The following is a 57,671-nucleotide window of genomic DNA, read 5'->3' on the forward strand; positions in this document are numbered from 1 at the left end:
GTTCTATACCTGTAAAATAAATTATAAAATATGTACCTCCACAGATAAAAAAGTTTACCAAAAAAAATATTGTAAGTATTCTTATAAATTCATTTTTATCTGTGGAAACAAATGATATTAGTCCTATAATTACAATAAATATTATTTTTGAGGGTAATGTATATAATAAATAAAACTTTGGAAATAAATAAACAACAGAATAAATAGTTCCAACTACTGCTCCTATTATTTTTTTTTTATAAGAATTTACATTTTTTGTAAGTATAGAAGTACAACTTATAATAATATAATTTATTAATAGGTTTTCAATAATGTAAAGATCCAAATACATTAATTACTCCCCCTTTTTATGTTTATATTATAAGCTAGTGTAAAAAAATAATGTGTCACTTTTAACAGTCGAAACCCAATTACTTTAATATAAAAAAACACAAAAAAAGGAAAAATTCTTCTTTTTCCTTTTTTTAATAATATTTTACTTCTTTTTTATTGGTATAAAAAGATATATATTGTTCATAATTTGTTATAATTAATAATTTTCTTTATAGTTTATAATATGCACTCTAAATAGAGATTATAACAAAAAAATAAGAAGCTTGAGCTTCTTATTTGACTATGTATATTTACTATTTTCTATTTCTTCTTAAGAAGACTGGAATTGGTGGTAAATCATCATCTATATCATGAGACTGCTTTTTAGCTTCCACTTTTTCCTCAACTTTTTCTTCTTTTGTTACTGCAACCTCTTCTACTACAGCTTTTTTGGTAACTATCTCTGAAGGTTTATTAGTTCCTCTATTTTTAAATGAACTTTCAAAACCTTGAGATGGATTAGTTTCAAATCCTGTAGCTATCACAGTTATAACTATATCTTCTCCTAAGTCTTCTCTTATAGAAGTCCCGAATATTATATTTGCTTCTGGATCACATGATTCTGTAACTAAACTTGATGCAGCATTAGCTTCAAATAATGTTAAGTTTGCTCCACCAGCAACATTAAGTAATACCCCTTTAGCTCCTTTTATAGAAGTTTCAAGTAATGGCGATTGTATAGCCTCTTTAGCTGCTTCTATAGCTCTATTTTCTCCACTAGCATTACCTATACCCATATGAGCTAATCCTTTATCCTTCATTATAGAAGTAACATCAGCAAAGTCTAAGTTTATAAGACCTGGCATTTTTATTAAGTCAGATATGGATTGTATACCTTGTTTTAATACATTATCTGCTATAGAGAATGCATCTACCATAGATGTATTCTTTTGTACTATTTGTAAAAGCCTATCATTAGGTATAGTTATTAATGTATCCACATTAGCTTTTAAATCTTTTATACCATCTTCAGCATTTTTCATTCTTATTTTACCTTCGAACCCAAAAGGTTTAGTTACAACACCTACAGTAAGTATCCCCATTTCCTTTGCTAACTTTGCAACTATCGGTGCAGCACCTGTTCCAGTTCCTCCACCCATACCTGCAGTAACAAATACCATATCTGTTCCGTCAAGTAAACTTACGATTTGTTCTCTACTCTCTTCAGCAGCTTTTTTTCCTACTTCAGGCTTAGCTCCCGCACCTAATCCTCTAGTTAACTTTTCTCCGATTTGAATTTGATTTTCTGCCATAGACGATAATAATGCTTGTTTGTCTGTGTTTATAGAAATAAATTCTACTCCTTTTACTTCTTCTCGTATCATTCTGTTAACAGCGTTGTTTCCACCGCCACCAACACCAATAACTTTTATAACAGCATCATTGTTGTCAGTTTCTATATCAATTCTATTATTATTCATTATTTTTTAACCTCCCTATCTTCTGAATTAAACAGTTATGTATTATGATTATATCATTTTACTTATGTTTTTTGTTAAACAACTATTTTATTCCATAAAAATACCAATTCTTACTCTTATTATTATATATACATAATAGATAATTAACAATTAGTCTCGTATCTTGTCAAATAATATGGATAAGTATTCATTTAAATAAAATAATATAAAAGCTTCCTATTCTCTATATTATTATACTCTTAATAGTAATGATTTGAAAATAGATATTTCCTAATTTTATGAAAAAGTTCAAATATTTATCTTTTAAGTTTAAGGAAATATTTTGTGATAGTAATTTACACTATTTGCCTACTTTAAATTTTACTGTGAAAAGATAGTAATATTCAAGTAATTTTTTATATTATTTATGCTTTTTTCTATTTTTTAAATATTTTTTAATTTGAATAAGGACTATATAATACATAGTTGTTATAAGTAAAGTCTATTTTTCCATAAAATTCTTTTCTATTTTGTAAATCTATTAGAACTTTACTAAGCTTTTCTATATTTTTTTCTATGTTCTTATCTTTATTAAGGCATATAGTAAGTCCAGTTTTTCCCCTCATACTAATTCCAGTTTTTTTTCTAAAATCAATTGTTTTAGTTTGTCTTAATATATTTTCTTCATCTAATTTATTATATAGTGTCAATAGCTCATTTTTATCTTCTTCATCCTTAAATTTTAAAGTTTTCTTCTTTAATGTATAATTGATAAATATAACTAAATCATCATTTTTTATCTCTTTCAATTCATCCACAAATTTTCCTTTATTGTCTATATAACAATAAGACTTACCATTATACAAGGGGCCAATAATATTCTTTTCCTTTACATTTACCATCAGTTTATTTGGTATCTTCCTTTTTATTTCGCAATCTTCAACATAGTTGCTTTCTTTAACTTTATCTTCTAAATCTTGTAAATTATAGAAAAAAATATTCTTATTTTTATCTAAACTTAAAAGATTGTTAACATCTTCGTTTGATAAGTATTTATTATTGCTTATTACAACCTGCTTTAAAAAAAAGAAATCACTTTTTAAGAAGAAACATGTTCCAAAGGTTAGCAATAAAGAAAAAAATAAGATTCCCATAAGTTTATTAGTATTTATTTTTTTTATTTTTTTCAAACACACCCCTCCTTAACTTTATTATATATAAAATACTTCTTTCATACTTAAAAATCCTACCAAAGTTTTTCTTTTTAGTAAGCAAATTATGACAAAAAATATAAAAGGCCTAAAAGACCCTTTATACTTTCTTTATATCTGCTCCTAAATTATTTAATACCCCTTCTATATTTTCATATCCTCTTTCCACATGATATATATTACTAATTTCACTTTCTCCCTCAGCTGCAAGGGATGCTATAATCAAAGCTGCCCCGCCTCTTAAATCTGGTGATTTAGTTTTAGCTCCACATAACTTATTTACTCCGTTTACTCTACATAAATGGCTACTTATAATCTCTGTGTTTGCTCCCATTTTATTAAGTTCACTACAATGCATAAAACGATTTTCAAAAATTGTCTCATAAAAAATATTATTTCCTTCACTCAAAGTCATAAGAGCCATCATCTGAGCTTGCATATCTGTTGGATAATTAGGATGAGTATCAGTTTTCAAAAAGTTTATTGCTTTAATTCTCTGTGGAGAAGTTAATATAAGACCTTCTTTAGTATATTCAATATCACATCCTGCTTTTATTAAAGTATTATTTATAGGTTCCATATGGGACCTTACTATTTTATCTACTTCCAAATACCCTCCCGTAATTGCACTTGCAACCATATAAGTTCCTATTGCAATCCTATCAGGAATAACAGTATGTTCTACTTTATCTAATTTATCTACACCTTGTATTTCTATAAAATCGCTTCCTGCACCATTAACTTTTGCTCCCATTTTATTCACATAATCCTGTAAATCCTCTATTTCTGGTTCCTTAGCCGCATTATATATTCTTGTTATCCCTTTTGCTTTTACTGCTGCTAAAATAATATTCTCCGTAGCACCTACACTTGGACTATCAAGAATTATATCATTTCCTATAATTTCTTTTCTTTCACAGTCTATAATACATCCTTCTTCTATTTTTACCCCCAGCTGTCTCAAGGAGTTTAGATGTAAGTCTATAGGTCTTTTACCTATTGCACAACCCCCTGGCTCATATATTTTAACATGTTCTAATCTACTAATCATAGCTCCTAGTACAATAATAGAAGATCTCATTTTCTTAACGTATCCTTCATCTATTTCATTTGATGTTAAATTAGAGCTATCGATTACTAAGACATGATCATTAAAATCAATTTTACATCCTATACTCTCTAAGATATCTATCATCGTATAAACGTCAGCTATCAATGGAACGTTATGAATAATATTAATATTTTCATTCAATAAGGATGCAGCCATTAATGGTAAAATGGAGTTTTTCGCCCCTTTTAGACTTAAGGTTCCGTGTATTTTGTTTCCACCAGTTATTAGATATTTAGACAAAATGAACCCCCCTAATCATAATATTAAATCCCTTATTATTAAATATTATGAGTTAGGGGGGGTATGTGTTACTTTTTCTTTATTCCTATTGTTTTTATTTCCTTAGTTTCCTCATTAGAGTTTATTTCTTCAGGTATATCTTTTAATTCTTGCTTTTCTTTTTTTGTTACATTACTGCCTTGTTTTTCATTGTAAGCTTTCATAATTTCATCGTATATTAAGTCTATTGCTTGAGGCTTACCAATATTTTTACTAGCATTAGCCATATCTATTAGTAGTTCTCTATCTCCTAGCAATTTAAATACTACTTCATTTAATCTTTCAGGAGTTAAATCCTTTTCTAATATAGCTATGCCAGCACCTTGAGATTCTATACTCTTAGCATTGTATTCTTGATGATTTTCAGCAGTGTAAGCTTTTGGTATTATTATTGATGGCTTTCCAAGTGCTGTTATTTCTGCTAAAGATATAGCTCCTGCACTTCCTATTACTATATCACTCGCTGCTAGCCCATCGGCCATATTATCTAAATAAGGCATTACTCTTTGATAAGGTTTTAAAGATACTTCACCTAAAGCTTCCATAAATTCATCATAGTATAACTTACCAGTGGCAAATATAAATGCAATATCTTCTTTAACCATATTTTTTATTACAAGTAACATTGCTTCATTAATTTCTTCTGATCCTCCACTACCACCGTAGCAAAGTACCATTTTCTTATCTTCACTTATTCCTAGTTTTTTTCTTGAAGTAGATTTTCTTGCTTGTAAAATTTCTTTTCTTACTGGATTTCCTGTAAGTACTAATTTGTCTCTACTTTCCTCAGGAAACCTTACATGAGAATCTTCAAAACTTGTAAGAACTCTTGTAACCATTTTTGATAGTATTTTATTAGTAACTCCAGGGAATGAGTTCTGCTCATGAACTATTGTTACAGTCTTGTTTAAAGATGAATTAAATAAAACTGGTCCACTTACATAACCACCTGTTCCTATAACTATGTCTGGTTTAAACTTTTTAACAATTTTTCTAGATTGCTCTAAACCTTTACACAGTTTAAAAACTCTTTTAACATTTTCAAAATCTATTTTTCTTCTAAATCCTTGCACTGTAACAGTTTTCAATTCATATCCGTATTTTGGAACTATTTCTGACTCTATACCTTTTTCTGTTCCTACAAATAATATCTCACAATCAGGATTTTCTTCTTTTATTTTGTTAGCGATTGCTATAGCTGGATAAACGTGTCCTCCCGTTCCTCCGCCTGATAGTAATACCTTCATTGCATCATCTCCTGTTAATTAATCTTGACATGTTTTGAGACGTTTAACACTATTCCTATTTCGCCCATAAGCATGGTCAGTGATGTTCCTCCATAGCTTATAAACGGCAGGGCTACCCCAGTATTTGGCATAGTTGATGTGGCAACAGCAATATTTAATGCTGCTTGAATACCAATTAAAGCTCCTATACCTATTACTAACATGCAAGCAAATATGTCTTCACATTTTAGTGCTATTCGGACACATCTATAAACTAATAATATAAATAACATAATTACTAGTATACATCCTATTAAGCCTAATTCTTCACCTATTATAGCAAAGATAAAATCATTTTGTGGTTCTGGTATGTAAAAATACTTTTGTTTACTCTTTCCTAAACCTAAGCCAAATAATCCTCCTGATCCTAACGCATACAAACTTTGTATAACCTGGTATCCTGCTCCCAGTGGATCTTGGAAGGGATCTAAAAATGAGGTAATACGCTTTAGTCTATAAGGCTCTATCATTACTAAAATACCAAATAACGCCACTCCTGATAATCCCATTGCTCCAACAAATTTCATATTCATTCCTGCTACAAATAACATAACAAATGTTACAAGTATTACAGTTCCAGCCGTAGACATATTAGGTTCAAACATTATTAATACAAATATTAGCATAGGCATAAGTAAAAGTGGTAAAACACCTTTTGTCAAAGATTTTATTTTATCGTATCGTTTTTCTATTAGTTTTGCTGTAAATATAACACATGCGAATTTTGCTATATCTGATGGTTGAAAAGTTGCAAATCCAACACCTAGCCATCTTTTTGCACCATTAGCTTCAATTCCAAGAGGTGTTAAAACTAAAAGTAAAAATATTATTGCTATTATAGATACTAGAGTCGCATACTTTCTCCAAACCTTGTAATCTATATTGGACAAAACCATCATTCCTATAAATCCCAGTGTCGCAAATATTAAATCTCTTTTTAAAAAATAATAGGGATCATTGTGTTTAAATGAAGATTGAATATAACTTGCACTAAACACCATGATGATCCCAAAAAATACTAAAATCATTGTAGTATAAAATACTACTGGATCAAAATCAGTCTTCATTCCCCTGTCAACTTGCTTTTTTAAAATTTTACTAGGCATCTGATAGACTACCCTCCATTTCGCAATAAATTGCTTTGAAGGAGTTATTTTAAGTTGTTTACATTATCTTTGAAGTCGCATCCTCTCACTTCAAAACTTTTATACATATCCCAACTTGCACAAGCAGGAGATAAAAGAACTACATCTCCACTTTCGGCTAAGTTGTAAGAAGCCTCTACTGCTTCTTTCATATTATTAACTCTAATTATAGTTTGATAATCTTTTTCTTTTGCACATTGTTCTATTATGCCAGCTGTTTCTCCCATTAAAATTAAAGCTTTAATATTTTCTTTTCCTATTTCTAAAAGCTCATTAAAATCACTTTCTTTATTATATCCACCAGCTATTAATATAACTGGATTTTCATAAGAAGTTATTGCCTTAATTGTTGAATCTGGATTAGTTCCCTTTGAATCATTTACAAACATAATATCATTTAAAGTCTTTACATATTCTAACCTATGCTCTACTGCCTTGAATGTCTTTAATACATGTTTTAATGTTTCTAAATTAATATTAGATACATATGCCATGGCAATAGCTGCCATACAGTTTTCTAAGTTATGATTCCCTGGTAAACTAAGCTCTTTTTTGTTTAATAAAACAATTTTTTCATCTATATCAATAACTATATTGTTATTTTCATCTAAATATACACCTTTATCAAGTTTTTCTTTTCTTGAGAAGAATATTATTTGACCATTACACCTAGAAGATAATTTTCTAACTTCTTCATCATCATAATTTAATATGGCAAAATCATTTTTATCTTGATTTTTAAATATATTAGCTTTTGCAGATATATAATTTTCCATAGTATGATGTCTATTTAAGTGATCTGGTGAAAAGTTCAATATTGATGCAACTTTAGGTTTGAAATCAACAATACTTTCCAATTGGAAAGAGCTTAACTCTGTTATTAAATAAGAATCTTCATTTGTACTTTCTACTGTATCTATAACAGGATTTCCAATATTTCCAACTATATATGTGTCTTTATTATCTGATTTGAATATTTCGCCTACTAAAGATGTTGTCGTAGTTTTTCCATTTGTTCCAGTTATTCCTACAAATATAGGATTTTTAGAAAGTCTATAAGCAAGTTCTACTTCTCCTATTATTTCTATATTACTTTCTTTTAATTTTAGTATAAATGGTAGGTCTAAAGGTACTCCTGGAGATACTACAGCCAAGTCTATGTGATCCACATTCTCTGGATGATATCCAAGGATATACTCTGCATTTTTTATATCTTTTAATTCCAATAATATATCTTTTAATTTTTCTTCATCTTTTATATCATTAACTATTATATTTGCTTCTAATTTATTTAATAATTTAATTGTTGAAACACCTGTTTTTGCCAGCCCAACAAGTAAAATATTTTTATTTTTTAGGTTCATTTTTTTCCCCCCTAATGATTAGAATACTGCTATTATTCCTATCCATGCTAATACTACTGTAGTTATCCAAAATATGAATACAACTCTTGTTTCTGGCCATCCACATTGTTCAAAATGATGGTGGATTGGTGCCATTTTAAATACTCTTTTTCCAGTTAATTTAAATGATAACACTTGTATTATTACTGATATAGCTTCTGCAAAATAAATCCCACCTACTATTGGTATTAAAAGTACTGAGTTTGTTAAAACTGCAAAAGATACTACTGCCCCACCTAAAGCCATAGAACCTGTATCTCCCATAAATACCTTAGCTGGATATGAGTTAAATCCTAAGAAACCTAAACAAGCTCCACCAGTAGCTGCTGCAAGTATAGCAACATCACTATTACCTACAGTAGTTGCTAATATCATAAAGAATGCCGATACTACTAATGTTACTCCTGATGCTAAACCATCTAATCCATCAGTTAAGTTTACAGCATTTACTGTTCCTATTATTATAAACATCATTATTGGTACATATAAAGGTCCTAAATTAATTACATAATCAGTAAATGGAACCATTATTTGTGTTGCACTTGGTGACGCACTGTATTGATAGTAAGCTACAAATAGTGCAAGTGCAAATTGAAGTATAATTTTTTGGTATGCTTTAAGTCCTAAAGATCTCTTCATTTTTATTTTGATGAAATCATCTAAAAATCCTACAAATCCAAATCCTGTTATACATATTAATCCTACTAATAAGTCTTTGTCTATTTTTGCTCTCGTAAGTCCAGTAATAAGAATAGCTATTATCATTATTACTCCACCCATAGTCGGTGTTCCATTTTTTTGTAAATGAGTTTGGGGCCCATCATCCCTAACCGTTTGACCAAATTTGAATTTTGCTAACATTGGTATAAATATTGGTCCTAGTATAACTACTATTAAAAATGCGATTATCGCTGTATACGTAAGCTGTGTTATTCCTAACATAATATAAAACTCCTCTCCCTAGTTCGCTAATTATTTTGTCTATTTATTAAGATGTTCAACAATTTTTTCTAGATGCATTCCTCTCGATGCCTTGACTAAAATAGTGTCATTTGCTTTTATAATCTCATCTAGTTTTTCAATTGCTTCTTCTTTTGTCTCAAAATGATAAAGATTGTCAGGGTTCATATTACTTTCTTTTAATTCTTTTACTATAAACTCTGCATCCTTTCCTATTGCTATTAGTATATCTACATTTTCTAACGCTGCTTTTCCTACTTGTCTATGGCCAAATTCTGCAAATTCACCCATTTCAAACATATCTCCAAGTATTGCTACTCTTCTACTTTCATATCTGCCAAGAATGTTTAGTGCCGCAGTCATAGAATCTATACTAGCATTATAAACTGAGTCAATTATAGTTAAATTATTATTTTTTATAATGTCTAATCTATTTTTTGTACATTGGAAATTTTTTAAACCGTCTTTTATTTCCTCTATTGTCATATTAAGATTAATTCCTACTAATATGGCTGCCATAGCATTGTATATATTGTGTTTTCCAACTGTTGGTATGAAAAATTCTTCTTTTTTTCCATCAATAACTGCTCTGAAATTTATACTATCTTCATCCATTTCAAAAGATTCACAATATATATCATTGTTTTTTTCAAATCCGAAAGTTTTTAATTTGTAAACTAAGTCTTTATTTTTTAAAGTTTTTAAACAATCATCATCTCCGTTTACTATTAATAACGAACTTTCATCAAAGTTTGTTGTTATTTCCATTTTAGCTTTAAATATTCCATCTCTACTTCCAAGATGCTCTACATGAGAATATCCAACATTAGAAATTATACCTATTTGTGGATGTACTATGTTTACTAAATATTCAATTTCATTAAACCCACTCATTCCCATTTCTATTACTGCACATTCGTGTCCTTTATTTAAGTTAAATAAAGTTAAAGGTACTCCAAATTGGTTGTTTAAGTTTCCTACATTTTTTAGTGAATTATATTTTGCACTAATTGTAGAGTGTACCATATCTCTAGTAGTTGTTTTTCCTACACTACCCGTAACAGCTATAAACGGTATTTCAAATTTGTTTTTGTAAAATCTAGCAATATCACCAAGAGCTATTTCCGTGTTGTTTACTTCTATTACATTAATTTCTTTATTCTCTATGTCAACGTTGTTATTTTTATTTTTTATAATAGTTTTACAGCCTTGATTTATAGCTAAATTAATGAAATCATGCCCATCTAAGTTCTCTCCAACTATAGCAACAAAAACATTGTCTTTACTTGCTTTTCTACTGTCTATTACTATATCGTTTACTAAAATTTCTTCGTTACACTTTGAAACCAGTTGTCCTTCACTAGCAAGTATTAACTCTTTTATAGTTAAATATTCCATTTTAACCTCCTTATTCATTTTTAATTTCATACTTATCTTTATAAAAGGCAATGCATTATATACATCGCCTTTTATACATTTATCTTAATAATTATATACCATATTAACTTTTTTTTGAAGGTATTTATAAGTTTCTATAATATTAATTATCAAAATAAATGGATATTAGAGAACCTTCGTTTACGCTAACTCCAGGTTTTGGAAACATATCTTTTATTATTGTTTCCTCTTTTATATCCACATCATTATCAATATTAGCCTCCAATTTAGCCTCCTCTAAAACTTTTGTTGCATCTTCTATAGTTAAACCTCTGACATCAGGCACACTTACTTTATTTTTAATGTTTTCAGATTTTTCTTCTTCTGTATACTCAGGTTCTACACCCAAGTATTTTAATGTATTGCTCATTACTTCTTTAATAATAGGTCCTGCAGTAGTTGAACCAAATTGCATAACTCCTGTAGGCTCATCTACTATTGCAAGTACTACAATCTCTGGATCATCAGCTGGTGCCATCCCAATAAAGGAACAAACATAATGGCCTTGAGCATAAGACCCATTTATAACTTTTTGTGCAGTTCCTGTTTTTCCACCTAATCTATATCCTGGTAAATATGCTATCTTACCTCCACCATCTGTAACAACAGATTCCATTATTTCTCTCATTTGAGCGGATGTTTCTTTTGATATAACTTGCTTAACCTGTACAGGATCTATTTCTTTAGTTATATTTCCTTTGTTATCTGTATATGACTTTACTAACCTTGGCTCCATTCTATTTCCATCATTCACTATGGAACATACTGCTGTAATAAGTTGAATAGGAGTTACTGATATGGATTGGCCAAAGGAAATTGTTGCTAATTCAACAGGTCCTACATCCTTCTCTTTATACATTATACTGCCTGCTTCACCAGGTAAATCTATACCTGTTTTTTTATTTAATCCAAAAGCTTCTATGTAATCATACATTTTTGCAACTCCAAGTCTTCTTCCAACTTCAACAAATACTGGGTTACAGGAGTTTTGAACACCTTGTTTAAATGTTTCAGCTCCATGAGGTCTATAAGATCTCCAACATTTTATTTTTTGTCCTTCAACCATTACACTGCCACTACAAGTAAATTTATCATCTTGCTTAACAACACCTTCTTCCAGCCCTGATGCTGAAGTTATAAGCTTAAATGTTGAACCTGGTTCATATGTATCACTTACTGCAGTATTTCTCCACATTGTTGAATATGCTTTTATTTTTTCATTATCACTTTTACACTCTTCTAATAGTTCTTCATATGCAGGATAAATCGCTTTTGTTGGAGTATTCGGATCATAATCAGGTTTTTTTACCATTGCTTTTATATCACCTGTTTTAGGATCCATTGCAATTATAGTAACTTTACTTGCATTATTTTCTTCATAAGCTTTTTGTGCAGCCTTTTCACAATAATGTTGAATTACTTCATCAACAGTTAATACCAACCCATTTCCTGTTGTTGGCTCATAATATTGTTCAGAACCTTGTGGTATTTCTTTTCCTGCTGCATCAGTACTTACAATCAATTTCCCCGAAGTGCCTTTCAATACACTGTCATATTTTAATTCTATACCTGCTACACCTGCTGAATCTGCAGATGTATGTCCAAGTACATAAGATGCAAAGTTACCATATGGATAATATCTTTGGTTGTCTTCTGCCACCCATATTCCTGATAATCCCGCCTTTGTAATTTTATCTGCAGTATCATCATCAATCCATCTTTTTACTTTAACTAAAGCCATATTTTTCTTATTTACCTTCTTGTATATATCATCATATTTTTCATCTAATATTTTTGCCAGCTCTTCCGATGTTTTTTTCGCATCTTTTACTTCAACCGGTTTACACCATACTGTGTATTTTGTAACACTTACTGCTAACTCCTTCATATTTGTATCGTATATAGTTCCTCTTTTAGCTTCTATTGGAATTTCTCTTGTCTGTTGTTCTGATGCTTTCGTACTAAGCCATTCTCCTTTAACAAGTTGTAAATATCCTATCCTAAATATCAATCCTAAAAACAAGGAGCATGCCAAGACCATTACTATAACTAATCTCTTCCTACTATTTATTTTTATCTTCATTAATAACCTCCCTTTCTAACTGTTTAAGTCAACATATCTCATTTGACTTTCATTAGGGTAATCCATATTTAACTTTTCTTTTGCATTTTCTTCTATATTAGTAATGCTTGAGTTTTTTAGTTGTTCCATTTTTAAACCATCTAAAGCTATTTCTTCTTTTCTCAACTGTTTTTTTAATGTATTAATTTCATATTTATAGTTTGATACAATAACATTACCACATAAATTTATGATGATTATTGATACCATAGGAAATACGAACAAAATAGGCTTAACTACTCTTTTTATTTTTCTCTTTCTATATCTATTCTTTTTTCTCTTTTTATATTCATTTATGTTTTTTACTCTTTTCTTTTTATCCAAAAAATCACCTCCGTCTTCTGTGATATATACATATTTAGTTATTTTATATCTTTCCTCCTTTAATGATCTATACAAAAATTCATACATAAAAGAGTATAAATTTATATATATAGAATATTTTTTTAAAAATCTTCTGTTTCATTTTATTTTTAATAAAGTAATTTATACTTAAATTAATATTTCTTTAAAAGGGGTAATTATTATGGATGAAATAATTAAAGCCTGTGAAAAATTAGAACCGTGGCTAATTAAAGTTAGAAGAGAATTACATAAAAGTGCTGAACTTAGCTTTAAAGAATACCAAACAAAAAATATATTAATAAAATATTTAGACGAAATAAATATGAGTTATAATATCATAAAAGATTCTACTGGAATTGTAGCTTTATTAATGCTAACTCTCCAATTACCATTGGAATAAGAGCCGATATGGATGGTTTACCCATAGAAGAAAAGTGTAATATAGATTATAAATCTGAAAATAAAGGTATAATGCATGCTTGTGGTCATGATGCTCATTTAACAATAGCCCTAGGACTTTGTAAAATATTAAATAAATTTAGATATAGGTTAAAAGTAAATGTTAAGTTTATTTTTCAACCTGGAGAAGAGATTGGTGGTGGTAAAATAATAATAAATAATGGCGTTTTAGAAAACCCAAAAGTAGACTATATCTTTGCATTACATGTTGCTCCTCACCTCTTATGTGGGTCTATGGAAGTAAAAGCAGGTATAATGGCAGCTTCCACTGATAGATTGCATATCACTATAAAAGGTAAAAAAAGTCACGGAGCTTATCCTAATGAGGGTATTGAGGCAATAGTTACTTCATCTTATTTAATTTCATCCTTACAAACTATTGTAAGCCGAAATATAGATCCCAATCACTCCGTCGTCATCACCTTTGGTAAAATTTTGGGTAGAGAAAAAGGAAATATAATTTGCGACGAAGTTAATTTAGTGGGAACCTTAAGAACACTAAATAATGAGGATAGAAATTTATCAAAGAAAAGAATAAAAGAAATTTGCACTCATGTTGGCGAGACTTTCAATAGTTCCATTACTATTGATATAAAAGAAGGCATACCTCCCTTAATAAATGATGCAGAGTTAGTAAGTAAAATCATAAGAAATGGAGTTGAACTTTTAGGTAATGATAACGTAATTATAAAGGATAAATCTTCCTTGGGAGCTGAAGATTTTGCGTATTTTTTACAAAAAACAAAGGGTGCTTTTTTCAATATAGGATGTGCTAATGATACTATTAATTCTCCCATACATACTTCCACATTTAATATCGATGAAAACTGCTTGCTTATAGGTGTACTTTTACAATAAAAAAATATTTTTATGTTTCAATAAAAGGAGGTATATATGAGAAAGTCATTGTTATTGATTATATTAATATCTACTACTATTATTTTTTATGGTTGCAATAAAAATTCAAATGAAGACAACCCTGTTTCCCTGTATTCTGTAGATATAAGTTCACTAAATAATAAAAAAATATTGGATGTAATACATGATGAAAGTTTAGAAGAAGGTGTTTATCAAATAATAACAGATAGTAATAAATATATTTTTTTCAAAGGTCTCAAAAATGAATATGTAGATATAGATTCAACACTTGATAATAAAACTCTAATAATAAGTTGTAATACTTCAACATCTTCAGAAGATAGCAATAAGCTTTATGTTATAAGAGAAAAAAATACTACTTCTTCAAGCGATAAAAATATATTTTTTGATACCATTCTTTTAAAAATAAATGATAACGAAGTTCCTTTTAAATCTATTCAAACAATATAAAAAGCTCATTTTTAATGAGCTTTTTATATTTCATGCAATTTCCACTTACTTCCCTTATATCTAGTAATAAAAAATATTGCTCTAAATATCCAGTCAATACTCATAGCTACCCATACACCAAAAACTCCCATATTCATATATCTTCCCAATATATAACTGAAACCAATTCTAAAAATCCACATAGATAAAGTAGCAACTATCATACAAAATTTAACATCATTTGCTGCACGAAGAGTGTTTGGAAGTACAAAAGAAACAGTCCAAATAATAATTGATAAGCTTCCATGATAAAAAATAATATTCCTTGAAACCCTTGCTGTATAATCAGATAAATTATATGCTTTTAAAATTAATGGCATACTTATAAAGGTAATTATAACCGCTAATAATATGCTTAAGGTACATATTTTAACTAATTTTCTTGTATAATATTTTGTTTGATTATAATCTCCTGCTCCTATGCATTGGGATGTTACAGAAAGGGTTGCTTGACTAATCGCCATACCCGGTATTATTTGAAAAAGTCCAACTGAATTTGCCACAGCATTGGCTGCAATAGCTGCTGTTCCAAAAGTTGAAATCAAATTTAGCACAATAATTTTTCCAAGTTGAAACATACCATTTTCCAAACTGTTAGGAACACCTATATAAAGTATTTTTCTAATTAATGTTCTATCAAACTTCTTACATATTTTTTTAGATAAATGAATTTGTAAATTTTCATTTCTTATTAAGACAAAAATCACTACAGCAGCCACAACTCTAGAAAAAACTGTTGGTATAGCTGCACCTGCAATTCCTATCTTAAAAATATATATTAGAAAATAATTCCCTATAAAGTTTATTAAGTTCATCATAATTGATATTTTCATGGTGATTTTTGAATTTCCCATAGCTCTAAATAGTGCTGCCCCACCATTATATATTGCTATAAAAGGAATTGACATAAATACTATAGTTAAATAAGTATTAGAATAGCTCATAACATCTTTTTCTATGTGTCCAAAAACTATATTAAGAATAAAATATTTGCTTAAATATCCAATTATCATGACAGTAATCGAGCTTAAAAATAGAAAAAGGATAAGTTGATCTGCACTTTTACATGCTTTATCTTCTTTCTTTTGGCCCAAATATTGGCCTGCTACAACAGCTCCCCCTGTTGCAAGAGCTGTAAAAATATTCATTATAAGAATATTTATACTATCTACTAATGATACTGCTGATACAGCTGATTCCCCTATACTTGCAATCATAATAGAATCAACTAAACCTACTGTCACTAGTAAAAATTGCTCTATTATTAAAGGAAAAATAAGTTTATATAAACTTTTATCAGAGAATAAATATCCATTTGCTTTTGAAGTAACTTCCATAGTATACCCTCCTTGAAATTTTTACCAATAACAATTATAGCAGATATTCACTTTGTATACATAAGTTTCAATCCCTTTAATATAAAAAAGAAGATGAATGTTATCACCTTCCTTTTTCTTAGTTCTATAATGATGCTTTTTCTAAAGCTTGATTTAAATCCCAAATTAAGTCATCTATATCTTCTATTCCCACAGAAACTCTTATCATATCTGGAGTAACTTCTGCCAATTCTTGTTCTTTTTCATTTAATTGAGCATGAGTTGTACTAGCTGGATGAATTACCAGTGATTTAGCATCTGCAACATTAGCAAGGTGAGAGAATATTTGAAGGGATTCTATAAATTTAATTCCTGCTTCCAATCCTCCTTTTATTCCAAAAGTAAATATAGACCCTGGTCCCTTAGGTAAATATTTTTGACCTAAGTCATAATATTTATTTCCTTTTAAACCTGGATAGTTTACCCAAGCAACTTTAGGGTGATTATTTAAAAATTCTGTAATTTTCTTAGTATTTTCCACATGTCTTTCCACCCTCAAAGATAAAGTCTCAAGTCCTATTAATAATTGGAATGCACTTTGTGCACTTAGAGATGCTCCTGTATCTCTTAAGTATTGAGCCAATAACTTTGTAGCATAAGCTGACTTTCCGCAATCCTTAGCATAATTTAATCCATTATAAGATAAGTCTGGTTCTGTTAAGCATGGGAATTTTCCACTTTCTATCCAATCAAAGTTACCACTATCAACTACTACTCCACCTAAAGTTGTTCCATGTCCACCTATAAATTTTGTAGCTGAATGAACAACTATGTCTACCCCATAATCAAATACTTTTACTAAATAAGGTGTTCCAAAAGTATTATCTAACATAAATGGAATTTTAGCTTCATGAGCTATCTCTGCAATTTTTTCTATATCAATAATATTTATTCCTGGATTTCCTATAGTTTCTGCATAAACAAGTCTTGTTTTATCATTTATAGCATCTCTAAAACTTTCTGGATCATCAGGATTTACAAAATGAGTTGTTATCCCTAGTTTAGGTAACATATTTGATAATAAATTAAATGTTCCACCATAAATTGTTGGTGCAGCAACTATTTCATCACCAGCTTGAAGTATATTTAATATAGCTGCATTTATTGCCCCCATTCCTGAAGAAAAAGCCACAGCTCCTACTCCACCTTCAAGTAGTGCCATTCTTTCCTCAAATACAGCCACAGTTGGATTTGATATTCTTGAGTAAATATGTCCATCTGTTTTTAAAGCAAATAAATCTGCACCATGAGCCACACTTTCAAAGCAATATGATGTTGTTTGATAAATTGGAACTGCTCTAGCTCCCGTAGATGAATCTGGTTGTTGTCCCCCATGAATTTGTAATGTTGCAAAGCCTAACTTTCTTTCACTCATTATTTGTATCCCCCTTGTTATTTAATATAAATAATATTAAACAATATATAAAAAACCTTACAAGTTATATCTCATAATATAAAAAAGACTCTTTTATCTTAAAGATAAAAGAGTCTTAATAATCTAAGATTTATCTCTTATCTTTCTTATGTTTCCATAAGTAGGATTTAGCACCTATCTAATATAGGTTGCTGGACTTCTTTGGGCCTATTCCCTCCATCACTCTTGATAAGATTTTTTACTATTAATTTAATAAGTTAATTGTATACATGTTTTTATTATCTTGCAATAAAAAAATTATTTTTTTTGAGCTACTCTAAGTTTTGCACTTCTAGCTCTTGGATTTCTTTCAATTTCTTCATCACTAGGAAATATTGGTTTTCTTGTTATAATCTTAACTTCTGACTTTTTATCACATTGACAAATTGGAAGCTCTGGTGGACATACACAACTTAAAGCTAAGTCTTTGAATTCATTTTTAACTATTCTATCTTCTAAAGAATGGAAAGTTATTATACAAACTCTTCCTCCCTTATTCATCATAGATACAGCATCCTCTATCATTTTATTTATTACACCAAGTTCATTGTTTACTTCTATTCTTATAGCTTGAAATGTTCTCTTCGCAGGGTGTGGTCCATCTATTCTAGCTTTTTTAGGTATTGCTTTTTTGATAACATCAACAAGCTCACCAGTTTTTTCAATTGGACCATTCGCTTCTCTTTCTTCTACTATGAATTTTGCAATTCTTTTTGCCCAATTATCTTCACCATAATCTTTGATTATCTTAGCTAATTGTTCTTCACTATAAGTGTTTACCACGTCATAAGCAGAAAAATCTTTTCTAACGTCCATTCTCATATCTAATGGTGCATCATGCATATAAGAAAATCCTCTATCAGCTTCATCAAGTTGATGAGAAGATACACCTAAATCAGCAAGTACTCCATCTATTTTGTAAACACCTATTTTTTCCAGTTCTGATTTGAGATTTTCAAAATTACTGTGTACAAATCTTACTCTATCTGAGTACTCAGCTAATCTTTCTTTTGCCGTAGCTATGGCATTTTTATCTTGATCAAATCCTATAAATAATCCTTTATCAGATAATCTCTTTACTATTTCTTTTGAATGACCTGCACCACCCATGGTACAGTCAACATATACTCCATCTTCTTTTATGTCTAAATTTTCAATACATTCATCTAGTAGTACTGACACATGATTAAATTCCATTTTTTCTTCTCCTTAAGAGTTACTAGTTAGCCTCTATTTTTCTTCTTTGATAATATTTTATGTAAAATCAAACAAACTATAATTGTTACTAAACTTATTACTTGAGCCATTCTAAGTTGACCAATCATAAGAGAATCTGTTCTAAGTCCTTCTATGAAAAATCTTCCTATAGAATATAATATTAAATAAGTTATAGCCAATTGACCTTCATATTTTTTCTTTTTTCTAAAACACCATAAGAATATGAATATACCTAAATCCCAGATAGATTCATATAAAAATGTTGGATGAACTTTTATTCCATCCACAATTATTCCCCATGGTAAACTTGTTGGACCTCCATGAGCTTCTCCATTTATATAATTTCCCCATCTTCCTATAGCTTGACCTAATGGAATACCAATCATTACAGTATCAGCCATTTTGAAGAAATTAATCTTTTTAATCTTAGTATATATAAAACCTGCTAATATACCACCTATTAAAGCCCCATGTATTGCCATTCCTCCACCCCTGAAATTTAATATTTCAGATAAGTGGTTTGAATACCAAGACCAATTAAAAATAACATAATAAAGCCTTGCACCTAAAAGTCCACATGGTATAGCAATTATGGCTAAATTTAATAAATCATCTTCACTTATTTTTACTCTTTTTCCTTCTTTTAATGCTATAAACACACATAGTATCATAGCCAATGCCATTAATACGCCGTACCACATTATATCTAATCCGAATATCGTAAATGCCACTCTATCCATTATTTCACCTCTTATAGTTTAAATAATCTTTTAAAAAATCCTTTTTTCCTTACTTCTTCTTTATAAGGTTTTGATATATTTAAATCCTCATTATTTATTATCGCATTATTATTTTTAACAAATAAGTTATCCGCAATTTCTTTTGAATATTTCTCACATACATATTTATAAGCATCTAAAAATATAGGTGTTCTTCTTTTGCTACGATGAGCATCTGTTCCAACTACATGAACCATATTTCTATTTATTAATGTATCACAAGTTCTTTGCAATTCTTTTCCACTTTTACCTAAAATACTATGAGAATTTATTTGTATTATAGCTCCAGCATTAATAACATCATATATTAAATCCGGATTTTCTTGAACTTCTATATATCTTTCCACATGTGCAAAAACTGGTATATAGTTTTTTTCTTTTAATTCATACACTATATTACATAAATCACTTGGAAAATTTGTAGGAGGAAGCTCTATTAGTATGTATCTACTATTATTTAAAGTGTAAAAATCTAATTCGTCAATTTGCTTTATTAAATCTTTAGTATAGTAAATTTCATTCCCAATTAATACTTCAATATCTATCATATTTTCTTTTAAAACATTATTAAAGTCTTTTAGCTCTTTTAATAATTCTTCGCCTTTTTTATACCTGAAATCTGGATGATAATGCGATGTATTAACAATCTTTTTTATACCTTGTTCCCTAGCTATTAGTGCCATTTCTATCGACTCATTCAAGCTTCGTGAACCATCATCTACCTCAGGCAAAATATGGCAATGTATATCAATCATAAAACATAGCCTCCTTATACCCTAAATAATTATATTTTTCATTCTTTATTATATCAGTTTCTTCTTAATAAAAAAATAGAATGCCTTAATTATAATGAATTAATAAATATTTTACAACTAAAAAAAGGATAATTAAAGTGTATTTTTAACTAAAATTACCTTTTTAATTAAAACCCTACAATTATCCTTTATTTTATTACATTTTCATTTTTATATAATTATTATCTAGGCTCTGCAATAGATATTACACAATTTTCTTCTTTAAAGTGATTATTTAATCTTTCAGTAACCTCTTCAAATGTAATTTCTTTCATGACTTCTACGTAATCAAGCAAATTTATGCCTTTAAATTTATAAGTTATAAAATTATTAGCTATAAAAGTAACTGAGTCGAAATATTTTATAAAGTTACCTATGTGTTTTTTCTTTGTTCTTTCAAACCCTTCTTTATCTAGACCTTCACATTTGAATTTTTCAATATAAGACATAATAATTTCTTTTACCTTGTGAGGATCTTTTGATTCACCACCTATAGATGTATATGAATAGTCTATTTGTGAAGAGAATCCTGCACCAAAACTTGGAGTTATAAGTCCTTGCATATATAAGTCTTCGTATATGGCACTACCTTTTTTAAATAACATATCAGTAAGAATATCTGTCATTACTTCATATCTTAACAATTCCTTACCTTTTATTCCTACTTTATCATCTTTGAAGCAAATAGAGAACATTGGCATCGATATAGGAAATTTTTCTACTATTTCTTTTTGTTTTACTTCATTAGGTTCTTCTGGATAAAATCTTACAATTTCTTCTTGAAGTTTTTGTATATCTTTATGATTAGCTTTTCTTACATGATTAAATACTTCTTCTTCATTTAAATCACCTACAACAAATAAAATCATATTTCCTGGGTTATAAAATGTATTGTAGCATTTATATAACTCTTCTTTAGTTATTTTATAAATACTATCTACAGTACCTGCAATATCTATTTTTGTTGGATGATTTATATACATTGCTTTTAATGCATTAAAGAATACATTCCACTCTGGGTCATCATTATACATCTTTATTTCTTGTTCTATTATTCCCTTTTCTTTTTCTACGTTTTCATCTGTAAAATATGGTGTTTGAACATAATCTATCAGATGTTCTAAACATTCATAAAAATATTCTGTGGCAGAAAATAAATAAGCTGTCATAGTAAAGTTTGTAAAAGCATTGGCATTAGCTCCATACTTCGAAAACTTATCAAATGCATTTCCACCATCTGGTTGTTCAAACATTTTATGTTCTAAGAAGTGTGCAATACCTGCATTCACTATCATCTTTTCTTTTTCATTTATAGGTATAAATTCTAAATCATTTGATCCGTAATTAGTTGCAAGGACAGCATATTTTTTAGTAAATCCTTTTTTAGGCATAAAATAAACATCTAAACCATTTTCTAATTTTTCATAATATAATTCTTCTTTTAATAATTCATTAACTATTTTTTCCATTATTATGCCTCCTTGTTATTACTTAAAAAGTATATAGTATCTAATTGAATATTTTTAAATGCATCAACTATATCTTCTACTGTAATTTTATCTATTCTCTCTATAATCTTTTCCACAGTTGCATTTGTTTGACCCATACTTTGCGAGAAGTAAAAATCAGATGCTCCTCCTATTGAATCCTTTATTGTTTTTAATGAACTTATTAAGGCGCTCTTGCTATTTAATAATTCTTCTTGTGAAATTTGTCCTTCTTTTAAGTATTCTAATTGTTCTTTAATTAGCTTAACTGTTTTATCATAGTTCGCATTTTCTATTCCAGAAGCTATAAACATTGATGTCTTATATTTTTCCAGTGAAGAATAAATATAATAACATAAACTTTCTTTCTCTCTAACATTTACAAATAACTTTGAATGAGGACCTCCGCCAAGCACATTAGACCCTACAAATAAAGAATAATATTTATGTTCATCTTTATAGTCAATGTTACATCTAAATCCCATAACAAGTTTCCCTTGAGTTATATCCATATCTTCTTTTATTACTTTGACTTCTTCCACCCTTTTATTGAAATCTGCTCTAGGTATTTCTATTATATTTTCTCTATGAAAGTTAAATCCGTCAGATATTATCTTTACTATTTCTTCTTCATCAAAATTACCTTCTACAACTATGTCTATAGGAGAAGTTTTCATAATTTCCATATAATGTTCATAAAGACCTTTTGCTGTTATTTTATCGATATCTTCTAAATAGCCTAAATCACTAATTCCATATCTTTCGTCTTTAAACATTTCTTCACGAGCACGCTCAATAGCATATCTTCCTTTATCATTTATAATAGACTCTATTCTATTTTTTAAATTTTCTTTTTCAATTTTCACATATTCTTCTTTAAATCCGCCATCTATAACTAAAGGATGATTAACTACTTCATCTAAAAATTCAACCACTGGTTTAAATATCTTTTCATCTAAATATTTCTCATCAGTACTAATAATTTTAAAAGTAATGACTTGTGTTTCACCTCTTTTACTACTATCAGCACCTATAGAAACTCCATATAAATCATCTTGATGCTTAGACATTTCTCTAGCACTTGGGTATTTTTCACTCCCACTTTTTATTATAGAAGGAAGTATAGCATTCATTGTTACTTCTTCTTTATCTAATAATCTTTGGATATAAATACTTACTAAGTTTGTTTTGAATTTTTCTTCTGGTATTAAAGTCAGATTAATGCCTTTACCTAAGTTTATTGTTTTATTTTTTTTCATTTTTACCTCCTATTATGAGTACTAACTTGTATATACAATAAATGATTTATATATTCAAAATTTTTCCTTTTACTTAATTATATATCTTTTATTATTTTCTAAAATACTTATTTTTATTTTATTTGAACATTTTTTATTAGGATATGCTAAAATCTAAGTTAAAATCCCATTAATAATATAAATTCTTACAAAAATAATGTATTTTACAAATAATAACTTAATTCAAACGTGTTTACACATATTAAGATTATGATGTATAATCAATATGTATGTCTAGAAAATATTAAGATGTGTTTACAATTTATGTATAAATAAAATTGACAAATATGTAAATTCATATAAGAAAGGAAGATTATTAATATGAAATTAGGTATAGTTGGATTACCAAACGTTGGTAAAAGTACACTATTTAATGCTATAACTCAAGCAGGAGCTGAATCTGCTAACTACCCTTTCTGTACAATAGAACCAAACGTAGGTGTTGTTTCTGTTCCAGATGAAAGATTAGAAGTACTTAGAGAAATGTACGATTGTAAAAAAGTTGTCCCAACAGCAATAGAATTCTGTGATATAGCAGGTCTTGTTAGAGGAGCTTCAAAGGGTGAAGGTTTAGGAAACAAATTCTTATCTCACATAAGAGAAGTTGATGCTATAGTTCATGTTGTTAGATGTTTCGATGATCCAAACGTTGTTCACGTGGATGGAAGTGTTGACCCACTTAGAGATATAGAAACTATAAACTTAGAATTAATATTCTCTGATATAGAAATATTAGAAAGAAGAATCTTAAAAAGTAGTAAAGCTGCTAAAGCTGATAAGTCTATCGCTGCTGAAGTAGAATTCTTAAAAGAAATATTATCAGTTCTTGAAGAAAATAAATCAGTTAGAACTATGGACTTAACTGATGATCAAAGAGAATTTGTTGAAACTTTAAATTTATTAACTTCTAAGCCAGTAATATATGCTACAAATGTTTGTGAAGATGATTTAGCTGATGAAGGCGAAAACAACGAATATGTTAACAAAGTTAGAGAATTTGCTGCTGAAGAAAATGCTGAAGTTGTTGTTGTTTGTGCTCAAATAGAATCAGAAATAGCAGAATTAGAATCAGAAGAAGAAAAGAAAGAATTCTTAGAATCATTAGGACTTGAGCAATCTGGTCTTGATAAATTAATAAAATCTTCTTACTCTCTGCTTGGACTTATGTCTTACTTAACTGCTGGTGTTCAAGAAGTTAGAGCTTGGACTATAACAATAGGAACTAAAGCTCCACAAGCAGCCGGTAAAATCCACTCTGATATGGAAAAAGGATTCATAAGAGGTGAAATAGTAAACTATAAAGATTTAGTTGAATGTGGTTCTATAGCTAATGCTAGAGAAAAAGGTAAAGTTAGACTTGAAGGTAAAGAATACGTAATGCAAGATGGTGACGTAGTTAACTGGAGATTTAACGTTTAAAAATTAATATAAAATAATTAAGTCAATGATGGATGTATTCCTTTATTGACTTTTTATTTTTACTATATAAATAACAAAATTTTTTAATATTCTGTATATTTTTCAAATACATTTTTTTACATTTAATAGTGCTATAATTATTACATTAGTAAATTATATTTTAAGGGGATGGGATTTTGAGAAGAAATGATAAGGCGGTCAAAGATATCGATGTAATCAAAAATATTATCTCTAAATGTCAAGTTGTCAGAGTTGCCATGTGTAAAGATGATGTACCTTATTTAGTTCCTTTAAATTATGGCTATGAGTTTAAGGATGGGGAACTTATTCTTTATTGCCATTGTACTAATAAAGGTAAAAAACTTGATATTTTAGATGAAAATCCAAATGTATTTATTGAAATTGATAATGAAAAAGATGTTATTGCAGGTAATACTCCTTGTGAATTTGGACTTGAATACTTTAGCATAATGTCTCCAGGTAAAGTTGAGTTTATACATAATATTTATGACAAAATCCATGGTCTAAATAAAATAATGGAACATTATACTTCTAAGGATAAGAATGACTTTAAAAATGAAGCTTTAAATAAGATTTTCTTACTAAAAATCACATGCACTAATCTTTCTGCAAAAATCTGTAGTAAATAATTTAGACTTTTAAAAAGGTGTAGTATGAAATAAAATATTTTATTTCATACTACACCTTTTATATTTATACTAATATTAATTAAGCTTATACTAAAAAAGCACATTGATGATTACATCAATATGCTTTTAAATTATCTTTTAAAGTCAATTATTTGTCTACTTCCAAAATCAACAGTAGTTTCACTTAACGTTGTATTAGCTATAACTCTTCCCTCTCTAATTGAATAATAAACTTTTACTTGCCTTCTTATAGCATCATACTCACTTTCTGCTGGAAGTATAATCATATTACCTGGCTTTCCAACCTCTATACCGTATTTATCACTTATATTTAAAGTTCTTGCAGAGTTGTTAGTTATTAAATCTATTGATTCATTTATCTCACTATACCCCATCATTTGACATACATGAAGTCCCATATGAAGGACTTGTAACATATTTCCTGTTCCTAGTGGGTTCCATGGATCCATTATATCATCGTGACCAAAACATACATTAATCCCTGCTTCGACCATTTCCTTAACCCTTGTGATACCTCTTCTCTTTGGATAAGTATCAAACCTTCCTTGAAGATGTATATTTACAAGAGGATTAGCAACGAAGTTTATTCCGCTCATTTTTAGTAGTCTAAATAATTTATATGTGTATGCCCCATTGTATGAATGCATTGCAGTTGTATGACTTGCAGTTACCTTATGCCCCATGTTGTATTCATAAGCTCTAGTTGCTAGAACTTCTATAAATCTTGATTGCTCATCATCTATTTCATCACAGTGAACATCTACTAATACATCATATTTTTTAGCAAGTTCCATCATTTTATTTATACTTTCTACTCCGTATTCTCTTGTAAATTCAAAGTGAGGTATAGCACCTATTACATCGGCTCCAAGCTTTAATGATTCTTCTAATAATTCTAATCCATTAGGGTATGAAAGTATTCCTTCTTGAGGGAAGGCAACTATTTGTAAAGTTACATAATCTTTTAATTCTTCTCTAAGTTCTATCATAGCTTTCATTGCAGTAAGCTGTGGATCTGTGGTATCTACGTGAGTTCTTATAAATTGAATTCCGTTTGCCACTTGCCAAGATATAGCTTTTCTTGCTCTAGTTTTTACATCTTTTATACTTAAGAATTCTTTTCTTTCTGACCAACGCTCAATTCCTTCAAATAAAGTTCCACTCTCGTTCCACTTAGGCTCTCCTGCTGTTAAAGTTGTATCTAGGTGAATATGTGGTTCTATAAATGGTGGTACTACTAAAAATCCATTAGCATCTATGATTTCTTCACCTGCTACTTCTATATTTTCTTCTATTTTAGTTATTACACCGTTTTCTATTAGTATATCTACTAAGTTGTCATTATTTCTTAGTTTTGCTCTTTTTATTAACATCTGTTTATCCTCCTAAGATACTTGCTATGATATTACTACCTCGCTAAGTTTATATTATGCTGCTATTTTTTCCTCAACTTCTAATTTTACTTCTTTTTTCACTGTTATTTTTGTTAATACTACATAAGTTATTATTGCCGTTAATACTGAGTTTACTGGAGTTATTCCAGGAATTGTATAAGCTCCTATTACACCTGCTACCCAAGCTATTATTGCATTTATATTTACTGATTTAAATTTAGTTGTTTTAAAGTCAGTATATTTTCCTTTGTTTATTATTAAGTAATCCGCTATTAAAACTGCTCCTGTCGCTGGTATAAATGAGTTTAACATGTTTAACCAAGCCATAAAGTTATTATAAAGAATCATTGCTAAAAGCGTTCCAACTATACCGTTTATTATAACCATTCTACTCTTAGGTTGCTTAGTTATATTTGCAAACCCAAGTCCTGAACCGTATAATGCATTATCATTTGTTGTCCATATATTAAGTCCTAATATTATTATTGCTGGTATTATTAAACCTTGTGCAAACATAACTTCTGATATATCAGCTTGTCCAGTTGCCATAGCTCCTATAGCTCCAAAAGCTAACATTAATGAATTTCCTATTAAAAAAGCTATTACAGTAGTTGATACCGCTGTCTTTCTATCCTTTGAGAATCTTGTAAAATCTGGTGTTAAAGTACCACCACTTATAAATGTACCTACAACTGCTGCCAAAGCAGCACTCATTGTCATACTTCCTGTTGGCTCTATAGATAATAATCCTGCTATTCCACCTACATCTGTTATTGCTTTTCCTGCTGATACACTTCCAAGTATAGCTATTGCAGGTACTGCTATCATACTTAATATTGTAAGTGACTTCATTCCAAAGTATGCTGTTGCTGTCATAAATAATCCTGAAACTATTATTAATGTCCATAAGTTTATTCCTGTTACTTTAGAAACTGGTATTGCAAACATTGCAACACCTACTCCAAACCAACCTACTTGTGTTACTGAAACTAAGAATGATAAAAGGTATGAACCCTTTTCTCCAAATGAGTATCTTGCAAGTAAGTGAGTTGAAAGTCCTGTATCACCTGCTATATAAGCTAAAAGCCCTGTGTAAATACATAATAAAATATTTCCGAATATTACCGCCTTTATAAAGTCTCCCATATTAAGACTTGTTCCTATATTTCCTCCTGCCAACATACTCGCAGAAAAGAATGCAAATCCTAGCATTACCACTAACATCGATAAGAATCCTTTCTTTGCTACTTGTGGTATCGCCTCTAATGAATAGTCGTGATCTTGATGTTGTTGTTTGTTGTTCATATTTATCTACCTTTCTTTTTAGTACCTAAAAAGAAAAACTCCCTGCAATTGCAAGGAGCTTCGAATCGTAATAATTTATCTGTTTATATCTAACTACCGATAGTTAAATGCAGATATAGTTATACTAAATTACTATCTTTTATAATTTTCTTCCGAAAACCTTGCCAGTTTCTCTGAACTGAATTAAAGGTACTATATGATTTTTTATTATATATAATTTATCATAGTTGTCGAAATTTGTAAAACATTTTTCTCTCATTATTTATAGTAAAATTTTCAAATATAAATCTATATGTAAAAGCGTATGTGATATAAAATCTACATACGCTTTTGTAAAGTATATTTATTTAACTATTTTAAACTTAGACTCTAATTTTATCCCAGCTTTTTCTCTAATCTTTTCTGCTTGTAATTTAACTTTTTCTAATAGTTCTGCTTCATTTAAAACAACTATTTCTCTTTCTTTCATTAACCATTTCCCATCACATATAGTTGATTCAACATTTTGACTACTCATCGAATACACTATATTTCCTATTGGATTGTGCATTGGTAATGAGTGAATATCATTTCCATTTAAGATTATCATATCAGCTTTCTTCCCTACTTCTAAGCTTCCTATTACATTTTCCATAAGTGCACACTTTGCTCCATTTAAAGTAGCCATTTCTAATATTTGTTCTGCATATACTACTTCTGGATTTAAAGTTCTTCCCTTATGAATTAAAGAAGTTAAGTACATATCTCTCATCATATCCATTCTATTATTTGAAGGAGCACCATCTGTACCTATTGATACTGGTATACCCTTATATAACATCTCTGGTATAGATGCAAATCCAAGAACAACTTTCATAGCTGCTGCTGGATTATGAGAAACTTTAACATTATTTAATCTGAATAAATCTAATTCTCTATTATTTAACCACACTGTGTGTACTGCTAATAAATTTGGTCCTAAAACACCTAATTCATTTAAATGTTCAACTGTTCCAAACCCTTTTCTAGTTTTAGCAAAATCTATTTCATCTGCAATTTCTGCTATATGCATGTGAATCCCAGTGTTATATTTATCTGCTAATTTTTTTGTTTTTACTATTAATTCATCAGAGTTATTAAATATTGTTCTTAAACCAAACCATATTTTAACTCTTTCATCACAAGAATTATTATATTTTTCAAATAGCTCTATTTGAGTATTTAGCTCTTCTTCACAAGTTTTATTCCAAGCTTCTGGTAATCCTTCACCATTGTCCATTACTGATTTTGCAAGGCAAGCTCTAATACCTGTTTTATCTACTGCTTCTACCATAGCATCAACATATTGACCGCCTGATTCTAAGAATGTAGTAACACCAGATTTTATTAACTCTATACAACATGCTATAGATGAAATTAGTGAATCCTCATAATTAAAACTGCTTTCATAAGGCCAAACTCTATCTCTTAGCCATGTAAGAAGATTTACATCATCTGCTATACCTCTACCTAATTGTTGAGATAAATGCACATGAGTATTTACGAAACCTGGCATTAATATTTTGCCCTTTGCATCGTAAATTTCAGCACCTTCATTTATTAAACTTTCATCCACATGACCTACAGCTTTTATTATGTTCTCTTCTATAAGTATACTACCATTTTCATATACTTCTCTTTCTTCATTCATTGTTATTAAAAAGCAATTTTTTATAAATAATTGTTTCATTTTATATCTCCCTTAAACATTCTAATTAAGTGCCAAATTTATTACTGATAAAATTCCTATTATCCAAAGTGTTAAACTTACTTTATGAGCCTCTTTTGAAACAACATGCATTAATATATAAGAAATAAATCCAAAACATAAACCTATAGATATGCTGTAAGTCAAAGGCATTAATAATATTGTTATAAATGCTGATACAGCTATTTTACTATCATCAAAGTTTACTTGTTTTATACTTGTAAACATAAATACCCCTACCATTACTAATGCTGGTGCTGCTGCGTATGAAGGAACAGCTCCTAAAAGTGGAGTAAATAATAATGTTACTAAAAATAATATGGCAGTAACTACTGATGCAAGTCCTGTCCTTGCTCCTGCTGCTATACCTGCTGCCGATTCTCCAAATGTAGTAACTGTACTTGTTCCAAGCAATGAACCTATTAATGTCGAAGTAACATCCGCATATAACATTCTAGGCAGACCGTTTATATTTCCGTCTTTATCTTCAAGTCCCATTTGTTTACAACAACTTATTAAAAATGCTAATGAGTCAAACATATCTATGAACATAAATGAGAATATTGGCCCTATTAAGGCGAACTTAAGCGCTCCTAATATATCTAATTTAAATGCTACTGGCTCTATACTTGGTGGAGCTGATATAATTGCAGTTGGTAATTCAACATATCCTGTAACTATTGATATAATTGTTGTTATTACTATACTTATTAAAATACCACCCCTTACTTTTTTTACTTCAAATACGAACATTAAAGCAAGCCCAAGTAAAGATATTAAAACTGTTGGTGTAAATTCTCCTAAAGCTACAAGTGTTGATTGGTCAGCAACTATTACACCCATACTTTTTAATCCTACAAATGATAGAAATAAACCTATCCCTGCTGCTGAAGCTATACTAAGTTCCTTAGGTATTGCCTCTGCTATATATTTACGAACTCCTGTTACTGCTAAAATAAAGAAAATCATTCCCGAGATGAATACCACACCTAAAGCTTGTTGCCAAGATACACCTTGACCTAAAACTAAAGAATAAGTAAAGAATGCATTTAACCCCATACCTGGTGCAAGTGCGAAAGGTGCATTTCCTAAAAATGCGAATATTAACGTACCAATGGCAGTAGCTAAAATAGTAACTGTTATAAGTGCTGCTTTGTCCATCCCCGCATCTGCTAATATGGCTGGGTTAACAAATACAATATATGCCATTGTTAAAAATGTTGTAATACCACCGATTACTTCTGTTTTTATGTTTGAACCACGTTCGCTATATTTAAATATTTTATCTAAAATTGATGTCGAACTGTTTTCTCCTCTTTCCATTTCATGCTGTCTTTGTGCTTCCATATTTCCTCCTAAAGATATATTAACATTACTAAAAAATTTCGTTTTCTCTGATCTACATGTCGCCAGCGACCTAAAAAAAAGATATACATTCTAATGAATAGAACATATATCTTTATAGAATTTAATCCTTAAGATTCTGTAACTATTCATAGTGATCTCATTTACGGTGAGTTCGTAGAAACTTATGGACCATATTACCATTATATACGAATATTTTTCTTTATTTTTTATTAATTATACAGATTTCGACAATATTTTTCAATACCTTTTCTTAAATTACATTTATTCTTTATATTGTTAATCCTTAACTATTAACTTCTTTAGAAAATAAGCTAACTTATTTATCTACTCTATATACAAAATTCAAACTATAGGTAACTAAATCAAAAACAATTGCTCAAATATTACTACTTGAATCCTGTCTATGAGTATAGATTTTGCAACAATTAAAGCCCCATAGAAAAACAAGTAAAAAGCATTTAATAACAACCTTTTATTTAATTTAATAATACACACTCCTCCTATTATTAGAAATATTAACATAGACATTAACTTAAGCATATTCAATTTTATAATTGAATAGTACTTTTCTACTCGTATAAAAATTATTTTTACTACAAATATTGACAATATTTTCTTTATAAATTATTATATTGAATCAATAGGATACCTTTAAGATAGTCCCGTGAGACTAATAAGGAAATGTACTTATATATTATTACAGTATTTTGCCTTAATGTTTTTTGATATTAAGTTTTTTGGTGTCCTAAACTAAAAACTTGGAGGATACTATGAACATAAAAACAACAAAAAATAATGCTAATAATTTAGCTATTAAAATGGTTATCTCTTTAATATTAGGATTAACTTTAGGAACATTATTTATCTTTTTAAGAGAAAATTTAATTTCAAATGGAAATGCAAATACTTGGACTATAATTAATAATTTATTATTCCAAGATATAAGTTCGCCAGATGGAGCCAATTCTGTAGGACTGTTTTATATAATAGGACAACTATTTATAAATTCATTACAGTTAGTTATTATACCTATGGTGTTTACATCTATAACTCTTGCTATATGTCATATTAGCGATACTAGAAAGTTAGGTCGTATTTCATATAAAACAATATTAGGTTTTTTAATAACTTCATTATTTGCATTAATTCTTGCCGGCATATTTGGACTTGTAGCTCATAAATTAGGATTATTTAATGTAAATATAACTAACATAGCTTCTAGTGAAGGTACTACTGGAAGTAACCCATTACTTGTATTTGTTCAAGCAATACCTAATAACATTACAAATGTATTTACTGATAATGGAAGAGTTTTATCTGTTGTGTTTTTAGCAGCAGTTTGTGGTCTATGCATCAATACTTTAGGCAATGAAATCCAAGTATTAAAAAAATTATTACAAGATATTAATAAGATAATAACTACTTTCTTAACTTTTGTAATAACTAAATTTGGACCGGTTGCAATTTTTGTACTTATTACAAGAACTTTTGCAATATACGGTATTGATCACTTAAAACCAGCTCTTGTATATGTTTTAACTACTACTATTGCATTATTAATATTCTTAACTGTTGGTTATGGATTATTTATAATGTTATCAACAAGATTAAATCCTATAATATTTGTAAAGAAAATATCTAAAGTAGCTTTATTTGGATTTTCAACATCATCATCTGCAGCTACTTTACCTTTAAATACAAAAACTGTAACTGAGGAATTAGGTGTATCTAAAGACATTGCCTCTTTCACTTTACCTTTAGGAATGACAATAAATATGAATGGTACTGCTATAATGCAAGTAATCGCTGCAATATTTATAGCTTCTAGTGCTGGATATGATGTAACTATAGTTAACATAGCTTTAATATCACTATTAGCCTTAATAGCTTCAGTTGGAACTCCTGCTGCTCCTGGTGCTGGTGCTATTATATTATTTACTGTATTAACTAGTATGGGATATCAAAATGATGCGGCAATACTTGCCTATTCATTAATTCTTGCAATCAACCGTCCAGTTGAAATGCTAGTTACTTCACTTAATGTGGTTGGTGATGCTGCAACATCAGTATATGTTGCAAAATCAGAAGGTGCTTTAGATGAAAGTATCTATAATAATTAATAACTAAAGAAGCTGTATTCAAACTTATTTTGAATACAGTTTCTTTTTATTCTTTAAAACACTGTGGGCTTTAATATAATTTAAAAAGTAAGCATATGAATTTTCAACACTTTCTATTTTTCAAATCCGTCATAACAAAGCGCGTATGCTTTTGGTTTAATATATTGTCCTTTACCTTTTTCGCCAACAAATTTTCCTCTTTCAGCAACAATCTTTCCTCGTAAAAATACTTTATCTGCTATACCTTTTCTTTCAAATCCTTCAAATGCTGCATAATCAGTTCCTTCATAACTATCTGCATGTGTAATAATACCTTCATATGAAGGATCATATATTACTATATCTGCATCTGAACCTGGAAGTATCACTCCTTTTTGAGGGTATAATCCTACTATTTTAGCCGGTGTAGTTGAGAATATTTCTACAAATCTTTGTCTTGAAATTTTTCCTTTTTCTACACCTTGAGTCCAAATCATAGCCAATCTATCTTGAACACTTGGACAACCATTAGGAATTTTAGCAAAATTATTAAGTCCATCTTTTTTCTTTTCAAACCCTCCTGAAACTGCTGCATGATCTGATCCTACCGATAATAAATAATTATTTTTTATTCCATCCCACATTGCCTCTAGATGTTCATCTGTTCTAAGAGCTGGTGAGCAAACATATTTTGCACCTTCAAAATTTGGTTTTTCTAAGAAAGATTGATTTAATGTAAGATAATGAGTACATGTCTCACCATATATAGGCAAACCTCTTTCATGAGCTGCTTTTATATGTTCCATTGCTCCTTTTGAAGAAACATGAACAACAAATAAAGGACATCCAGCAAGTTCTGCTAAATAAATAGCTCTTTGTGTAGCTTCATCTTCCACAATAGGAGGTCTAGAATATGCATGATATACAGGCTCAGTTTTGCCTTCTGCAATCAATTGATTTTGAAGAGTGTATACCATATCTCCATTTTCTGCATGAACCATTATTGTAATTCCATATTTTTTTGCAAGTTGCATTCCTTTAAATATAAGGTCATCTGGAACCATAAAAGGTGTGTATTTATACGCCATAAAAAACTTAAGGGTAGTAATTCCCGCATCAACCATTTTAGGTATTTCATCAAGTAAACTTTCACTAGTATCCATAACCATACCATGGAATGAATAGTCAGATGATGATTTGTCTTTTGCAAATTCTTCATCTTGTATTTTAACAGATTCTATTATACCTTTTCCCTTTATTTGAGGTGCAAAATCAACAATTGTAGTAGTTCCTCCAACTAAAGCTGCATGAGACGTTTCGAATGAAAGTGTGGCAAAGGATCCCATATGCACATGTTCATCTACTCCACCTGGAAATACATATTTTCCAGTAGCATCTATAATTTCATGTCCATCTTCACATAGATTTACTCCTATTTGAATAATTTTCTCTCCTTCAATAAGTATATCTCCAATAAATTCATCATTAGCAGACAATATTGTACCATTTTTAATAATTATCCCCATAAATATCCTCCTTTTAAAAATAGGGAGCACTAGATGTGATGTGCTCCCTATTTCTATTAAGTAAATACTTTTTATAAAATTTTAAGTACGTTTTATATTTGAATATTATTTATTATCCAATTTTCTTTCTGGAGTTCTATAAACACTTGAATCTATTCCTTCTAAATACTTGACAACTTCTTCAACAGAAACAACATCACAGAATTTAGCTTCCATATCAAATAAGTTCCACTCTATAACACCAGGAACTCTATCTCCAACTGTTCCTCTTGGTACTATAGTTTTAAATCCGTACCCAGTCGAATCCATTACTGTATGTCTAACACATGCACAAGAAGTAGCTCCCATTACTATAAGAGTATCTACACCTAAATAGTTAAGTGTTTGAGCTAAATGAGTTCCAAAGAAATTAGATGCATATTTTTTATGAATAACTGGTTCTTCAGGTCTTGGTTTTAATTTAGGATCTATTTCTAGCCAATCAGTATTTATATCAAGAGCACTCATAGGTATTTTTTCATCCCATCTTGGTAAATCCCATTGTCTTTCTCCAACATATCCAGTTGTTGTATGGAATATAGGTACTCCAGCTTTTCTTCCAGCTTCTAAAACTTTTAGAGCTTCTGCACAAACTTCTTCAGAGTGATCACATGTAAATGGATGACCTTCACTCATCCAAGCTTTAGCCATATCTACAGTTGTTATAGCTGGAGCTTTACCATACCCCATTTTTCTCATGAATCCTCTTTCTTTGTAAATCTCTCTAGCTTCTGCAAATGCCTTTCTTAATAATTCCTCGTCAAATTTATATTGGTCAACAAATTTGTAATCTTTATTTTCTGCCATAATTAAATCTCCCTTCAAAATTTTTGTTATTTATTAAGGGACTCTTCCCTTTGCCTTTATATATAGCAAAGTTCATGCCAAAACCAAGTCATCTAAAAATTCAGTTATACGGCCATTTCTTATCCAACAATTAACAAAGTATTTGCACTTTTGCAAAAATATACCTTCAAATTTATTAAACATGTCTTATATACAGTCTTTATTAAAAATGCAAAATATATTAGTTTTTTGCATTTTTACAAATAAAGAATATATTTATCTTAAAATTATTTTTAGTTCACTAATAAATTTATTTTAATATGTAAATTTTAAATTGTATTTATTCATTTTCCTTGATAGCGTTGAGTAATGTATTCCCAATACCTCTGATGCCTGTTCTAAAGTATGATATTTTTTAATAGTATCTTCAATAATTATTTTTTCATATAAACTTAAAAGATAATTTAACTTTTCTTTTTTATCATCACTTTTATACTCAGAAATCATTATTTGTGATAAAATTTTTCCTGGAATTGAATCTACTTCTATGTTTCTTTCGCTTACTATAAATAAGTACTCTACTATATTTTCAAGTTCTCTAACATTTCCTGGATAATTATATTTTATAAGGTAACCCATAGCTTCTTTTGATATAGTCTTATTTACTTTATATTTATTATTAAGTTTTTTTACAAAGAAATTAATAAATACAATTATGTCATCTGCCCTCTCTCTAAGGGGCGGTATTGTAATTGGAAAAACATTAAGTCTAAAAAAAAGATCCTCTCTGAAATTACCAGATTTTACGTCTTCCTCCAAGTTTCTATTAGTAGCTGCAATAACTCTAATATCAAGCTTTATACGCTCTTTACCTCCTACTCTTGTAATTTCTTTTTCTTGAATTGCACGTAATAGTTTTGATTGTACAGATAACTGTAGTTCTCCTATCTCATCTAAAAATAATGTTCCTCCATTTGCAAGTTCAAAAAATCCTATTTTTCCATTTGGTAATGCTCCTGTAAAAGCTCCTTTTTCATATCCAAAAAGTTCTGATTCAAACAACTCCTTTGGTATAGCCGCACAATTCACCTTAATAAAAATATCATTTTTTCTTCTACTTAATCCATGAATATATTTGCTAAGTACTTCCTTACCTGTACCTGATTCACCATATATCATAACTGTTGAATCGAAATCCGCAACTTTACTAGCCAATATAGCAGTTTCTTTCATTGCTTTACTTTCAAATATAAATTCTTCATTTTTATTAATTATTTTTTTTAAGCTCGTCATTTCTTGATTAACCTTTTCTTGATTGGCAACGTGCTGTTTAATTTCCGATTTAAGTTTTAATAGCTCTTCAATATTTCTAGTATTATTAATAACACCTATGATATTGTGATCATTATCAAAAATAGGTTGTGCTGAACTAAATGCAGATTTACCTGTTACATATTTATGTGTAGTGGAAACTGATTTCCCCATCTTCAAAACATCCAACGATATGGCTTTATTTATAGTTCCATCTTTTAAAAGCGCCGATAGATTTTTATCTATAATATCTTTCCTTTCTAACCCTGTAATTTTTTCATACTGGGAGTTTACATAGATTATTTTACCACTTCCATCTGTGATTAGAATTCCGTCAAAAGATGAATCTAGAGCTTTTTTATAAAAACTTGTTAACAAGATTTCCACCCCTTTTTAGGATTTTTCTCCTTAAATTTACATATTTTTATCTTCTTTATGACTAATATTCTATTTACAGGTATGATTTCCTTCAATTAAATATGTTACTTTCAGCTATATCTAAATCAGCAGAAATCCTCACTTTACAAAATTAAAATATTTTAATCATAAAAATAAAGGGAGAAAATAGTTAATCTTCTCCCCTTATTTCCAAATTTATATGATTTTAATATTTACAAAATTCATCTCTTATTGAGATCATTTCTTTAATTATATCATCAACATCTAATACCATTTCCATCATACCTATTTGCTCTTCATATACATTGCTATCAAACTCTTCTTTTACTTGAGGTTCACAAGCATGATATACTTGAAGTCCTAACTGGACTCCTGTCAATGGACCAGCAAATGTTGGATCTCCTGCAGTAACTGTTTCTGCAGCAAGACCTGCTGCCTCACCTTCTGATGCACCTAAAATAACCACAACATTTCCACAACCAAATTCTACTGCAAATTCCTTTACTCTTTTTTGATTTTCCAAGTCCATTGCTCCAGCAGCTGTTCAAACAAAACATTCTGTTGAAGAAAAGACAACTTCTCCTCCAGCTGTTTTTACGCACTCTTCTATAGCAGGACCTGGAATACCATCTCTATCTCCAATAATAATAACTTTTTTATTTTCCAGTATACTCATCAAAGCATATCCCTTATAAATTCTTATATAATATTAAAAAGTTTTTATTCAAATACAGTTTGATCATTTACTTCTGTTTGCAATGCTTTTAAAGCCCTTAAAACTAATTCTTTTCTTATTTTTTTACTTCCTTCTTTATCTAAGTCTGGATTTCCAAGAGGATGCGGTATTCCAATAGCTGGTACTATTCTATTTGCACCTATTGTTAAAGAAATAGGAACTACAGTACAAATATGAACTACTGGTATACCGTATCTTTCTATTTCTTTTACCATCGTTGCACCGCAACGAGTACAAGTACCTCACGTAGAAGTTAGAATTACACAATCTACTTTATCATCTATTAATTTTTTACCAATTTCTTCACCAAATCTCTTAGCATTACCTACACTTGTTCCTGTTCCTGTTGTAGCCATAAAATAATTTGATACGTCTCCAACTACACCTTCTTTTTCTAACTCTCTTATTACATCTAAAGGAACTACCAAGTTAGGATTCTCAAGTACAAAAGATCTATCATAACCACCATGTATTGTAGTAAATTTATCTTTACTCATAAAGTCCATACCTGATAAGTCATATGTCCCAAACTTAGTTGCACTAGAAGATTCAATTTTATCTGGATTATCTGTAGGAACTATACCTCCAGAAGTTACTAAAGCTATTTTAGCTTTTGACATATCTTTTATAGGATTTGCTGGCACTACTCTATCAAAATTGGGCATTGGATATTCTGTTTCAAATTGATTTTTATTCATTTTTTTTACTAACATATCAACAGCTCTTTCAGATCCTCTTAATTCATGGAAATAATTTTTTCTTATTCCTCTTTGAATATATCCTTCTTCTTCTGGTGAGCCTATCTCTTCTTTTTTAGCTAATTTTAAAGCTAACTTAGCAAAACCTGGTACAGATTTTCTAAGTGTTGCTGCTGAATTTCCAGTAGATATAATATTTAAATCTAATTTAAACATATCTACTCCTGGATTCTCTTTGTACATACCTGTAATTACAGGTATGTTTAACTCTTCTTCTACAGTTTTACAAATTGCACCACAAGCAACACCGTATCTTCCAGCATTAAATGCTGGTCCTGCTATAAATAAATCTGGATTTTCATCTTTTATCATTTTTAAAAGCTCTTTTGTAGCATCTTCCATATGTTCTCCAAAATAAGTATCTCCACATATTACAGTTGATACTATTTCAGCTTCTTCATCAAAAGCTTTTTGAATTGCCATACCAGGTCCTACAACTCCGCTTCTTTTTTCAGGGGGTATATTTGCTTTTTCTTCTCCCCCTACTCCAGCAAAGAAATTGTTTATATAATGAACTACTCTTATTTTACTCATAATCTTCCCTCCTTCTTTTTAATACCATTTAGCAGTTAAATGATTATATCCATTAGCTATAGTTGATGCTATTATTATTTGAAGTTCTGCATCCATACTTCCATCTTCATTTAAACAACCTTTGTATCCGCCTATCATCATTTCCACATATTCAAGAGTTCCAATTATCTTATCCATTGCAGGAAAATGAACAACTAAATTACCTTGACCACAAGAAACAACTGCATCAGCTTCTTTAGTAGCATCTGCTACAGATTGACTCTTACCATCTCTTCCTGGAAATTCATCTGTAATGAGTACCACATCTGAACCTACATCAGTACATTTTTTACAATTCATCATTAAATCTGTGTCTGGATTTCCATAACCTTCTTCAGTAATAATAACTCCATCAATTCCTAAGTACTCTACTAGTTTTGCTACCATATCAGAACTTCTTTCTTTATCCATCAAAAATACATTTTCATTAGTTAAAATAACACCTACAAAATTTAAATCCTTTCCATGTCTTTTATATAAATCCTCAATTACAGGATTGTTTAAATGATGATAAGTTGTAACCTTATCACAAGGTGCAACACAGTTTCCTGAAATAATAGCTCCATCCATTATTTCTGTAGGATACATTAAAGTTGGTACTATTTGTTTTGCATCTACACCATAATAATATGTGTCATGGAGTAAACCTTGTGATTGTAACATATGAACATAAGCCACTGTTGGTAAATTAGGATACTCTTTTATTTGTTCTCTTATAGGTTTAGTTTCATAAACTATAACTTCATCAGGTTCTACATCTCTTCCTACTTCACCTAAGTAAGTAGCTACTCTTAAACCAGCCATTCTAGCTGCTTGCTCATATGAATGTGCTTCTAAATTATCCTTCGGTTCCATCATTATGCATAAATTATTCGTCATTGAAAAAGGTGTATATTGTGCTATTGGTCCGCTCATGTCAATAATTCCTTCTTGAAAGGCTACAATATTTCCTCCTGTAACAACACAAGCACCTTTTAACGCATTAGTTCTTCCACTACCAACTGTTTTCACCTTGTTCAAAATTCCAGGGAATATACTTCCTTCCCCAAAAACTTTTACCCTAGGCTCAATTACATCCTTAACAGGAGCTATTCTAACAGATTCTCCCGGTCTAGCTATATCCACATTTACACTTTTTATTCTATCATCACTTAACACTATCTCTTCTACTTCTCTCTTATAAACATATAATACTGAGTCTATAACTTCTGTCTTCTGTGCAAATTGAATATCATTAATAAATATCTTTCCTAATTCTAACTTCATGAAGCAACCCCCTTGCATAAGTTTTATTGATTGATTTATTCTATAATTGCAAAATAATTTGTTTACTTTTATACAAGCAATACTTATGCCAAAATATATAAGTTATAAAATCCACCTATACAGCCATTCTATTTATAAATAATACCTATAATTTTGCAGTTTTGCAAAAATACATAGCATGGTTATTCTTTATGATTGAAATAATGTTTTACCAAAATTGCAAAATAAAATTCTATTTTGCAATTTTGCAAATAAAAAATTCCCTTCGCCTGAGCGACGTGTCGTCGCCAACGGCTTCGTCCGTTTCTCAAGTAGCAAAGCTGAAAATTATATGTTATCCACAAAACAGATAACATATAATTCCTTACAATTAAAAAGTGTGCATTTTACCTCAAAATGCACACTTAATCTATATTATTTAAATACCCTATTTATAAACCTATCTTATTAATTATTTATAAAACACTTGATTTTGCTTTAATATCATATTTCTCAAAATCACCTTCCGAACAGAAGATTTCAATTTTTCTCTTCTCACCTGGAGCTATTTCTGTCTCATTAGTAAATGACTTTTCTATAACTGTTCCATCTGAATCCATTAGTTTATATTCAAATTCAACATAGTCTAAAACCTCATTACTAGTATTTTCAAAAATACCAACTATCTTCGTACTATAATCTCCTCTTTTTACTTCCCATTTTATATTTTTAGCCATTTCTTGTACTTTATTATCATTTTCTACTGTTTCTTGTTCTACTTCTTTTATTGCATTATCTACACTAGATACTCCTGCTCCAACTAATGCTGCGCAACCTCCAACAACAACTACAAATCCTATAATAATACCTACTAATATTTTTTTCATTTTTTACCTCCATAAGTAATTCTCTAGTCATAAATTAATTATATAAATCTACTTATGGTTATTGGTATGCTGTCAGCATACAAATGAAATTTTTTTAATTCATAGTTAAAGTTAGTAATCCTCCTCCAATCAATAATATACCTGTACTATAAATCCAATAACCTACTACCCTTATTAAAATTCTTTCACTTTTTAATAAAGGTAGTTTATTTTTTATATTTAGATAATTAGTAAATATAAAGTAAATAGATAGCAGCATCACAACAAGTGTTACATTACCTAAAAACTCCTTGAAACTTTTAGCAATAAATAATCCCATTATTAAAAATAAATACCAAAAAGTAGCACATATCATATAGATAAAGTTTTTAGATCTAAAACCTGGTAATGTTTTAGAATTATTATTCAAATGTTTTTTTAAATCAAGAACATTATCATATCTTTTTTCTGCAGAAATATGAGTACATTTTTTTATTATGTCTTTTAACAAAGTATTATTCAACTCTTCTTTTATATGTTTTCCTGTGGTTAAAACATTCATCATTACACCCATAGCATATATATCACTTCTACAGTCTGTTTGATCAAATCCAAACTGTTCTGGAGACGCATATCCTTTTGTGCCTAAAAGTGTGGTATCTAAGCTTTCACCTTCTTTGTAGGTTCTTGATATATCAAAATCTATTAATTTTAGTACGTTATCGTTACTTATAATTATATTTGCTGGTTTGATATCCCTGTGAATTATAGGTGGATTTAAACTATGAATTTCATTTAAAACGTCACATAAGGAAATCATATATTTAATTACCTCTGACTCTTTTAACTTATTTTCTTTTTCTAAAATTGTTTGTAAAGTGTCTCCATTTATAAATTCTTCAATAATTATAAGTTTATCTTCATTTTCTAATATTTCATAAATTTTAGGTATATTTTTAGAATTTATATTCTTTATGCTTTCATATATTTCTTTTGTATATTCTTTTATTTCTTTTTTAATATAAATTTTTTCATCCTGCATATTTTGTACTAAAAAAATTTCAACTTTTCTACTTTTGTGAATGGATTTTAGCTCTTCATATAAAGATAATTTAAATTCTGTATTTATATTCAATTTTGCACCTCATCTTATTGATTTTGTAACCTTAAAATTATATCATATTACAAGGAGAGGTGAAATATATATGGAAAATCTAGAAACTGTAAAGCTTATGAGCTTATTAAATAATATAGATGATGAATCTAATTTGGATGATTTTATATCAAATACTTTAGATAATTCTAAAAATATAAGACTTTGCGAATACTTTGAAGAAGTATTTAGAGAAAAAAATTTAAGTAAAAGCACTGTTATTAAAAATGCTGATTTAGATAGAACTTATGGTTATGAAATTCTGAGAGGAGATAAAAAACCTAGCCGAGATAAAATTTTACAACTCTGCATAGGCGGTGACTTTACTTTAGCTGAAACAAATAAGGCTCTAAAAATAGGTAATTGTGGTGAGCTTTATCCCAAAATTATGAGAGACAGCGTTATAATATTTGGGATAAATAAAAATTTAAATATACTTCGTATTAATGAACTTCTATCTTCTTATAATGTTGCATTATTAGGATATGAATAATAATATTATTATTTACTAGGATAGACTATCAGTAATTTCATCTTCAAAATATAGTTTACTCTTGATGCTACAAATAAAAATAAAATACTTACAAATAAAAAAGTGTAGAAAAATCTACACTTTTTTATAATCATATATGAAAAGTTAATTTATTTCATCAATATTATATGGTGTATTTTGATATACACAATAATTTAACCAATTTCCAAATACTATATTGGCACTTTCTCTCCAAGTTACTAAAGGAGTAGTTTTATCATCATCATTTTCAAAATAATGTTTAGGTACGTCTATAGTTAGCCCTTTATCTAAATCCCTTAAATATTCTCCTTTTAAAGTTTCTCTATCATACTCTAAGTGACCGGTTATAAATATTTGTCTTCTACTTTTATTTGCCACAATAAATACTCCTGCTTCATCAGATTCTGATAATATATCTAATTCAGCAACCTTTTCTATGTCTTCTTTTTTAATTTCTGTATGTCTAGAGTGAGGTGCATAAAATATATCATTTAATCCTCTAGTTAAATTATCATGTTCAATATTATTTCTATGTTTAAATACTCCAAATAATTTCTTCTCTAATCCATATTTAGGAACATTATAATGATGATAAAGTGCAGCTTGTGCTCCCCAACATATATGAACTGTGGAGTAAACATGAGTTTTGGTCCAATCCATGATTTCCTTTAATTCACTCCAATAATCCACTTCTTCAAATTCCATCTGCTCAACTGGCGCTCCAGTAATAATAAGTCCATCAAATTTTTCATTTTTTACATCATCCACATATCTATAAAATTTTTCTAAATGTTCCAAAGGCGTATGATTTCCAGTATATGATTTCGTTTGAAGTAGGGTTATTTCAACTTGAAGTGGTGTGTTTGAAAGATATCTAAGAAGTTGATTTTCAGCTTGAATTTTTATTGGCATTAGATTCAATATCCCTATTTTAAGTGGTCTAATATCTTGATGATCCGCTCTTTCTATATTCATTACAAAAATATTCTCATTGGATAGTACATTGTATGCAGGTAACTGTGATGGTATTTTTATCGGCATTTATTTTCCCCCTTTTCATTTCCCTTTTTATCTATTTAGCATTAATTATAGCACAATAATATCTTTTGTTAATTAATAAAGCATACTAAAATATAAGGATAAGGTTTTATAATAAAACCTTATCCTTATATTAAGTAATATTAAATTTACATAAATAATCCTTTTACAGTTTCAGCAAATGATAATAATGAACGATAGCTTATAGCTAAAGTTACACATAATATACATAGTCCTAATACATTATTCCAAAGCTTATTCTTATATTCTCCTAAGTCCTTATGATTTAATACATATATTAAGAATATTGCGATAATTGGTAATATTATAGCATTTGCTGCTTGAGCAACTAATATAAGTTCTGTTGGACTTGCAGACATTCCAAGAGCACTAAGTACAATACCTACCCCAAGAACTATCATCCAAACTATCTTGAACTTCATACTTTTCATATCTTTTTCATATCCAAGAGCACCTGTTGTAGCAAACGCTGCTGAAAGTGGTGCTGTAATTGCAGAAGTAAAACCTGCTGCAAATAATCCTATACCAAAGAACCATTTAGCCCATGACCCAAGAAGTGGTTCTAGTTGCTGTGCCATAACTGCTCCACTATCTACTGCTACACCAGTTCCATGGAAAGATGCTGATGCTGAAATGATTACAGCCATAGATATAAGTCCACCAAGTCCTATAGATATAATTGTATCTATTCTTGCATTTTTTAGATCTTCTTTTTTAGTCCATCTTTCAGACACTGAAGATGCATGTAAAAATAAATTATAAGGAACTACTGTTGTCCCAATAAGACCTACTATAGTTAACCAGTCATTTGCTCCTGCACTTGGTACAAACATACCTTTTATTATTGCTCCTAAATCTGGTTTTGAAACTATGGCAGTAGTAAAGAATGTTACACTCATAACTAAAACTAATCCGATTAATATTTTTTCTATCTTTTTATAATTCCCTGACCAAAGTAATGCAAATGCAACTACACCTAGTAACGGTGCCCATATAGTATTTGGAACCTGTGGTATTAATGTTGAAAGTCCCATAGAACCACCAACTAAGTTACCTGTTTCATAAGCTATATTTCCTAAAAATATGGCAACTATTACAATTCCTACTGCTATTGTTTTTAATGTTTTACTAGAAATTTTTTCTCTAACATTTTCTCCTAAGCCTTTTTGCGTTATTATTCCAAGCCTTGCAGCCATCTCTTGGAATATAATTGTGGCAATTGTTGAAAATAACATTGCCCAAAGTAGAGTATATCCACTACTTGCACCTGATTTTGTACAAGTTGTTATTGTTCCTGGTCCTATAAATCCAGCTGCTATTAATGCCCCTGGACCTATGTTTTTTAATCTTTCTTTAAGTTTACTTTCTTTTTTGACGATTGTTTCAATTGAACTATCTTTTAAAACTTCCATTTCCATTCCCCCTTCTAAATTTTTAAAATAAGATTATAAGACCTGAGATAATGGTTTTATCTCTATATTTTCTTCTTTTAATTTTTTATTTATTTTTTTTACAAACTCCAAAGCTTTTATTCCATCTCCATGAACACAAATAGAATCAGCTTTTATATATATTTTTTTTCCACTTATAGTTTTCACTTGTTTTTTTGTTATCATATCTATTACTCTGTTCATTGCTTCTTCTTCATCAGTTATTACAGCACCCTCTTTTTTTCGACTTACTAAAGAACCATCTTCTTCATAAGCTCTATCTGCAAAAACTTCATTTGCACATTTAAGACCTATCTCTTCTCCAGCTCTAACTAGCTCACTTCCACTTAATCCAAGCAATATTATTTTTTTGTCAAATTCATATATACCCTCACATATAGCTTTGGCTAAGCTATAGTCTTTAGCTGCCATATTATATAATGCTCCATGAGGTTTTACATGATTAAGCTTTACATTTTTACTTTTACAAAATCCATATAATGCCCCTATTTGGTATTTTGTATATGCTTTAGCTTCCTCTAAAGAAATATCCATATTTCTTCTACCAAACCCCATCAAATCTAAAAATCCTGGATGAGCTCCAATAGATACATTATTTCCCTTTGCTAATGCTACTGTTTTTTCCATAACAACTGGATCTGATGCATGAAAAGCACAAGCTATATTTACAGAAGAAACATATTTAATAACTTCTTCATCTAATCCTAATTTATATCTTCCGAAACTTTCCCCTAAGTCACAATTTAAGTCTACTCTATACATAACATCATCTCCCAAAATACTTCTATTCCTTTAAATCTTCATTTTTAATATCCGTAATTAACATATGTCCTGGTGAATGAGTTATAACTATCCTTGGCTTCACATTCATAACTACTGATTGAGGTGTTACACCACAAGGCCAAAATACTGGTACTTCACCATTTTTAATAGTTACACTATCTCCAAATTCAGGATTGTTAATATCTTCAATTCCAATTATCCCAGGGTCTCCAATATGGATTGGTGTTCCATGAACCTTTGGAAATTGCTCTGTTACTGTAACTGCTTTTATTATTTGCTCATAAGGAATAGGTCTCATACTTACCACCATATTTCCTTTAAATATTCCTGCTTCCTTGCATTCAATATTAGTTTTATACATAGGAACATTACAATTTTCACTAATATGCCTTACTTCAATATGATTTTTTATTAATTCTGATTCAAAAGAAAAACTACATCCTATTAAAAAACTAACAAAATCTTCTTGCCAAAATTTTTCTACGTCCTCATATTCTCCCCTTAATATCCCATTTTCATATACTCTATACTTTGGAATATCTTTTGCAATATCTACATCTTTTGCAATATATTTTAACTTTCTACTCCCTACGTCTGATACTTCTAAAATAGGACATGATTTTGGATTTCTTTGTGTAAACAATAGGAAGTCATAAGCTAAATCTTTAGGTAAGATTACTAGATTTGCCTGAGCATAACCACTACACATACCAGATGTTGGTTTTGTATACTTACCTTCTCTAATTATTTGTCTAACTTTAACTGGTGACTCCTTTGAGTAATCCATTTTTATTCCCCCCATTTTTATCCTAATAATTCCTCTATGAATCCTGTATTTGCTTTACCCTCTACATAAACTGGATTATTCACAATGGAATATTGAAAATTCACATTTGTTTTAATTCCTCCTACAACTAGTTCATCTAAAGCCATTTTCATTTTTTCTATAGCTTCTTTTCTATTACATCCGTGAACTATAATTTTACCTATCATAGAATCATAGTTCATGGGAATTTTGTATCCAGAATATACAAATGTATCAACTCTAACTCCATTTCCTCCCGGAAGATTAAGTGAAGTAATTTTTCCTGGACATGGTAAGAAATTATCAGCTGGATTTTCAGCATTTATTCTACATTCAATAGCATGTCCTTTTATTTCTATATCATCTTGTGTAAAAGATAATTTTTCACCATAAGCAATCTTTATCTGCTCTTTAATTAAATCTATTCCTGTAACCATTTCTGTTACTGGATGTTCCACTTGAATTCTAGTATTCATTTCAATAAAATAAAAATTAAAATCTTTATCCATTAAAAATTCAATTGTACCTGCATTTTCATAATTTACTGCTTTAGCCGCTCTAACTGCTATTTCCCCTAGTTTTTGTCTTATTTCACTACTTATTGCTGCTGAAGGTGACTCTTCTATCATTTTTTGATGATTTCTTTGTATGGAGCAATCTCTTTCTCCTAAATGAACCACATTTCCATGACTATCACCTAAAATTTGGACTTCTATATGTTTAGGATTTTTAATATATTTTTCCACATACATGGTATTATCATTAAAGGCATTTACTGACTCTATTTGAGCTAAATTAAATAATTTTTCAAAATCAGAATCTTCATCTACTATTCTCATACCCTTTCCTCCACCTCCAGAGGATGCTTTAACTATGACCGGATATCCTATTTCATCTGCAATTTTCTTACCATCTTCACTTTCAAATACTGGTTCTTTGCTTCCAGGAACTACAGGTACACCTGCCTCAATCATAGTATTTCTTGCTTTCGACTTGTTTCCCATTGAATCAATAATTTTACTATCTGGACCAATAAATTTAATATTATTTTCTTTGCATAAATCTACAAAATCACTTCTTTCAGATAAGAAACCAAAGCCTGGATGTATAGCCTCAGCTCCACTAATTAGAGCTGCTGAAATAATCTTTGTCATATCTAAATAACTTTCTCTTGAATTTCCTGGCCCAATACATACTTTTTCATCTGCTAAAACTGTGTGAAGTGAATTTTCATCTACTTGCGAATAAACTGCCACTGTCTTTATTCCTAAAGTTTTACAGGCTCTAATTATACGAACTGCTATCTCTCCTCTATTTGCAATTAATATCTTATTAAACATAACTATTCTCCCATAATTAAAGTACTTTTATTTTTACTAAATCCTGTCCATATTCAACAGTGTCATTATTATTAATTAAAATCTCCTCAACTATTCCATCATAGTTACATTTCACTTCATTCATAACTTTCATAACTTCAATGATTCCTATTACCTGATCTTTAGATACTTTATCCCCTACATTAATATAAACATCTTCTTCAGGTGATGGTGAAGTGTAAAAAGTTCCTATAAGCGGAGATTTAATGTACTCAAAATTATCTGGCTCTATTTTGTCAACTTTGTCTTTTATTTTTAAATCCCCATTATCATTTTGCGATGATTGCTGTATACATGTAACGTCTTCAGTTTTCTTTTCTATTTTTATTTTTGTATCTCCCTCTTTAAATGAAAACTTTGTAAGCTTAGATTTATCTATTGCATCAATTAATTCTAATATTTCTTTAAAATCCATAATAATGCCCCCTTATGCACATTTACTATTTAGTATTTAACAATTTCTCAATTTTCTTAGATGTATTTCTTGGATTTAATACTTCTATACATGGTCTGTTAATTTCTTTTTTAAGTTCTTTCATTTTCTCTATTTCATCTCTATAAATCTTCTGTGCTTTTTCTATAGATATTTCTTCAAATCTTATTTTGTCTCCAGTTTTACTTTGAGCTAACTTTTCTATATCTACAGAAATAACAGTTGCAATTTTTGTATATCCACCTGTTGTCTGTCTATCACTCAACATAATAATTGGCTTTCCATGGGAAGGTACTTGTATTGAGCCTAGAACTATTCCATCAGATATTATATCTGCCGAGCTCTTATGCTCTATTTCTGGACCATCTAGCCGACATCCCATCCTGTCAAATTCCTTTGTCACTTCATATTTTTCATTTAAAAATGTAATAATTCCTTTATTCGTAAAAGCATCATCTTGAGGCCCTAATATTACCCTCAAAACAATTTCTTGTTCTTCCCTCAACTTAAAATCTAATCTTCTAGATAAGTAATTTGTTAAATAAGTCTTTGGTGAAGAAAATTTAATAAAATCTCCTTCTTTTAAAGCTCTTCCTTTATATCCACCTAAAGAGCACTTCACATTCGTTGATTTACTACCCATTACTTTTTCAATCTCTAGTCCTCCGCAAAAAGCTATATATGCTCTAGCTCCTGTTTTTGCATTTTCAAAAGACAAAACGTCATCTTTATTAACAAATATAGCTTTGTACATTGATACTTCTTTTCCATTTAACTTTGGATTTAAATCTCCACCAGTTATAGCTATGAAATTTTCTTCAGTAAATTTTATTTTTGGTCCAATTAAAGTTATTTCAAGTCCAGCCTCATCTTCTTTATTGCCTACTAAAAGGTTTCCAATTGCTAAAGACCTTTTGTCCATAGCTCCGCATACAGAAAACCCCAAGTCCTGATATCCTATTCTTCCAAAATCTTGTACAGAAGTATATAGGCCAGATTGTTGTATTTTAATTCCCAACTCTATGCACTCCCTTCAACCACATTACATTTATATATTCCCTTGTCTACCAAGTCTTTTATTTTGTAATATTCTTTTTTATCTATTGGCCTAAATTTTATATAATCTCCTGCCTCATATAAAATCGGATTATTTCTATTTAAATCATATGGTTTTAGAGGTGTTCTACCTATAATCCTCCATCCTCCTGGGGATGCTAAAGGATAAATCCCTGTCTGTTTTCCACCAATTCCAACAGCTCCTGCTTCTAATTTTAATCTCGGATTATTTAATCTTGGTGTAACTAAACTTTCATCCATCCCTCCTAAGTATGCAAACCCTGGTAAAAATCCCAGCATATATATTAAGTATTCTTTTGCACTGTGTAACTTAATAATTTCGTCTTTTGATAATTTTGTATACTCACTTACAAAATCTAAATCTTCTCCAAATTCTTCATCATAACAAACTGGAATTTCTATAATCTTTCTTATTCCATTGTCTTCTACATCTATTGTTTTAAGTAGATTAGTTATTATATCTTTTACCTCACTAAAAAATAATTTTGCCGGGTCATAATAAATCAATAGCGCCTTAAATGATGGCACTGTTTCTACTATTCCATCTATATTTAATGATTTAATTTTTTTATTAAAAACTTTGATTTTATTATTAATTTCATAATTAATCTCTTCGCCAAATTCTAAAGATAAGGCTGAGTCTCCAACTGGTAAACATTTCATTATCCCACCTCCATTATGATTCATAATCAATGTCACATATCAAAACATACCTATATTTACCATATTCACCTTAGTATGAATTGTATCTCACAGCCTCTTTTTTTGCAACACTTTTTTTAAAACTTGCATAATATTCTTTAATCATCAATAGTATTTTTTCTTATCATATATGCAAACCTTAGTTTTTTAAGTATTTAAGATGTTTCATTTTATAATATTTTCATTTTATTTCCCGTATACTTTTGCATACACAGATTGTTTTCATTCATATATGTTACATTTCGAACATTTAATTTCATTTGTTTGAAAATTCCGTAATCTAATCATTTTGAATGATAATTCTATTTTTCTTCAAAATAAAACCATAGAATATCCAACCAATGGATTATTCTATGGTTTAATATACATTTATACCACTTCTTTTTTACGTGAATCAAGTTTGTAAACCACCTCTACATCTTCCTTTATATATATTTTTACGCAAAAATAATCAAACTTTATAACACACTAAATAAATCTAGTGTGCTATAAAATTTGGTCCTGCCTACACTATCAATAACATGTCAAATCAATTTATTATCCAGCTGTAACTATACAATATTGTTTTCTCTTTACAATATTAAGACGAAATTTTTTTATTTTTCTAATCTATAACCTACTTTAAATATAGTTTTTATTGAATTTTTCAAATCTAACTTTTCTCTAATTCGTTGAACATATCTATCTACAGTTCTAGTTTCTCCACCATACTCAAATCCCCATACTCTATCTAAAATCGGTTCTCTAAATAGAGCCATATTTTTATTTTGTAAAAATAATATTAATAAATCATATTCCTTTGAAGTTAAGTATACCTCTTTATCATTTACTTTAGCTTCTAATCCATATTCCACTGTAAACACTTCGTATAATACCAAAGATAAATTTATAGATATTAAATCTCTAATTACCGATTCATCTTCAACAACTAATATTCTCATTAGCTGACCTCCTTATTTGAATTACGTCTATAATTAGTTATAAATTTTCCATTATAATCAATGATAATAATAAATTTATTGTTATAACCATTTTTATTAATAAAAGTGCAAACTCTATAATTTGTTTTAACACCACAGTTACCACTCAAGTCATTTTTATACCAACTTATATTTCATTTATAGTCATCATTATTAATTCCACCTCTGTAGATATTGATATAAACTTGAGAGTTCTTACTATCCATATCCATATCAATATCTAATAATTTTTTTTAAATATAAGTATCAATTTTTATAGCCTCATTTCTATTAATCAAATTTATTTATTTTTTCTTCTACTTTTTTAGCATCATAAGTGTATTCTTTACCTTCTTCATTTGTTCATATATAGTTTATAACTTTTTCATGTTCTTTTTTCTTTATCTTTACTTTGTCTATACTTTCTTTTCATGCCCAGCCTCCACTGTTATTAATTTTCTTATACACTTATATTAATCGCGAGAGGTTTTGCTTTTTTATTTATGTTGTTTCAAAGTTGTAAAATTTGTAGTCTTTATACAAAAATATCTTTTATTGTAATAAAGTTCATAAAATAAATAATAAGCTTGATTATAAACATAAATTATTATATTATATTACTTAACAATATAAATTCCCGAAGGGGAGTAGCTTTCACATGTGTGATAATCAACCGTCATTACGGATAATATCCCGGTTGATTAGCAAGGTAAAACTTGTTAGCAAGACCTTCAGAAAAATATTCATTCCATACTCATGAATGTTTTTCTGAAGGTCTTTTTAATTATTTACGAAGGAGATTAATATGAAAAAATTTAAAGAAGAATTTATAAAGTCTGTAAGATATATAATACCTATATGCATTATATTTATAGGAATACTTGCACTCAAAAACTACAGCCATATAGCTAGTTTTTTTAGTAGTAATTTCACAGTACTTAACGATTTACTTGCACCATTTTTCATAGGTTTTATAATAGCATATATGCTTAATCAACCTATGAAAAAATTAGAGGAAAAGTTTAAGTTAAAAAGAGGAATTTCAATTTTAATTATTTATGGAGTAGCATTAATTATATTAGTATTTGCATGGTTATTTATTATTCCAGTTATAAAATCCAATATTGATGAACTAGTTCTTTCTATTCCAAATGGTATAGATCAAGCCCAGAATTTAATTAATAATATTTCATCACATTCTAAATTTGATATAAATAACCCTAATATCAAAAGTCAAATTAATGATTTTATTACCAAAGTTCTAGTTCCATTATCAACATTTACAGCGTCCACTGTAAGTAATTTTATTATCAATTTGATGAGTACCATAGTGTCTTACACTATAAATATTGTTCTTGGATTAGTTATATCAGTTTATCTACTTTTATCAAAAGAAAAATATATTAAAGTTGTAAGTTTATTTTTCAAAAAAATATTAAAACAACATTACTTTAAAGTTAAAGAGTTTATTAATATCTTAGATAATAATATTGGAATATATATAATGGCAAAAGCTATGGATTCTACTATTTACGGAATTATATGCACTATTGTTCTTGCATTAGTAGGTTCAAAATATGCTATATTTATAGGAATAATCGCAGGTATGACTAATATGATTCCTTTCTTCGGACCTATACTAGGTACTGTTATAGCTGTTGTTGCCAACTTATTCTTCTCTATCGATAAAGCTATCTTAGTTTTAGTAGTTATGATAGTTGTTCAACAATTAGAGAGCGCTATATTGGAGCCTCATTTTGTCGGAAAACAAGTTGGTGTCCCACCAATACTTACAATATTTGCTGTAACATTCGCCGGAAAATATACAGGATTTTTAGGTATACTATTAGCAGTACCAGTCACTGGAGTATTATTAGTTTATTTTAAAAGATATATTTATAATAAAAAAGAAGATAACTTATGTGATACTTTATAAAAGTAAAAAAACCTTAGAATATGTTTTATTAACTATTCTAAGGTCTTTTTTATTTAATCCATAATATCTACATCTTCACCTTTTAATATTTTATTAATATTTCTAACTGCACACATTTTCCCACACATTGTACATGTATCTTCATTCTCTGGTTTAGACTCTGCTCTATATCTTCTTGCTTTTTCACTATCTATAGCCAAATCAAACATCTTCTCCCAATCTAAATCCCTTCTTGCTTTACTCATTTCATTGTCCCAATCAGTAGCACCTTTAATACCCTTTGCTATATCAGCTGCATGAGCTGCTATTTTAGATGCAATTATTCCTTCTTTTACATCATCTACAGTAGGTAGTCTTAAATGTTCTGCAGGAGTTACATAGCATAAAAATGAAGCCCCATAAGTAGCTGCTATTGCGCCTCCTATAGCTGCCGTTATATGATCGTATCCTGGTGCCACATCAGTAACTAGTGGACCTAAAACATAAAAAGGTGCGCCTTTACAAACAGTTTCTTCTATTTCCATGTTAGCTTTTATTTGATTTAGTGGCATATGACCAGGACCTTCTATCATTACTTGTACATTTTTCTTCCAAGCACGAGTAGTTAATTCTCCAAGTGTAACCAGCTCTTCTATTTGAGATACATCTCCTGCATCTGCTATACTTCCTGGTCTACAAGCATCTCCTAAACTTATAGTTACATCGTACTTTGCACAAATATCTAGTATTTCATCATAATATTCATAGAAAGGATTTTCATTGCCTGTCAACTCCATCCATGCAAATATAATAGAACCGCCTCTAGATACTAGGTTAGTAAGCCTATTAGATTTTTTAAATCTTTCTACTGTATGTCTATTTACTCCACAATGAAGGGTCATAAAATCTACACCATCTTCTGCATGCATTCTAACAATATCTAGCCATTCTTTTGCAGTTATCTTTTTTAAAGGTTTGTTATAATAAACTACTGCATCATATATAGGAACTGTACCTATCATTGCTGGACACTCTTTTATTAACTTTCTTCTAAATGTTTGAGTATCTCCAAAAGAACTCAAATCCATTATCGCTTCAGCTCCTAGGTTAACTGCATTCATAACCTTTTCCATCTCAATATCTGTATCAAGACAATCTTTAGAAGTACCTAAATTCACATTAATTTTTGTTTTTAGTTTTTTTCCTATTCCATAAGGATTTAAAGAAGCATGATTTTTATTTGCTGGTATTACCACCTTCCCCTGTCCTACTAAATCAAGCAATTCTTTAACTTCCATATTTTCATACATTGCTACTCTTTTTATTTCTTCTGTTATTATTCCCTTTCTTGCTGCATCCATCTGTGTTGTGTAATTCATTTTATTCCCCTTTCATTTTAACCTTATAATATTTTATTTATTTGCAATAAAAAAATCTTCCTTACTTTGGCTATAGTTACTCAAAATAAGAAAGACTCTCTTAATATAAAAAGTCGTACAATAAATGTATGACCTTTAATCAAAATTAATAAATAATGTAATTAACAATAAAATGTTAACACAAAATATATACAATATTTCATCTCCCTACGTCGGCATTATCCAAACAGGTTCAACGGGTTTAGAATTAAAAATTCATTCTCAGCAATAGCTCCCCCAAATATTTTATTTTAACTTTATTTTAGCACTGTATTTTATCAAATTCAACATTATATATTTATTTTACAGCTATAACAAGTTATTTTATTTTAATCATAATACTTCTCCAAAAATAAAAACCATATTGAATTAACTATCAATATGGTTTTTTATATACTATTATTTTTATTAATTTAAGATTAAAATTATTAAGCAGCTTTTTGTTCAGCTTCTTTTCTTCTCTTTCCAAGTTCTGCAACTGCAGTGTAAAGAACGTCAGTTGAAGAGTTTAATGCAGTTTCAGCAGAGTCTTGTATAACCCCTACTATGAATCCAACACCAACTACTTGCATCGCTATTTCGTTTGGTATACCAAATAGTGAACAAGCAAGCGGTACTAGAAGTAATGATCCTCCAGCTACTCCTGATGCTCCACAAGCAGATACAGCCGATAATACTGATAATATTATTGCAGTTCCTATATCAACTTTTATTCCTAATGTATGAGCAGCAGCTAAAGCAAGAACAGATATTGTTATTGCAGCTCCACCCATGTTTATAGTTGCTCCTAAAGGTATAGATACTGAATAAGTATCCTCATCTAATCCTAAATCTTTACAAAGTTTCATGTTTACTGGTATATTTGCAGCAGAACTTCTTGTGAAGAATGCTGTAAGTCCAGATTCTCTTAGACATCTAAATACTAATGGATATGGATTTTTTCTTGTTGCCATAAATACTATTATTGGGTTAACAACTAAAGCAACAAATGCCATACACCCTAATAATACTCCTATTAATTTACCATAGCTTAATAATGATTCTATACCTGATGTTGCTATAGTATCAAATACTAACCCCATTATACCGAATGGTGCTAAGTTTATTACCCATCTTACAGCTTGAGATATTGCATCAGAAACATTTACTATAACTTCTTTAGTTGAGTTAGCAGCATTTTTAAGAGCTAAACCAAATACTACAGCCCAAGTTAATACTCCTATATAGTTAGCATTTGCTATTGCATGCACTGGGTTATCTACTACATTCATTAATAAAGTTTTTAATACTTCTCCAACTCCACTTGGTGGCGCCACACCTTCAGCTCCAGCAGTAAGAGTTAATGTTACTGGGAATAAGAAACTCCCCACAACAGCTACTATACCTGCTATTAATGTACCTACTAAGTATAGACCTACTATTGATTTTATGTTTGTTTTCTTTCCTTCTTTATGTTGGCATATAGCAGCCATAACTAAGAAGAAAACTAATATTGGAGCTACAGCTTTTAAAGCTCCTACGAATAATGATCCTAAAATTGCGATTGGTGCTAATTGCGTTGGCACTGTTAATGCAAACGTTATACCGATTACTAAACCGATAATGATTCTTTTTACTAAACTAATATTATTCCATTTGTTTACTAGATTTTTCATACTTTTTCCCCCATGTGTTTTTTCTTGAATTCATAATAACATTTTTCGACAACGTTTTCAAGGGAAAACCTTATTTTTTTTGAAAAAGTTTTCCTAATTTTATAATTATAGTAAGTTTTAAAATTTAATTACAGCTTATATTAGTTTCACAACATCCTTCAATCCTTTATAATTACTAGCTCATATAATATCTTTAACTTTTATATAAGTATTTTTTCTAAAACTCTATATAATTTATTTTTTATATATAATTTATGAAAACATTATCCCAAGAGTATATATTTTACCAAATTCACATCATCAGTTATTATATTTTCCACACCTAATTTTATAATTTTCCTAATATCTTCTTCATCATTTATAGTCCATATATGTATTTCTTTATTATTTTCATGTATTTTTTCCACTAATTCTTTTGAAAGTAGATTATATTTTATGGATATAAAATCACATTCTAACTTTTCAATATTATCTATGGGGTTGCTAATTATATATCCTGTTTTAATATCCTTATTATCTTTTTTAAACTTTTCTATTGTTAATTTATTAAATGAGGACACTACTACATCTTGTGACATAGAATATTCTTTTATTAATTTAGACACCTCTTTAGATAATTCATAACCCTTTTTATTATTCATTTTTAACTCTATATTAAACTTAATCTTTCCTTTAAAATTTTCAAATACTTCTTCTAAAGTAGGTATATTCTCATAGTCATACTTTTTATTTTTATAAGATCCATTATCAACTTTCTTAACTTCTTCAAGTGTCATATCTTCTATTGATTGATTTCTACCGTTTACCCTTTTTAAAGTATTATCATGGAACAGCACAACTTTATTATCCTTTGTAAGTCTTACATCTACTTCCACATAGTCCG

General features: G+C 29.3%; 51 protein-coding genes and 3 riboswitches (1 of these 54 running past the window's edge). Of the genes, 9 read left to right on the top strand and 42 right to left on the bottom strand.

Annotated features, from left to right (window positions below):
- The 11 genes from QX51_RS16440 to QX51_RS16490 form a co-directional block, all read right to left on the bottom strand.
- On the bottom strand, nt 1-331 hold a 331-nt coding region (locus QX51_RS16440; protein ID WP_039680988.1), incomplete at its 3' end, for a sigma-E processing peptidase SpoIIGA.
- A gap of 295 nt (nt 332-626) precedes the next feature.
- A complete protein-coding gene (ftsZ, locus tag QX51_RS16445; RefSeq protein ID WP_039680989.1) occupies nt 627-1,793 on the bottom strand; it encodes a cell division protein FtsZ in 1,167 nt (388 codons plus the stop codon).
- 434 nt (nt 1,794-2,227) lie between these two features.
- Complete coding sequence (locus tag QX51_RS16450) at nt 2,228-2,962, bottom strand: cell division protein FtsQ/DivIB (RefSeq protein WP_039680990.1); 735 nt, start codon at nt 2,960-2,962, stop codon at nt 2,228-2,230.
- Nucleotides 2,963-3,083: 121 nt separating this feature from the next.
- Nucleotides 3,084-4,334, bottom strand: coding sequence for a UDP-N-acetylglucosamine 1-carboxyvinyltransferase (gene murA, locus QX51_RS16455; protein ID WP_039680991.1), 1,251 nt, complete (start codon nt 4,332-4,334; stop codon nt 3,084-3,086).
- A gap of 68 nt (nt 4,335-4,402) precedes the next feature.
- The gene (murG, locus tag QX51_RS16460) at nt 4,403-5,620 is read right to left on the bottom strand and encodes an undecaprenyldiphospho-muramoylpentapeptide beta-N-acetylglucosaminyltransferase (protein WP_039680992.1); all 1,218 of its coding nucleotides are present in this window, start codon (nt 5,618-5,620) and stop codon (nt 4,403-4,405) included.
- 14 nt (nt 5,621-5,634) lie between these two features.
- Nucleotides 5,635-6,765, bottom strand: coding sequence for a stage V sporulation protein E (gene spoVE, locus QX51_RS16465; protein WP_039680993.1), 1,131 nt, complete (start codon nt 6,763-6,765; stop codon nt 5,635-5,637).
- A gap of 44 nt (nt 6,766-6,809) precedes the next feature.
- A complete protein-coding gene (murD, locus tag QX51_RS16470) occupies nt 6,810-8,168 on the bottom strand; it encodes a UDP-N-acetylmuramoyl-L-alanine--D-glutamate ligase (protein WP_039680994.1) in 1,359 nt (452 codons plus the stop codon).
- An 18-nt stretch (nt 8,169-8,186) separates the two neighbouring features.
- Nucleotides 8,187-9,152, bottom strand: a complete 966-nt coding sequence (gene mraY, locus QX51_RS16475) for a phospho-N-acetylmuramoyl-pentapeptide-transferase (protein WP_139044986.1) — start codon at nt 9,150-9,152, stop codon at nt 8,187-8,189.
- 36 nt (nt 9,153-9,188) lie between these two features.
- Complete coding sequence (locus QX51_RS16480) at nt 9,189-10,565, bottom strand: UDP-N-acetylmuramoyl-tripeptide--D-alanyl-D-alanine ligase (protein ID WP_039680996.1); 1,377 nt, start codon at nt 10,563-10,565, stop codon at nt 9,189-9,191.
- Nucleotides 10,566-10,707: 142 nt separating this feature from the next.
- Nucleotides 10,708-12,687: a stage V sporulation protein D gene (locus tag QX51_RS16485; RefSeq protein WP_039680997.1), complete on the bottom strand. Its 1,980-nt coding sequence runs from the start codon at nt 12,685-12,687 to the stop codon at nt 10,708-10,710.
- Between the two features lie 15 nt (nt 12,688-12,702).
- A complete protein-coding gene (locus QX51_RS16490; RefSeq protein ID WP_039680998.1) occupies nt 12,703-13,050 on the bottom strand; it encodes an FtsB/FtsL family cell division protein in 348 nt (115 codons plus the stop codon).
- A 202-nt stretch (nt 13,051-13,252) separates the two neighbouring features.
- On the opposite strand from QX51_RS16490, the gene QX51_RS21615 reads away from it, so the two are divergent.
- Genes QX51_RS21615 through QX51_RS16500 form a run of 3 tightly spaced genes read left to right on the top strand, consistent with a single transcriptional unit; the run spans nt 13,253 to nt 14,859 of the window.
- The gene (locus QX51_RS21615) at nt 13,253-13,471 is read left to right on the top strand and encodes a hypothetical protein (protein WP_301655488.1); all 219 of its coding nucleotides are present in this window, start codon (nt 13,253-13,255) and stop codon (nt 13,469-13,471) included.
- Nucleotides 13,472-13,479: 8 nt separating this feature from the next.
- Nucleotides 13,480-14,388 carry a M20 metallopeptidase family protein gene (locus tag QX51_RS16495; RefSeq protein ID WP_330376099.1) on the top strand — a complete coding sequence of 303 codons (909 nt, stop codon included), beginning with the start codon at nt 13,480-13,482 and terminating at the stop codon, nt 14,386-14,388.
- A 36-nt stretch (nt 14,389-14,424) separates the two neighbouring features.
- Nucleotides 14,425-14,859, top strand: coding sequence for a hypothetical protein (locus QX51_RS16500; protein WP_039680999.1), 435 nt, complete (start codon nt 14,425-14,427; stop codon nt 14,857-14,859).
- Between the two features lie 23 nt (nt 14,860-14,882).
- Here QX51_RS16500 and QX51_RS16505 read toward each other — a convergent pair whose 3' ends face one another.
- The 7 genes from QX51_RS16505 to yfmF all read right to left on the bottom strand — a co-directional run bounded on the left by QX51_RS16505 (nt 14,883) and on the right by yfmF (nt 23,225).
- The gene (locus QX51_RS16505; RefSeq protein WP_039681000.1) at nt 14,883-16,235 is read right to left on the bottom strand and encodes an MATE family efflux transporter; all 1,353 of its coding nucleotides are present in this window, start codon (nt 16,233-16,235) and stop codon (nt 14,883-14,885) included.
- A gap of 124 nt (nt 16,236-16,359) precedes the next feature.
- A complete protein-coding gene (locus QX51_RS16510) occupies nt 16,360-17,649 on the bottom strand; it encodes an O-acetylhomoserine aminocarboxypropyltransferase/cysteine synthase family protein (protein ID WP_039681001.1) in 1,290 nt (429 codons plus the stop codon).
- A 134-nt stretch (nt 17,650-17,783) separates the two neighbouring features.
- A riboswitch (SAM riboswitch) is annotated at nt 17,784-17,884 on the bottom strand.
- A 62-nt stretch (nt 17,885-17,946) separates the two neighbouring features.
- Nucleotides 17,947-18,885, bottom strand: coding sequence for a 16S rRNA (cytosine(1402)-N(4))-methyltransferase RsmH (gene rsmH / locus QX51_RS16515; protein ID WP_039681002.1), 939 nt, complete (start codon nt 18,883-18,885; stop codon nt 17,947-17,949).
- Nucleotides 18,886-18,911: 26 nt separating this feature from the next.
- Nucleotides 18,912-19,646, bottom strand: a complete 735-nt coding sequence (gene lgt, locus QX51_RS16520; protein WP_039681003.1) for a prolipoprotein diacylglyceryl transferase — start codon at nt 19,644-19,646, stop codon at nt 18,912-18,914.
- 11 nt (nt 19,647-19,657) lie between these two features.
- Nucleotides 19,658-20,440: a tyrosine-protein phosphatase gene (locus QX51_RS16525; RefSeq protein ID WP_039681004.1), complete on the bottom strand. Its 783-nt coding sequence runs from the start codon at nt 20,438-20,440 to the stop codon at nt 19,658-19,660.
- Nucleotides 20,441-20,661: 221 nt separating this feature from the next.
- Nucleotides 20,662-21,948, bottom strand: a complete 1,287-nt coding sequence (gene yfmH / locus QX51_RS16530; RefSeq protein WP_039681005.1) for an EF-P 5-aminopentanol modification-associated protein YfmH — start codon at nt 21,946-21,948, stop codon at nt 20,662-20,664.
- A 2-nt stretch (nt 21,949-21,950) separates the two neighbouring features.
- Nucleotides 21,951-23,225 carry an EF-P 5-aminopentanol modification-associated protein YfmF gene (gene yfmF, locus QX51_RS16535; protein ID WP_039681006.1) on the bottom strand — a complete coding sequence of 425 codons (1,275 nt, stop codon included), beginning with the start codon at nt 23,223-23,225 and terminating at the stop codon, nt 21,951-21,953.
- A gap of 360 nt (nt 23,226-23,585) precedes the next feature.
- Here yfmF and ychF point away from each other — a divergent pair, with 360 nt between their 5' ends.
- Nucleotides 23,586-24,683, top strand: a complete 1,098-nt coding sequence (ychF, locus tag QX51_RS16540; RefSeq protein ID WP_039681007.1) for a redox-regulated ATPase YchF — start codon at nt 23,586-23,588, stop codon at nt 24,681-24,683.
- 176 nt (nt 24,684-24,859) lie between these two features.
- On the top strand, nt 24,860-25,333 hold the full coding sequence (locus tag QX51_RS16545; RefSeq protein WP_039681008.1) for a pyridoxamine 5'-phosphate oxidase family protein: 474 nt from the start codon (nt 24,860-24,862) through the stop codon (nt 25,331-25,333).
- A gap of 131 nt (nt 25,334-25,464) precedes the next feature.
- Here QX51_RS16545 and codA read toward each other — a convergent pair whose 3' ends face one another.
- The 4 genes from codA to QX51_RS16565 all read right to left on the bottom strand — a co-directional run bounded on the left by codA (nt 25,465) and on the right by QX51_RS16565 (nt 31,126).
- Complete coding sequence (codA, locus tag QX51_RS16550; protein WP_039681009.1) at nt 25,465-26,727, bottom strand: cytosine deaminase; 1,263 nt, start codon at nt 26,725-26,727, stop codon at nt 25,465-25,467.
- Between the two features lie 54 nt (nt 26,728-26,781).
- Nucleotides 26,782-28,053 carry a cytosine permease gene (gene codB, locus QX51_RS16555; RefSeq protein WP_039681010.1) on the bottom strand — a complete coding sequence of 424 codons (1,272 nt, stop codon included), beginning with the start codon at nt 28,051-28,053 and terminating at the stop codon, nt 26,782-26,784.
- A 343-nt stretch (nt 28,054-28,396) separates the two neighbouring features.
- Entirely contained in the window at nt 28,397-29,761 is a 1,365-nt protein-coding gene (locus QX51_RS16560) for an amidohydrolase (RefSeq protein ID WP_039681011.1), read from the bottom strand.
- A gap of 21 nt (nt 29,762-29,782) precedes the next feature.
- A complete protein-coding gene (locus QX51_RS16565) occupies nt 29,783-31,126 on the bottom strand; it encodes an NCS2 family permease (RefSeq protein WP_082007858.1) in 1,344 nt (447 codons plus the stop codon).
- A 129-nt stretch (nt 31,127-31,255) separates the two neighbouring features.
- Nucleotides 31,256-31,356: riboswitch (purine riboswitch) on the bottom strand.
- Between the two features lie 561 nt (nt 31,357-31,917).
- Between QX51_RS16565 and QX51_RS16570 the strand changes: the two genes are divergently transcribed.
- Nucleotides 31,918-33,267 carry a dicarboxylate/amino acid:cation symporter gene (locus QX51_RS16570; protein WP_242842767.1) on the top strand — a complete coding sequence of 450 codons (1,350 nt, stop codon included), beginning with the start codon at nt 31,918-31,920 and terminating at the stop codon, nt 33,265-33,267.
- A 113-nt stretch (nt 33,268-33,380) separates the two neighbouring features.
- Here QX51_RS16570 and hydA read toward each other — a convergent pair whose 3' ends face one another.
- The 8 genes from hydA to QX51_RS16620 form a co-directional block, all read right to left on the bottom strand.
- The gene (gene hydA / locus QX51_RS16575; protein WP_039681012.1) at nt 33,381-34,772 is read right to left on the bottom strand and encodes a dihydropyrimidinase; all 1,392 of its coding nucleotides are present in this window, start codon (nt 34,770-34,772) and stop codon (nt 33,381-33,383) included.
- Between the two features lie 105 nt (nt 34,773-34,877).
- Complete coding sequence (locus QX51_RS16580) at nt 34,878-35,618, bottom strand: isochorismatase family protein (RefSeq protein WP_039681013.1); 741 nt, start codon at nt 35,616-35,618, stop codon at nt 34,878-34,880.
- Between the two features lie 294 nt (nt 35,619-35,912).
- Entirely contained in the window at nt 35,913-37,286 is a 1,374-nt protein-coding gene (locus tag QX51_RS16585; RefSeq protein ID WP_052233126.1) for a sigma-54 interaction domain-containing protein, read from the bottom strand.
- Nucleotides 37,287-37,512: 226 nt separating this feature from the next.
- Entirely contained in the window at nt 37,513-37,983 is a 471-nt protein-coding gene (grdA, locus tag QX51_RS16590; RefSeq protein ID WP_079764688.1) for a glycine/sarcosine/betaine reductase complex selenoprotein A, read from the bottom strand.
- A 44-nt stretch (nt 37,984-38,027) separates the two neighbouring features.
- Complete coding sequence (gene grdF, locus QX51_RS16605) at nt 38,028-39,335, bottom strand: sarcosine reductase complex component B subunit beta (RefSeq protein ID WP_082007859.1); 1,308 nt, start codon at nt 39,333-39,335, stop codon at nt 38,028-38,030.
- Between the two features lie 18 nt (nt 39,336-39,353).
- Entirely contained in the window at nt 39,354-40,640 is a 1,287-nt protein-coding gene (gene grdG, locus QX51_RS16610; RefSeq protein WP_039681018.1) for a sarcosine reductase complex component B subunit alpha, read from the bottom strand.
- Nucleotides 40,641-41,095: 455 nt separating this feature from the next.
- Nucleotides 41,096-41,506: an FxLYD domain-containing protein gene (locus QX51_RS16615; protein ID WP_039681019.1), complete on the bottom strand. Its 411-nt coding sequence runs from the start codon at nt 41,504-41,506 to the stop codon at nt 41,096-41,098.
- A 94-nt stretch (nt 41,507-41,600) separates the two neighbouring features.
- A complete protein-coding gene (locus QX51_RS16620; RefSeq protein ID WP_039681020.1) occupies nt 41,601-42,620 on the bottom strand; it encodes a serine/threonine-protein kinase in 1,020 nt (339 codons plus the stop codon).
- Nucleotides 42,621-42,690: 70 nt separating this feature from the next.
- Between QX51_RS16620 and QX51_RS16625 the strand changes: the two genes are divergently transcribed.
- Nucleotides 42,691-43,131, top strand: a complete 441-nt coding sequence (locus QX51_RS16625) for a hypothetical protein (protein ID WP_052233127.1) — start codon at nt 42,691-42,693, stop codon at nt 43,129-43,131.
- A 144-nt stretch (nt 43,132-43,275) separates the two neighbouring features.
- On the opposite strand, the gene metA is transcribed toward QX51_RS16625, so the two are convergent.
- The 9 genes from metA to QX51_RS16670 form a co-directional block, all read right to left on the bottom strand.
- Nucleotides 43,276-44,193, bottom strand: coding sequence for a homoserine O-acetyltransferase MetA (metA, locus tag QX51_RS16630; RefSeq protein WP_039681021.1), 918 nt, complete (start codon nt 44,191-44,193; stop codon nt 43,276-43,278).
- A 146-nt stretch (nt 44,194-44,339) separates the two neighbouring features.
- Entirely contained in the window at nt 44,340-45,623 is a 1,284-nt protein-coding gene (locus QX51_RS16635; protein ID WP_052233128.1) for an Nramp family divalent metal transporter, read from the bottom strand.
- Between the two features lie 33 nt (nt 45,624-45,656).
- Complete coding sequence (locus tag QX51_RS16640; RefSeq protein ID WP_039681022.1) at nt 45,657-46,424, bottom strand: LamB/YcsF family protein; 768 nt, start codon at nt 46,422-46,424, stop codon at nt 45,657-45,659.
- 22 nt (nt 46,425-46,446) lie between these two features.
- A complete protein-coding gene (locus QX51_RS16645; RefSeq protein WP_039681023.1) occupies nt 46,447-47,232 on the bottom strand; it encodes a putative hydro-lyase in 786 nt (261 codons plus the stop codon).
- Nucleotides 47,233-47,249: 17 nt separating this feature from the next.
- A complete protein-coding gene (locus QX51_RS16650; protein ID WP_039681024.1) occupies nt 47,250-48,590 on the bottom strand; it encodes an acetyl-CoA carboxylase biotin carboxylase subunit in 1,341 nt (446 codons plus the stop codon).
- Between the two features lie 16 nt (nt 48,591-48,606).
- The gene (accB, locus tag QX51_RS16655) at nt 48,607-49,044 is read right to left on the bottom strand and encodes an acetyl-CoA carboxylase biotin carboxyl carrier protein (protein WP_039681025.1); all 438 of its coding nucleotides are present in this window, start codon (nt 49,042-49,044) and stop codon (nt 48,607-48,609) included.
- Nucleotides 49,045-49,069: 25 nt separating this feature from the next.
- Nucleotides 49,070-50,080, bottom strand: a complete 1,011-nt coding sequence (locus QX51_RS16660) for a 5-oxoprolinase subunit C family protein (RefSeq protein ID WP_039681026.1) — start codon at nt 50,078-50,080, stop codon at nt 49,070-49,072.
- Nucleotides 50,081-50,082: 2 nt separating this feature from the next.
- The gene (gene pxpB / locus QX51_RS16665) at nt 50,083-50,802 is read right to left on the bottom strand and encodes a 5-oxoprolinase subunit PxpB (RefSeq protein WP_039681027.1); all 720 of its coding nucleotides are present in this window, start codon (nt 50,800-50,802) and stop codon (nt 50,083-50,085) included.
- Between the two features lie 635 nt (nt 50,803-51,437).
- Entirely contained in the window at nt 51,438-51,782 is a 345-nt protein-coding gene (locus tag QX51_RS16670) for a response regulator transcription factor (protein ID WP_052233129.1), read from the bottom strand.
- 53 nt (nt 51,783-51,835) lie between these two features.
- Here QX51_RS16670 and QX51_RS21850 point away from each other — a divergent pair, with 53 nt between their 5' ends.
- Nucleotides 51,836-52,045: a hypothetical protein gene (locus QX51_RS21850; protein WP_408645580.1), complete on the top strand. Its 210-nt coding sequence runs from the start codon at nt 51,836-51,838 to the stop codon at nt 52,043-52,045.
- 560 nt (nt 52,046-52,605) lie between these two features.
- Nucleotides 52,606-53,736: an AI-2E family transporter gene (locus tag QX51_RS16675; RefSeq protein ID WP_039681028.1), complete on the top strand. Its 1,131-nt coding sequence runs from the start codon at nt 52,606-52,608 to the stop codon at nt 53,734-53,736.
- Between the two features lie 53 nt (nt 53,737-53,789).
- Here the strand turns inward: QX51_RS16675 and thiC are convergent, their stop codons facing one another.
- From thiC to QX51_RS16690, 3 genes are all read right to left on the bottom strand, one after another.
- A complete protein-coding gene (gene thiC / locus QX51_RS16680) occupies nt 53,790-55,094 on the bottom strand; it encodes a phosphomethylpyrimidine synthase ThiC (RefSeq protein ID WP_039681029.1) in 1,305 nt (434 codons plus the stop codon).
- A gap of 187 nt (nt 55,095-55,281) precedes the next feature.
- Nucleotides 55,282-55,382: riboswitch (TPP riboswitch) on the bottom strand.
- A 179-nt stretch (nt 55,383-55,561) separates the two neighbouring features.
- The gene (gene sstT / locus QX51_RS16685; protein ID WP_039681030.1) at nt 55,562-56,788 is read right to left on the bottom strand and encodes a serine/threonine transporter SstT; all 1,227 of its coding nucleotides are present in this window, start codon (nt 56,786-56,788) and stop codon (nt 55,562-55,564) included.
- 263 nt (nt 56,789-57,051) lie between these two features.
- Nucleotides 57,052-57,671: the 3' portion of a glycerophosphodiester phosphodiesterase gene (locus QX51_RS16690; RefSeq protein WP_052233130.1), read on the bottom strand. Its footprint extends 169 nt past the window's final position; only the last 620 of its 789 coding nucleotides appear in the window; its start codon lies beyond the right edge, outside the window; it ends in the stop codon at nt 57,052-57,054.

This window comes from Terrisporobacter othiniensis (genome assembly GCF_000808015.1).
In the GTDB taxonomy this organism is placed as follows: Bacteria; Bacillota; Clostridia; order Peptostreptococcales; family Peptostreptococcaceae; genus Terrisporobacter; species Terrisporobacter muris.

What these genes read in the sequence shown, in the direction of transcription:
- murD (WP_039680994.1), bottom strand. Translation starts at nt 8,168, where the DNA reads ATGAACCTAAAAAATAAAAATATTTTACTTGTTGGGCTGGCAAAAACA.
- grdG (WP_039681018.1), bottom strand. Translation starts at nt 40,640, where the DNA reads ATGAAGTTAGAATTAGGAAAGATATTTATTAATGATATTCAATTTGCA.
- codA (WP_039681009.1), bottom strand. Translation starts at nt 26,727, where the DNA reads ATGTTAATAAAAAGAGCAAAACTAAGAAATAATGACAACTTAGTAGAT.
- QX51_RS16525 (WP_039681004.1), bottom strand. Translation starts at nt 20,440, where the DNA reads ATGATTGATATACATTGCCATATTTTGCCTGAGGTAGATGATGGTTCA.
- QX51_RS16560 (WP_039681011.1), bottom strand. Translation starts at nt 29,761, where the DNA reads ATGAAACAATTATTTATAAAAAATTGCTTTTTAATAACAATGAATGAA.
- murG (WP_039680992.1), bottom strand. Translation starts at nt 5,620, where the DNA reads ATGAAGGTATTACTATCAGGCGGAGGAACGGGAGGACACGTTTATCCA.
- QX51_RS16640 (WP_039681022.1), bottom strand. Translation starts at nt 46,424, where the DNA reads ATGTATAGAGTAGACTTAAATTGTGACTTAGGGGAAAGTTTCGGAAGA.
- QX51_RS16625 (WP_052233127.1), top strand. Translation starts at nt 42,691, where the DNA reads ATGGAAAATCTAGAAACTGTAAAGCTTATGAGCTTATTAAATAATATA.
- QX51_RS21615 (WP_301655488.1), top strand. Translation starts at nt 13,253, where the DNA reads ATGGATGAAATAATTAAAGCCTGTGAAAAATTAGAACCGTGGCTAATT.
- QX51_RS16485 (WP_039680997.1), bottom strand. Translation starts at nt 12,687, where the DNA reads ATGAAGATAAAAATAAATAGTAGGAAGAGATTAGTTATAGTAATGGTC.
- ychF (WP_039681007.1), top strand. Translation starts at nt 23,586, where the DNA reads ATGAAATTAGGTATAGTTGGATTACCAAACGTTGGTAAAAGTACACTA.
- sstT (WP_039681030.1), bottom strand. Translation starts at nt 56,788, where the DNA reads ATGAAAAATCTAGTAAACAAATGGAATAATATTAGTTTAGTAAAAAGA.
- pxpB (WP_039681027.1), bottom strand. Translation starts at nt 50,802, where the DNA reads ATGAAATGTTTACCAGTTGGAGACTCAGCCTTATCTTTAGAATTTGGC.
- thiC (WP_039681029.1), bottom strand. Translation starts at nt 55,094, where the DNA reads ATGAATTACACAACACAGATGGATGCAGCAAGAAAGGGAATAATAACA.
- QX51_RS16615 (WP_039681019.1), bottom strand. Translation starts at nt 41,506, where the DNA reads ATGAAAAAAATATTAGTAGGTATTATTATAGGATTTGTAGTTGTTGTT.
- QX51_RS16570 (WP_242842767.1), top strand. Translation starts at nt 31,918, where the DNA reads ATGAACATAAAAACAACAAAAAATAATGCTAATAATTTAGCTATTAAA.
- QX51_RS16670 (WP_052233129.1), bottom strand. Translation starts at nt 51,782, where the DNA reads ATGAGAATATTAGTTGTTGAAGATGAATCGGTAATTAGAGATTTAATA.
- yfmF (WP_039681006.1), bottom strand. Translation starts at nt 23,225, where the DNA reads ATGAAAAAAAATAAAACAATAAACTTAGGTAAAGGCATTAATCTGACT.
- QX51_RS16480 (WP_039680996.1), bottom strand. Translation starts at nt 10,565, where the DNA reads ATGGAATATTTAACTATAAAAGAGTTAATACTTGCTAGTGAAGGACAA.
- ftsZ (WP_039680989.1), bottom strand. Translation starts at nt 1,793, where the DNA reads ATGAATAATAATAGAATTGATATAGAAACTGACAACAATGATGCTGTT.
- metA (WP_039681021.1), bottom strand. Translation starts at nt 44,193, where the DNA reads ATGCCGATAAAAATACCATCACAGTTACCTGCATACAATGTACTATCC.
- QX51_RS16675 (WP_039681028.1), top strand. Translation starts at nt 52,606, where the DNA reads ATGAAAAAATTTAAAGAAGAATTTATAAAGTCTGTAAGATATATAATA.
- QX51_RS16495 (WP_330376099.1), top strand. Translation starts at nt 13,480, where the DNA reads ATGGATGGTTTACCCATAGAAGAAAAGTGTAATATAGATTATAAATCT.
- codB (WP_039681010.1), bottom strand. Translation starts at nt 28,053, where the DNA reads ATGAACAACAAACAACAACATCAAGATCACGACTATTCATTAGAGGCG.
- lgt (WP_039681003.1), bottom strand. Translation starts at nt 19,646, where the DNA reads ATGGATAGAGTGGCATTTACGATATTCGGATTAGATATAATGTGGTAC.
- QX51_RS16565 (WP_082007858.1), bottom strand. Translation starts at nt 31,126, where the DNA reads ATGGAAGCACAAAGACAGCATGAAATGGAAAGAGGAGAAAACAGTTCG.
- QX51_RS16500 (WP_039680999.1), top strand. Translation starts at nt 14,425, where the DNA reads ATGAGAAAGTCATTGTTATTGATTATATTAATATCTACTACTATTATT.
- spoVE (WP_039680993.1), bottom strand. Translation starts at nt 6,765, where the DNA reads ATGCCTAGTAAAATTTTAAAAAAGCAAGTTGACAGGGGAATGAAGACT.
- QX51_RS16645 (WP_039681023.1), bottom strand. Translation starts at nt 47,232, where the DNA reads ATGGATTACTCAAAGGAGTCACCAGTTAAAGTTAGACAAATAATTAGA.
- QX51_RS16635 (WP_052233128.1), bottom strand. Translation starts at nt 45,623, where the DNA reads ATGGAAGTTTTAAAAGATAGTTCAATTGAAACAATCGTCAAAAAAGAA.
- QX51_RS16505 (WP_039681000.1), bottom strand. Translation starts at nt 16,235, where the DNA reads ATGGAAGTTACTTCAAAAGCAAATGGATATTTATTCTCTGATAAAAGT.
- QX51_RS16650 (WP_039681024.1), bottom strand. Translation starts at nt 48,590, where the DNA reads ATGTTTAATAAGATATTAATTGCAAATAGAGGAGAGATAGCAGTTCGT.
- hydA (WP_039681012.1), bottom strand. Translation starts at nt 34,772, where the DNA reads ATGGGGATAATTATTAAAAATGGTACAATATTGTCTGCTAATGATGAA.
- rsmH (WP_039681002.1), bottom strand. Translation starts at nt 18,885, where the DNA reads ATGGAATTTAATCATGTGTCAGTACTACTAGATGAATGTATTGAAAAT.
- yfmH (WP_039681005.1), bottom strand. Translation starts at nt 21,948, where the DNA reads ATGGAAAAAATAGTTAATGAATTATTAAAAGAAGAATTATATTATGAA.
- accB (WP_039681025.1), bottom strand. Translation starts at nt 49,044, where the DNA reads ATGGATTTTAAAGAAATATTAGAATTAATTGATGCAATAGATAAATCT.
- QX51_RS16510 (WP_039681001.1), bottom strand. Translation starts at nt 17,649, where the DNA reads ATGAGTGAAAGAAAGTTAGGCTTTGCAACATTACAAATTCATGGGGGA.
- QX51_RS16580 (WP_039681013.1), bottom strand. Translation starts at nt 35,618, where the DNA reads ATGGCAGAAAATAAAGATTACAAATTTGTTGACCAATATAAATTTGAC.